The sequence below is a fragment of the Marinomonas piezotolerans genome, from assembly GCF_003362755.1.
Classification (GTDB): Bacteria; Pseudomonadota; Gammaproteobacteria; order Pseudomonadales; family Marinomonadaceae; genus Marinomonas; species Marinomonas piezotolerans.
Map to the genome: position 1 here is coordinate 1 of NZ_QKRA01000016.1, position 51,447 is coordinate 51,447.

The window sequence follows — 51,447 nt, forward strand, 5'->3', positions numbered from 1 at the left end:
AGCGAATTGACGTGTTCACTCATCTAAGACTTCAATCTTTTTTGACCTCTAAGAGGTCTGCTGAAGTCTCCAGCGAGCGCCCACACAAATTATCTGATTATCTATTTTAAAGAGCGTCTGACTCGTTTTGCTTCGTTGCTCTGAAGCGTTGTCCGTGTCAGTGGGTGCGTATAATACCTTCGCGAATTTTTAACGCAACCCCTTTTTTCATTTTTTTGAAATTAATTAACGACACAAAAAAGCCCTCCTAGTAAGGCGGGCTTTTTATATATCTTTGATCGCGATATGTAAGGCTAACGCAACTGCTTAAACACTATTCCTAGTATTCCCCACAGTCCGTAGGCACAAAACGCTGCAGCTAAAACTAAAGCAGGCTCTAACGCTACCAGCACAAGAATCAAAACTGCAATCAACAAGAACACGAAGGGTACTCGACCTTTAAGATTAAGATCTTTAAAGCTGCGATACTTTACATTACTGACCATCAACAAACCTGTCACAGGAACTAACAACGCCATAACACTGGCTAATTGCTCACCCGTCAGGCCCGCATGATTTGACGCCCAAATAACACCTGCAACAATTGCAGCAGCAGCAGGACTAGGAAGACCAGTAAAATAACGTTTGTCTTCAATACCAATCATTGTATTAAAACGTGCAAGCCGAAGAGCGGCACCCACAACATAGATAAAGGCCGCAATCCAGCCCACTTTACCTAACGGATCTAATGCCCATGTAAATGAGACCAAAGCTGGCGCAACACCAAAAGACACCATGTCCGCCAAGGAGTCATACTCCGCACCAAATGCGCTTTGAGTACGAGTTAGACGAGCAACCCGACCGTCTAACCCATCAAAAACCATTGATATAAATATCGCAATCGCTGCGTGAGTATAGTTACCATTCATTGCTGCGATAATAGAGTAAAACCCAGAAAATAGTGCCGCTGTAGTAAATAAATTGGGAAGTAAGTAGACCCCCCTTCTAGGATTCTTTACTTTGGGCTTAACTTCTACAGAGTCATCCTCAACTTCATCTTTGACGAGTTCTTTTTCTGTTTCCTCTACTGGCATATCATCTACCTTAATCATTCTGCCACCTTTGCTAATTTAACGAATGCGCGCTTCGCGGCAGCAATTGTGAATTCAATATCTTCATCACTATGCGCTTGAGATGTAAACCCTGCTTCAAAAGCAGACGGTGCTAAGTAGACCCCCTCCTCGAGCATGTAATGGAAAAATAGCTTAAACATCTCTGTATCACATTTTTGGACATCAGCAAATGTGCTCACCTGCTTCTGATTAGAGAAAAACAGGCCAAACATGCCGCCAACACTCACGGTTGCAACAGAAACTCCAAGCTCATCCGCAGCCGCTTGGATGCCCGATACCAACAATGATGTTTTTCGCTCAAGTTCACGGTGAAACCCCTCTTCACTGATCTTATTCAATACTGCCAGTCCAGCTACCATAGCAACTGGATTACCAGATAATGTCCCAGCTTGGTAGACTGGGCCAAGAGGTGAAATGTACTCCATAATTGCCTTTTTACCACCAAAGGCCCCCACTGGCATTCCTGCACCAATTACTTTTCCTAACGTAGTCAAATCCGGAGTTACCTTAAACTTTTCTTGAGCCCCGCCAAGTGCGACACGAAAGCCAGTCATCACCTCATCAAAAATGAGTACAGCACCGGACTCATCACACACTTGACGTAACGTTTCCAAGAAACCTGGCACCGGAAGTATACAATTCATGTTACCAGCAACTGGCTCTACAATAATGCAAGCTATCTGGTCACCGAGCTCGGCAAAACAGGACTTTACCTCCTCGATATCGTTGTATTGTAGTGTAATGGTGTGTTGCGCTAAATCTGCTGGCACCCCGGGTGAATTGGGAACCCCTAACGTCAAAGCGCCCGACCCAGCCTTAACCAGCAACGAATCGGAATGACCGTGATAACAACCTTCAAACTTAACAATTTTATCTCGCCCTGTGTAACCTCGAGATAAGCGAATAGCACTCATGGTGGCTTCGGTGCCTGAATTCACCATACGAACCATATCCATAGATGGAACTAATTCACATACTTTTTCAGCCATCGTAGTCTCGACTTCGGTCGGCGCTCCAAAGCTCAAGCCAAAATCAAGCTGCTTACGAACTGCATTGATAACATCAGGGTGTGAATGCCCGACAATCATAGGTCCCCAAGACCCTACATAATCAATATAACGTTTGCCATCTTCATCATATACATATGCCCCTTCCCCCTTTTGGAAGAATAACGGTGTTCCACCCACGCCATTAAATGCTCGAACTGGTGAGTTAACGCCACCAGGAATGTGTTTTTGAGCGCGAGTGTATAAATCTTCAGAACGACTCATATTTGGATCCACTTCAACAGAAATTTAAAACGGACGCACGACAACTAATATCGATACGCCAATCAGAACTAGTACAGGAAATTCGTTAAACCAACGATAGAAAACATGACTACGATTGTTTTCGTCTTGAGCGAACTTTTTCAATAGGCGACCACATGCGTGGTGATAGCCTAGCAATAACACGACAAGTAACAATTTGGCATGAAACCAACCCGCTTGCATATAATAACTCGGCGCATATGTCACTAGCCAAACACCCAGAACAATTGTCGCTATTGCAGCAGGTGTCATGATTCCACGATACAACTTGCGCTCCATCACTTTGAAACGCTCAATACTTTCTGAGTCTTTTGCCGCAGCGTGATAAACAAATAAACGCGGTAGGTAAAAAAGTGCCGCAAACCAAGATACCATCGCTACGATATGAAACGCTTTCACCCACAACATATTTAATCCTTGAACAACATTTGATGCAATCGATGCGAAGTCGCCAACCAGTACTCTTGAGATGACGAATAATAGACCAAAACCTGCTGCTGATTGTGCTCATGCAGCCAGCGCATTAAATCAGGTACTGAAAGTGATGCACCAACAACACCCACTTTTTTCCCTGATAGCGCCTTTAAAACATCCATACTTGGATGCTCAGCATCAAACGCTAACCAAGGCTGAGGGCCCAAATCTAACTGATTAAGCTGCTCAAGCACCTCCGGCACTGATACCAAAAAGAATTCTTCCCCTTTTTGGATTGCGATATAGTCTATCATATTTGTCGCAAAATCGCGGGCCTGCTCAAGATGGAGCAATTCGGGAAAACACTTAACTTTATGCCCTAAAGTCTGCACATTGTGATGGCGAAGCACTCGCTGAACAGGAGACCACTCAGAAACCAACCCTAACGCACTCAAGCGCTCAACAAAAATCGAGTCTTGGTGGAACAGAATGCGAATGATGGTACAAGACAGAACAATGACAAAAATGGCTGGTGCTATCGTTTGTGAAGTATGTGTCATCTCCACCATCGCGACCACCGCAGTCAAGGGCGCTTGAAACGTGGTAGCCATCATCGCTGCCATGCCAAGCAACACAAATAGCGACATTTCGGTTGCTGGCTCCATCCCAGTATTCACCCATAAAGATACTTGAGCTCCGATTAAGCCACCGATCACAAAAGTTGGACCTATCATGCCGCCGGGAATACCTAGGCCAATTGATAAGGACGTCAGTACAACCTTAGCCGCTACAATAACCATAAGCGGAATCAATATCTGCTCACCACTCAGCGCCATGTTCAGCGAATCATAGCCACCGCCTAATACTTCGGGGACAACCAGGCCGACCAATCCTGTTACCACACCAACAAACAGAAAACGAACCACAGCCGATGTAGAGCTAAAACGCCATAACCAACGCTGAATTTGATAAAAAGAACTAGAGGAGATGACAATAGTAAATACAAGTAACACATAAGCTGCCAACATGCCGATATCATAGAGAGGCAGATGCAACATTCCAAAATCGAATACATCAAACCGGCCAAGTAGCCCTTCACTAATGAACATCGCAACGATTACAGACAGTAGTACTGGCAATACCAACCGCAACCGATACTCATGAAATATAACCTCATAGGCAAACAACACACCCGCAAGTGGCGTTTGAAATGCCGCGGCTATCGCCCCAGCTACTCCGCAGGCAACTAGGGTATCGACTCCAACATGAGACAGCCGGAAACGCTGCGCGAGACGGCTACCAAATGTTGCTCCAATATGCACAGCAGGCCCTTCTTTACCGATAGACAGCCCTCCCAACAATCCTACTAACGCTCCAAAAAACTGCACTACCGCATTTAGGATAGGCAAATTACCTTGATGATAATTTAAACGTTCTACGACATAAGGAATGCCAACTTTCAGATACTTATTAGGCGTAAGGTGCCACATTAGAGCCAAGATCAGGCATGCTAAGACAGGAAGAAAAAAACGATATAACGGTTCTAATTGCTCATAGTTCTCAGAATGGGAAGGCAAAATAGACGTCGCAAACCATTGCAATATAGTAACAAGAGCAGTCATGGTTAATCCGCTCAAGACACCACAAACCAAAGCAAGGCCTGACAAGATTAAAAGATCATCCACTGCCAAACCGCCACTTCGCCAACGTTCAATAAAATTAAACCCTTTCAGATCTCGCTCCTTAATCGTAGCGCAAGCTTGCCGGATATTGTTAACGTGTATTCGCGTCTGCTAAACACATATGAGTCACTACTTTATCTATATTTGGCCAACGATCGATTTCAACACGTAAAGACGTAAGGCGAGACATGGTCTTCGCCTCGACATACATGATGACATCAACATCACCACTAATATAATGAGCAAAACGAATTTCAGGAATCTTATTGATTAGCGGCTCAATCAGTTCTCGTGATATCGGACGAAATGTAAGGGAAAAATACGCTGAGACCACCTCGCTCGCATCAACTCCTAGCCTCGCATGATACCCCTCAATCACCTTACGCTCTTCCAACCGCTTTATGCGGTCTGTCACTGCCGAGCGAGATAAATTAACTTTGCGGCTAATATCTGATACCGATTGCCTAGCATCTTCTACCAGAAGCGCCAGAATCTTTTCGTCGACACGATCGATAGCCATATTTATCGTCTTCCCTAAATCCGTCATATTGACGGTAATTACGTTACATTGCCTTTCAATACCGTCAGTTTGTAAGGCGTAAATTTACTGTAATCATTTTATCCTTTGACATATTAAACAGTAAAACGATATCGAGGGTAAATCGATGCAATACCAACGCACATTAGGGCCATTTCAAGGCATGGCAATGACTATCACAACCTTTATTGGTACAGGCTTAATGATTTTGCCAGCCATTTCAGTATCACAAGCGGGCAGTTTTGCCTTCTATGCTTGGCTGATTACGGCTCTTGTGATCATTCCCATAGCTTTTGTATTCGCTTTACTCGGCAGTAAATTCCCTTCCGCAAGTGGAGCATCGCATTATATTGGTAGAGTGCTCGGCGCCAAAGCGGAGCGCGCAGTTGGCTGGCTCTTTTTAAGCATAATGCTTGTTGGCCCAGCAGTAGCTATTAAAGTTGCAGCGGCGTATTTGGCTATCGTATTTGAGTTACCTGCTGATCAAGTGTTTAATCTTAGCCTGATCACTCTTATTGGAATGCTACTGTTTTCAGTTGCGGGTTTAAAAAATTCGGCAAACTTCCAAACTGCCGTAGTGATATGCCTGATTGGGACGGTGATCGCATTACTTTATTTTAGCTTTACCCAAGATCAACCCTTTGAAAGCTCAATTATCTCATTACCGATGCAGTATTCAGATATTGAAACCACATTGCTCGCTGCAGGAACGATATTTTGGTGTTTTATCGGCATTGAGGTCATGGCACACATGGGTGCCGAATTCAAAAACCCATCTCGCGATTTCCCCATTGCTTTATTGGGCGGCATAAGCATTGTGGTAACACTGTATCTAGCCACTGTACTCATGATCATTCAATACAACGTCTATGGTGACGATGTTACTAATAGCCAATCTTTAGCCCTACTCGTTGGAGTATTGCTGGGGGATGAAGCACGTCGTTACTTTGCCTTAGGAGCTTACCTGATCGCATTTTCCAACGTAGGGGTATATATTCTAGGCTTTTCTAGAATGGTACAAGCGATGGCGGCACAGCGAGCACTTCCTCACTATTTCGCTACGCTTTCCAAATATGGCACCCCATTAAGAGCAGTCGGATTTGTAGGCGTTATCAGCCTAATGTCTCTACTATTTGCAGAATATGCGGACACGCCAATGTCTTGGTTTATTGAAATGACAAATGGCGCGTTTCTATTGATCTACTTACTAACATGCATTACAGCAATCAAATCTCTTAACTCTTCGCTACGCTGGCTCTCCGTCCTAGCTACTGTCAGCTGCATAGTTATGGCGACTTTTATGGGAAAAAGTCTGTTATTCGCGTGTATTTCATTTGCGATTGCACTCCTGTGGGAATACATGAAATCTCAGAAACATCACATTGCACACGATGAAATTCATGTACAATAAGCCAATATTCAATCAGTTTACCCGACTGCGCTGCGGGTAAACGAGACACTAGGAGAACACTAATATGCCACTACTCGACAGCTTCCGTGTAGACCATACACGCATGCAAGCACCAGCCGTTCGCGTTGCTAAATCCATGGCAACACCAAAAGGTGACAACATTACTGTTTTCGACTTACGTTTTTGCATCCCAAATGAAGAGATTTTATCTGAAAAAGGTATTCATACCCTTGAGCATTTATTTGCAGGTTTCATGCGAGAACATCTAAATAGTAATGATGTCGAAATCATTGATATTTCTCCAATGGGATGTCGCACAGGCTTTTATATGAGCCTTATTGGAACACCGAGTGAAGAGCAAGTCGCCGCGAGCTGGAAAGCCTCAATGGAGGACGTATTGAATGTCGCAACTAAAAAAGACATCCCTGAACTGAATGAGTTTCAATGCGGTACTTATGAAATGCACTCGCTAGATGAAGCGAAACAAATTGCCAAGACGATCCTAGAGCGGGACGTCAAAGTAAACAGTAATGAAGAGCTGTATCTCACCGAAGAGTTTCTTGCCGAACATTCGTGATTAGGCATTCAGTCAAGAAGGGAACCATTTGGTTCCCTTTTTCATCTTATATTAGGTTCTTGACGCCGCCGCTAGAAATGCACTCGCGAGAACAAACACTCCTCCCATGCTTCTATTCAGTACCTGCATCCCTCGGGCACTTCTAATCAGTCGGCGCAACTGCCAGCCTCCTAATGCGTAAAAAAATGCGGCAATAAACTCGGTTACCATGAAGGTCACACCCATTACCAAGAATTGAGCAGGGACAGACTGATCCAAATCGAGCATTTGCGGAAAGACCGCAGTAAAAATCAAAATCGCTTTAGGGTTGCTAATAGCAATCATGAACTCTTGGCGCAAACGCTCTAAGTGTGTGCTCGGTACCTCAACGCCCCCTTGTTCCATCGACACCAAATTACTGGAGGCACTCAGCCAAGTTTTGACTCCAATGTAGAATAAATAAACAACGCCCAACCACTTTACAACATTGAACCAAAACGGCGAAGAGACAATCACTGCCCCTAAACCCAAAACTGAAATCAGCATCAAAATACCGAAAGCAATGTTACGTCCAACAACCGCAAGCAACGCAGCTAATGCTCCTGCACGAATGCCATTGTACATTGCGGTGAAGTTATTCGGCCCAGGAGAAAATGATAGAAGCAATAAGACAGGCGCTATTGCAAGCCAAAGTTGTAGTGCCATTCGCTGTGTTTATACCTCTTGATAGGAAAGCTTTTGTTACGAACGCCGTAACCGCTGATCACTCTTCATAGGCAAAGAGTTTAGTCATTAAATAATAGGGTTACTTCTAACCACATTTTAACCATCAATCTTAAAATGTGCGGCAACTTTAACGATTAATTAGGGCTATGTCATGTCAATTCCGCGCTGTTTTATTTGACTGATCGCGTCCTTTTTAATTTGTTACACATCGTCACGGGCTAGGCATAGTGGGTGCTTTATTAGGCCTTAGAGCGTAAGGCACTCGGTTTTTCGCTATGATCTGACGAAAAATGGCCACTTAATAGTGGCCACATTGTATCAGGATGAATTAAATATTATTCATCAATGCCCAGTTTATCTTTTAACGCAACGACTGAGCGCTTATAAGACTCGGAGATTTTTTCCATCGCTGCGTCGTACTTTTCTTCAGCCTTTGCTAAAGCCTCGTCTGTTTTCGCCTTATCTTTCGCATCACGATAAGTTGCTTTTGCTTTTTCGACTTGCGCATCGAACTTGTTATGTATGCCTTTCATTCCTTCTTGAAAGTCAGTTTTGATGTCAGCCCACTTATCTTCGGCATTATCTTTGGTGATGTTTTCATCAATATAACACTCTGTTTTCGCTGTGATCAGTGCTGCTTGAGTAGTGAAAATATCACTCCAATCATCTGTCAATTTTGCTGCTTCAGCGGCCACTTTTTTCTCGGCAACTGAAATACAAGAGTAATCATCCGCATGAGCAGATGAGCCAAATAGTATGGCTGTCGCTATTCCTATGCCAATAACCCCATTTTTCATAGATGAAGCAGCGTTTCCAATTGTTGATTGCGCTTTCATAATTACGTCCTGTGCTGATGAATGTTAGATCAATTGTGGCATCCACCGACAGAAAATAAACCCAATACAAGTCGATTACATATTTGCTTCTATTAAGCACAGATTGCAGGAAAAGGTGCGTATTTAACATGCAATCGTCAATAAGCAGAAAATCAACCTACAGAAGAAAATCATTGCCCTCCAATATGAAGACATAAAAAAACGCGCCGAAGCGCGTTTTGACAAAGAACAATTAAATGCTCTCGTTAAAGAGACAGTGTTTTCTCACCACGGGCAATGCCTGACACCCCTGTACGCACAACCTCTAATGTATGCATACCTCCAAGCGCCTGTAAGAATCCATCCAACTTATCAGATTCACCGATAATCTGGATGGTGTATATTGATGGCGTCATATCAATGATATTGCCACGGAATATATCCACCGTACGTTTAACTTCTGCTCGCTGAGCACCAGAAGCACGAACTTTAACCAACATCATTTCACGTTCGATATGCTGACCTTCTGTCAGATCAACAAGCTTAACCACATCAATGAGCTTATTAAGCTGCTTTGTAATTTGCTCTACAACTTGATCCGACCCAAAGGTAGTCAGTGTTAACCGCGACAAAGTTGAATCATCTGTCGGTGCAACATTAAGTGACTCGATATTGAAGTTACGCTGAGAGAACAAACCAACCACACGCGACAAGGCACCCGGCTCATTCTCCATTAAAACTGAGATAATGTGTCGCATATTAAGTTCGCTCCGTCTTGCTCAAGAACATATCACGCATGGATCCACGTGGTACCTGCATTGGGTATACATGTTCTTCTGGATCTACATAACAATTAATGAAAACTAGCTGATCAGTCATCGCGAACGCTTCTTCCATTTTCGAATCCAACTCATCTTTTGTCCGGATTTCTACATACTTATGTCTGTAGGCACCCATCAGCGCCTCAAAATCAGGCAAAGAATCCATATAAGAGTTTGAATGACGGCCTTCATAGTTCATATCTTGCCACTGACGGACCATACCCAAATAACCGTTGTTCAAACACAAGATTTTGACTGGCAAACCATACTGTAGACACGTCGAAAGCTCTTGAATATTCATCTGAATACTGCCTTCACCTGTTACACAGACAACTGTCTCATTTGGGAAGTTGATCTTAACACCCATTGCGGCTGGCAAACCAAAGCCCATCGTTCCTAGACCACCTGAGTTGACCCAACGATATGGCTTGTCAAACTTGTAGTATTGGGCGGTGAACATTTGATGCTGACCAACATCTGATGCAACAAAAGCATCGCCGTTAGTCGCGCGCCAACACGCTTCAACCGCTGCTTGTGGCTTAATTTTGTCGCCCGCTGTGTCGTAGCGCCCACCATGCACCTGACGCCAATCATTGATCTGCTTCCACCAAGTAGCAATCGCCTCTTGATTAGTGCGAGCTGGCGCATCATCAATGATAGACAACATCTCTTCAAGCACTTGGATCACAGGCCCGACAATTGGAACATCCGCACGAATCGTTTTGGAGATCGAAGCCGGATCAATGTCAATATGTATAATTTTTGCACCAGGGCAGAACTTATCAGGATCATTTGTTACTCGGTCGTCAAAACGAGCACCTACCGCTAAAATAAGGTCACTGTGGTGCATCGCTTGGTTCGCTTCATAAGAACCATGCATTCCAAGCATGCCAAGGGACTGTTTATCCGTCGCAGGATAACCACCTAGCCCCATAAGTGTATTGGTGACAGGGTATTCTAAGTGTTGGGCCAACTTAACAAGTTGATCTGATCCCCCACCCATAATGACACCGCCACCTGCGTAAATCACTGGACGCTTTGCCGCCAACAATAAGTCCACAGCTTTTTTAATTTGACCACTATGACCTTTAAGCGGAGGCATGTATGAGCGCAACGATACTGACTCAGGGTATTTGTATTCGAACTTTTCGTTCGGCATCGTCATATCTTTTGGAATGTCTACGACAACCGGACCTGGACGACCTGTACTAGCGATGTGAAAAGCTTTCTTCAGAATCATAGGTATTTCAGAAGGATGCTTAACAGAGAAGCTATGTTTAACGATCGGACGAGAGACTCCAATCATATCGGTCTCTTGGAATGCATCCTCACCGATAAGGTAGCTCATTACCTGACCACAGATAACAACCATAGGAATGGAATCCATAAACGCTGTCGCAATACCCGTAACAGTATTGGTTGCGCCCGGACCAGATGTTACAAGCACAACACCTGGCTTACCTGTCGCACGCGCATAGCCGTCAGCCATATGTGTTGCAGCTTGTTCATGACGGACGAGTACATGCTTCACATCAGATTGACGATGTAACGCATCATAAATGTGCAGTGCTGCACCACCTGGATAGCCATATATATTTTCTACTCCCTCATCTTTGAGAAAGCGGGCGATCATCTCACCACCGGATAATAACTCCACCTTGTAAACCTCTGTAGTGTTCATCTGTCTGCTAGTTTGGTGCACGTATTGTAACCGCATACCAAGCACAGATTAAAGTTGATAAAACGATGTTTGCAAAACAAATGAGATACCTAAAACGAAGGAACACTCAAACGCAATAAATCGCAGTTTTGACACTGCCCGCGTCTTTTCGCGAGAGGAAGCATTGTGAGTCAATATTCTACTTACAATACTGTGTGTAACGACTATACTCTAGTCGTATAGGAAGGGGCTGTTGGCCGCCATCAGAAGAGACAATCAGCGGGGTATTGCTGATGTAAGTGCTTATTTTGTCAGGCATCTGCGTTAGAGTCAACGAATCCGTGTTATACACGCTCTTTCCGCTTGCTCTTAATAGAGCTTTCATGATGTCATACGCTTATTATCTAATAAGGAGTTAGAATCATGGCTTCAGAATTAAACCAACAACGTATTATCGATGAATTCTTACGCTGCTTCCGCAAAATGCTGATGGAACCCGAATTGTCTGGTGAGCTTATCCGCATCGCCAAAGAGCACATAAATGAGCCTAATGCTTATCAAAAAATTGCAGAAGAAGTTTCCAACCAAACGACTCTAAAGATTCCCGAAGAGCACTCTGAAGCAGATCGTCTTTTCATCAAACTTTTGATAGACACTGTGAAAAGCGACGTTAACCTGTATTAATTAATAACCTCAAGGTGAGAGCTCGGCTCTTACCTTTTCCTACAAGTGTATCCCTTGCTGCCATCAGACCTTAACTCGCCAACTTCGCTGAGTGATCTAGCCACCCAGATAAAGCAATGGGCCTCGGAGTTTGGTTTTTCGGATTGCCGAATCGTCGATCCGAAGTTAGAACAGTTTCGTGATCCTTATAACAAGTGGCTTGCTTCAGGCTATCACGGGACCATGGACTACTTAGCCAATCACGGTGATCTTAGATTTACTCCTGAAAACCTGCACGTTGGAACACAACGTGTTATCAGCTTAAGCATGCCCTACCTACCCGAGTCCGTCGAAACGGTAAAGCGGCTGCAAACAAAAAATAAGGCTTATATCGCTCGCTATGCTTTAGGTCGTGATTATCACAAGCTAATACGCAAGCGTCTCACTCAATTTGCCAAGCGCATAGAGGAGGAAGTTGGCGATCACGGCTTTCGGGCCTTCGTTGATAGCGCTCCCGTATTAGAACGCCAGATAGCCGAACAAGCAGGAATGGGATGGATAGGGAAGAATACGCTTCTATTATCACCTAAAGCTGGAAGCTGGTTTTTACTTGGCGAGGTATTCACTAACCTGCCTTTACCTGTCGATGATGCTATGCCATCACGTCATTGCGGAAGCTGTAGCGCATGCCTTGATCTTTGCCCAACCAACGCATTTGTGGAACCTTGGGTATTAGATGCAACAAAATGCATCTCTTATTTAACCATAGAATACGACGGCATAATTCCTGAAGAGCTCAGATCAAAAATGGGCAATCGTATTTTTGGTTGCGATGACTGCCAACTCGTCTGCCCTTGGACGAAGTTCGCAAAATACACACAAGAAAATGATTTCCAGCCTCGCCATCATCTGGATAACGAAGAACTTATCACCCTGTTTCAATGGGATGAAAGAACGTTCCTAAAGAATACAGAAGGATCTCCCATCAGACGAACGGGCTACGAAAACTGGCAGCGTAACCTTGCCGTAGCATTAGGTAATGCACCAACAAGCATGGCGATCATTGAAGCATTAGAGAAAGGTAAAGAAGGCGCTTCGGAAAAGCTACTTATTCACATCGATTGGGCTCTGGCTCAGCATCCAATACTTCGATAAACTCCCCATCATCTAACGCTTCAATTTCGAATTGTCTAGACGCCGGTGAGTAAGCAAGAATCACTCTGTTTCTGCCTTCGCCTTTCGCATTATATAACGCATCGTCAGCTCTTTTTAGTAACTCATCACAGGTATCATCGTCATCTAATTCGGCGACACCAATACTCGTGGTCACATGAATCGCCTCTTTCTCAAATCGAGAGCTCGCCAATGTCGCTCGAACACGTTCAGCCATCCCTTCCGCGAGTACGATATCGTAATAAGGCAGAATTACAGCAAACTCTTCGCCCCCCCATCGCGCAACAAGCCCTTCACTTCCAATCACTTGCTTAATACACTGGGCTGCATGCTGCAAAACATGATCACCTATTTGATGTCCATGTACATCATTAACTCGCTTAAAGTCATCCAAATCAATTAACAGTACTGAAAGACGCTCGTGTCGGCGCTTCGAAAGCAGCACATATTCAGCAAATAATTCATCAAATCGCGTACGGTTATACACCTGCGTAAGTGCATCAGTATTAGCAAGTTTCGAAAGTTTTTGATTTAGTTCTATCAATGTACGATTTTTTTCTTCGAGGGCTGCCATTTTAGATTTAATACGTGCATCCGCTTCACTACCCATCGCAATCAGCTCCTCCCGAGAGGAGCGTAGAGAGATAACTAAACGATTCACACTCGACATAACTTCGCGGTACTCTGTGATTTGAGATAAGGACGCCTCTAGTTGGATTGGCACGGGATTATTGCAATCAATACCACTTAGGTCTCGCACTACTCGATTCACTCTCGCACTTAACTTTCGACGCATCAATATTTTCAACAATCCGAATAACAACAGCAGTTGGAGCGCCAAAGCAATTATAAACCAACCAGACTCTTTCAATACTTGATTACTAATGATGGCAGTCGGTAAAAGAGTGACACGCAATTGAAAGCCAGGTAAATCCAACTCTATTGGCACCCCCACATTGTCCCCCCAAGTCAATGTCGAGGCGCTATTCTCTGGCTTAAGCTCGGCTCCTGAAAAAAAGGAACGCTTATCCGCTAAGTATTGCAGAATAAGATTACTACGGTCCGCTACAGAGAGATGGTCAAATGCAATGATTTGGGAAACATACGTTCGAAGGATAGATACCTCTTCCTGCTGCCGTTTTTCAGCAACATAATGAGAGGCGATTGCAGCAGTCAATAGCACGCACATTGCCACAAGCAGATAACAAGCAGCTATTTTTGACAATAACAGGTTAATGATACTTCGCTGGGTTGACACGCTAGATCCTTTCCACATCCATATTGAAAGTTAACGCTCTTGCTCAACTGTTTATTTCATATTGAAGCAAAGGCAACAGAGTACAACCGATCAAAAATAGCACAGTCGTAACCTAAAACCTTAAATCTGTTACAATTCATTACATACACAACACGTTCTACTTATTCAAACGAATTAACCCCTCTTGTGCTGTAGATGCCACTAAATTCCCCGCTCGATCAAATATTTTCCCCCTAACAAACCCCCGCGCAGAGGATGTTGATGGGCTATCTGCGACATACAGCAACCACTCGTCTAACCGAAAAGGCCGATGAAACCAAATCGCATGATCTAAGCTAGCGATATTTAATTTGGGATGACCTATCGACACGCCATGAGGCTGAAGTGCCGTCTCTAGGAATCCATAATCTGTGGTGTAGGCCAACATAGCTTGGTGGACCAATTCGTCATCAGGAAGTGGCTCCACACTCCTAATCCACATATGACGTGATGGCAAACCAGGACGAGGACGAAACGGATTCTGGTTTTCGACAATGCGGTACTCTATAGGTCGGTCCGCGACAAGAAGACTTCTTATTTTACTAGGGATTTCTTCTGCATGCTTGCGGAACAGGCTCAACTCAGATTTGAAGTTTTCTGGGCCGGGAACGTTCGGCATCGCTTCTTGATGTGATAGCCCTTCTTCGAAAATATGAAACGATGCGGTCATCACTAAAATACTCTTGCCGTTCTGACTGGCGATGACTCGACGTACACTAAAGCTTCCACCGTCTCGAATAAACTCAACCTCATATTCTATCGGCTGACTCGCATCTCCTGGACGTAAAAAATAACTGTGCAATGAATTAGGCGCGCGCCCTTCAGGAACCGTTTGTACAGCGGCGCTCAGAGCCTGACCAACAACTTGGCCCCCGAAGACTTTGGGAAACCCTAAATCTTGACTCTTACCGACAAATTTAGTGTCAGAAACCCGATTCAAAGTGAGTATATCGATCAAATTATGTATAACACTATGCACTGCGACTCCTCATCTTTATAGTGGTTTAACTGCACTCAAATACTGCGTTATTTGAGCATAACGCAATTCGCAGTCCGTACAGAGAATCTTTGCCTCTGTAATAAAATTTTGCTTCTATTAGAAAATTGTAGTGAGGCCAATTCTAGTGTCAGATTCCACTTTAATCGATCCGTTCGGTCGAAAAATAGACTATTTACGTATTTCGGTGACGGACCGCTGCGACTTTCGCTGTACATATTGTATGGACGAAGACGCTACCTTTTTGCCTCGACGAGACATTTTATCATTAGAAGAAATCGTTCAGGTAGCGACCTCTTTTGTGGCCCTAGGTACTCGAAAAATCCGAATCACAGGCGGCGAGCCGCTTGTTCGTAAAGACATCCTCTTTGCACTAAAACACATTGCCAGCTTACCTGGACTTGACGAACTAACCATCACAACCAATGGTTCGCAGCTCGAAAAGATGGGGCAGCAGCTATTTGACACAGGCGTGTCTCGAATCAACATAAGCTTGGATACGCTCAAACGAGAACGATTTAAGGAATTGACCCGTCGAGACAAACTCGACCAAGTGCTGCGCGGAATTGATACCGTCAGCGCTCTGCCATTCAAGCGTCTTAAACTCAACGCCGTCATATTAGGCGGTTATAACGATGATGAGGTCGAAGACCTAGTTGAGTACGCTTTACAACGCAATTTAGACATTAGCTTTATCGAAGAGATGCCTCTTGGTCACATCTCTCATCATGACCGCGCCAAAGCCTATGTCTCTAGTGATGAGCTATTAGATCGCCTGCAACAACGCTGGCACCTAAGCCTGTCAGAACGCTCGACTGGCGGCCCCTCTAGATATTACGACTTAGCAGGTGAATCTAGCCAAGTAGGCTTTATTTCCCCCCATAGTCACAACTTCTGCAGCACCTGTAACCGAGTACGACTGACCGCTGAAGGTCGATTACTGCTATGTTTAGGCAATGAGCATTCAAAAGATTTAAAATCAGTCTTACGAAGTCATCCTGACAACGTGGAAGCTCTGCAAAAAAGTATTATTGACTCCTTAGTGCTAAAACCAGAAAAGCACCACTTTAATTTAGAAGAAGAACCCCAGATTTTGCGTTTCATGAGCGCTACTGGTGGTTAACAAAGGACTTAACTATGGCTAAAACACCTTCGCCTTTTCGCCCATTAAATATTAATGTTTTAACCGTTTCTGACACACGAGGCATTGCGGAAGATACATCGGGTGACGCTCTGATTAATCTGCTTCAGGACGCTGGGCACGTTCTCATCGAGCGCAGCATTGTAAAAGATGACATTTACGCCATGCGCGCCGTAGCGTCTAATTGGATCGCCGATGAATCCATACACGTAATTTTAATCACTGGCGGTACAGGCTTTTACTCGCGTGACAGCACCCCAGAGGCGATCACTCCGTTATTAGACAAAGAAGTTAATGGTTTTGGCGAGCTCTTTCGCCAACTATCTTTTGAAGAGATAGGCACGTCGACAATTCAATCACGTGCTTTAGCCGGCCTTGCTAACAAAACTCTCATATTCTGTTTACCTGGGTCTACGGGAGCATGTCGAACCGCTTGGAATGGCATCATCAAGGAACAGCTGGATGCCCGCCATAAACCATGCAACTTTGTTACTATGCTTTTGGGGCCATACCAGCCACCCGTGCACGAGGTTTGATCATGGCTACACTTATGCCTTTTCGGGATGCCATCGAGCACATCAAGCAAACTCTCACGACTGTAACAACAACTGAATCAGTGCCATTAAGCAAAGCAATGGGCCGCATATTGGCTCAGGATGTCATATCCGAAATCGATGTCCCCCCAGCTGCCAATAGTGCGATGGATGGATTTGCGGTACGCACAAGCGACCTAAAAGATAACGCCTCTCTTACGGTGTCTCAGAGAATTGCGGCCGGTTCAGCGCCAATGCCGCTTCAATCGGGAACTTGTGCACGAATTTTCACAGGTGCAGAAATCCCACAAGGCGCCGATGCGGTTGTCATGCAAGAAAACACCAGGCAGCAAGAAAATCAAATAACGTTTCTTTCCCAGCCCACATCACATGACAACATTCGCCCTGCTGGACAAGATATTGCTGCTGGGGCGACAGTGTTCACTAAAGGAAAGCGTATAACGGCCATTGATATTGGTGTTTTAGCCAGCTTTGGAATAACACAAGTCGAAGTATATCTGCCTCTAAAAGTAGGCATTCTTACAACGGGAGATGAGCTGCAATCGCCTGGCACTCCACTCTCAGGTGGGCAAATATACAACTCAAACGGCCCACTTCTCGAATCCCTAGTCGTCAGTAGCGGACATCAAGTAAGTTTGCGGCTACACGCAATAGACTCTGTGGAAGCAACACAAACTGCTCTAAAAGCTTTAAGCGACTGCTCTGATGTGATTATTTCCTCTGGGGGTGTTTCAGTGGGTGAAGAAGACCATGTTAAAGCCACAATAGAGCAAAACGGCCAACTACATCTATGGAAAATTGCAATAAAACCAGGCAAGCCTCTAGTATTTGCAAACGTCTACAATACGCCTTTTTTAGGATTACCCGGAAACCCCAGCTCCACCTTAGTAACATTCCATTTATTCGCACGCTTGGCGCTGGCTAAAGCAGCGGGTGAAGACTTAGATTTACCGAAAGCCATACCTGTAAAGAGCGGCTTCTCACGTAAGGGTAACCAATCTCGTGATGAGTTCCTAAGAGTCCATATAAATAACGGTATCGCGACTCCTCATGCTCAACAAAGCTCAGGAGCACTCTTGGCAGCAAGCCAAACCGACGGTTATTTACATATCCCTGCAGCTCATAATGTTTCACCAAACGATGAATTCGACTTTTACCCATTTTGTAGCTTCTAAACTACACTCAGTAAATACCTTATTCCGTTAGGAGTCCTACCGTGAGAGACAAAAGCTGGGAAAAATCATTGTATGAACATCAGCATGAAATGATTAAGCGTCTTGACGTTCATCGACAAAAAGACCGAACTGATCATCTTACAAAAGATGAAATCATGGCAGTCGAGCATACCTTTCAACTTCTAGTTGCCTCTATGCTCGACTTTGCTTCCTATCTCCTTAAACATCATTATGACGTCATCATAGAACGACGAGAGCAAGTTCTAGATAGTTTACTCGAGCATAAAGACGTCACGCATGAACAAGGCGAACAAATTCGAGTACTCGTCGAACTGCGTCAAAGGATACTCTTTGATTATCTAAACGAAAACTTCGAGGAGCTTTCTAAAGCATTATCATTGCGACGCTATAGTTTAGTCGAAGTCCTCACCCAAGAGTGGACAAAACGCTTAGATAGTCTATGAATGATCCGGCTACGCCGAACGATTTTAGGGCGCTCCCTTCGTCGCGGCATCTATATCTTCTGACGTCATTCCAAGTAGATAAAGTATGCCGTCTAATCCCATATTATTCATTGGACAAGGCGCTTGCTGCCGAACGATTGGTTTAGCATGCAAAGCAACGCCAAGTGCCGCGTCATTCAGCATTAGTAAGTCGTTAGCACCATCACCGCAAGCGATGGTCTGACTTGCTTCAACGCCGTACTGCTTCGACAAAGTCGCCAGCAGATGCTGCTTACGCTTGGCATCGACAATTGGCCCTACGTGCTTCCCCGTAAGTACGCCATCAACAATCTCCAAAACATTAGCATGCACTTCGGTCATGCCATAATCTTGGCAAACTCGGTCAGCAAAGTAAGTAAAGCCACCCGATAAGATCGCCGTTTTCCACCCCAACGCGTGAAGACCTTTCATAGCACGCTCAATACCATCCATATGTACAATTCGCTCATACACTGAATCCATCACGGTACTACTCAAGCCATTTAAGAGCGATAGTCGCTGCACAAAGCTCTCAGTAAAATCTATCTCACCCCGCATTGCGCTCGCAGTAATGGCCGAAATTTGCTCGCCGATGCCCATTTCGACAGCTAACTCATCCATAACTTCCGCTTTTATTAGCGTCGAATCCATATCAAATACCGCCAAACCACCTTTTTCAGGTACCAATGTGGTAATCTGAAAGATGTGATCAACCCCTGTCGCATCAGCTCGCTCTAACAGCTCTCTGCGTAGCACTTCATGTTTACCGAGCTCAATAGGAGTGCTAATGTCATAGCGAATTGCACTGATCCGATCATTACTATTCGTTAATGACTTTCGAGTTGTCGCAATTTGATGCTCAGTTAACCAAGTGTAAAATTCAGATTCATGTGCGGACGTTACGTCGCCAATTAAAGTGATGGAAGCAGACATAGAAACTCCTATTGATGGGGGGCTAACTATATCAAATCCCCGTACAGACGCTAACCTTCACTTATCATTAAAGAAAATGCTGTACGCTCCGACAAACTAACGAGCTTTCTATAAATTTTTATTACAATCAACAAGATAATCAAAACTAGACAAGTCAGGACGTCGATGGACACTGTAAAAAAAATCTCTGCTGGCTATTATCGGGCACTAAAAAAATGTTCCTCCGCAAGCATTGTGGTTACAACATATGTGGCATTGATGATCCTTACATTAGCTACGGTATGGTTTTCAGTCACCTCTTCGGTCAATAACTATTTGAATCAACAAACGGATGTTTTAGGCAGTAGCCTAGCAACGCAAGCGGCGTTTAACGCAACACAATCTATATTAACCAATGACTTGCTCAGCTTAAATGTGCTGCTTAATCGCCTGGTCGTAAGCGATAACATTTTGAGCGCTCGCGTTTACAATAAAAAAGACGAGCGCTTAGCAGAGGCTAGTCGGAACGGTGCGCAGACGACCGAAGGTGAAATTCGGCCGAATGATCAGCATCGAGTATACAGCTCCCCTATTCGCTTTAGAGATGAAATAGTCGGCCATGTGCTCATCACTCTCGACAAGGCAGGGGCCCAAAGCACTCAGACTCACATCAGTAACCTTTTAATTGGACTTGGGATATTTCTAACGGCTATCACTGGGTTAATCTTACTTCTAGTAATTCGGCGATTATTTTACCCAATTTCAATGATCAGCGATGCGCTCGAAGCATTTAACAACGGAACAGACAATGCACCGTTACCAAAAAGAACATACCGAGAAGCAAGTGAACTTGCGGCACAAGTAAAATCCTTACAGGCACTAGAACTACCAGCTCCAATAAAAGCACCCACTGCATCTCAGGAAAATGTAGCGTCAACAATAGAAGACGAACAATTTGAAATAGATTTTGAACAAATTATTCTTGAATCCGAGCGCGAATCCTGCGCCTTATATATACAGCTAGACCATCTAAATGAATGGCGGGAATCAATGCAGCCTCTGCAGGTTGCCAACTTGCTAACTCCTATTTATCGCTCCATATTCTTGTCAGCGGAGCATTTCTACGGGCAAGTTCACCAACACGAAGGTGACAATGTAGTCATTTTGTTTCAAGCCAAAAATAGCGGCGATAACCTTTATATGGATGCCGCTTGTTGTGCTGAATTAGTAAAACATTTACTAGAAAGAATTTCTCATTCTTCCCTATATGAGGGGGTTCCAGACATTCGATATCATTTGGGACTGCATAAAGGCTGTGAGCAAACCTCCAAGATGTTTGAAGAGAACCAATTTGATGCCAACCAAGTGGAGCATCTCATCAACGATGCAAAAGCACTCTCTCAGTCTCAAACATGTAATCAGTTGGTGATAGGGGAAGACATCATCACATTACCTGAAATACAAAATCGAATTATCTTAAGCCTACCTGAGATCATTGAGTTGGGGAATGATGAAGAACACCTCGCCTATACAGTAAAAGATTTATCGGAGAAATACCGCCAGCGTGTTTTAAGCCTATTGAATGATATAGAGCTAGAAGAAACACAACCTCACTCTTAAGTAAATCCAAAAACACTAGACACAAAAAAACCGCTGTTGAAATGATGCCATTTATACTGGCACCCTAAATAGCGGCTTTTTGGGCAGTCAATAACGTGTGTTAGTGATCTAAATTAATCACATCTTCTAGAGAAAGGCCCTTGTTCTGCAATAGAATGCGAAGCTTTCTAAGCGCCTCAACTTGAATCTGGCGTACTCGTTCACGTGTCAAACCGATTTCCGCACCTACATCTTCTAGGGTACTCGGTTCGTATCCACGTAGCCCAAATCGCCGTGCGATAACTTCTCGCTGTTTATCATTTAATTCATCGAGTAAATGCTCGATGCTTTGATGCACATCGCCATCTTGTCTATCCGCTTCTGGCCCAGCATGCTGAGTATCCGCCAATACTTCAACAAGACTTTTGTCATTATCTAAGCCACCAACTGGAGAGTCGATTGAACTGATGCGCTCATTTAAGCTAAGCATTTTCTGGACATCCGCCACTGGACGGTCCAGCATATCCGCTATTTCTTCCGCGCTTGGTTCGTGATCAAGCTTCTGAGTTAATTCCCTCGCAGCACGCAAATAAACATTTAGCTCTTTTACAACGTGAATAGGGAGACGGATTGTTCTGGTTTGGTTCATGATGGCACGTTCAATTGTTTGACGTATCCACCATGTCGCATAAGTTGAAAAGCGGAAACCACGCTCTGGGTCAAACTTCTCCACAGCTCTGATAAGACCTAAATTACCCTCTTCAATCAGATCTAAAAGCGAAAGACCTCGGTTTAGATAGCGCCGTGAAATTTTCACAACTAAACGAAGGTTGCTCTCAATCATACGTTTTCGGGCAGCCTCATCACCTTTAAGCGCTAATCGAGCGAAGTAAACCTCCTCTTCAGCGGTCAACAGCGGTGAAAATCCAATTTCACTTAAATAGAGTTGGGTCACATCGAGTGACTTGGTATCACTTTCTGCATAACGAGCGCTAACTGCTGATTCAAATTCTTCATCAGAAACGTCTTCATCAACGCTCTCGAAATCAAAATCACCAGCGCTTTGTAGCAATTCTTCGCTTACTTTATCCGTGTCTACTGATTTCATATCACCCTCCTGAATCCCAAATTATGATTATTATTGTTTGGGTAGTACTTTAAGTGGATCGATCGGTCGGCCATCTCGTCGCACTTCAAAATGCAACAGCGGTCGTTCAGCACCTTTGCCTCCAATAACCGCTAATGAATCTCCAACCCGAACGGTCTGTTTTTCCTTAACCAAAATTCGTTCGTTGTACGCATAGGCACTTAGGTAAACATCATTGTGTTTTACAATCACTAAATTGCCATAACCAATCAAACCGTTTCCTGCATAGACGACCACACCATCCGCAGCGGCTTTTACATGCTCTGCATCTTGGCCTTTAATATCTATACCTTTACTACTTACGCCTGCATTTGAAAAGCTTTTTGTCACAGCGCCTGATACTGGCCACCGCCAATCTGATACTTTTTTAACAGGAGCCTTTACAGTCGACACAACCTTTGGAGATGAGTTCACTTTTGGTGTCGTCTTTTTTGTCACAGCTTTGCTTACAGGCGCAGATACTTTCTTTTTAGTCTCTGGCTCATCTTTGATCGTCGCGGGCGCAGCTTTGGCTAACTGTTTTGCGCTCCCCTTTAATCGAATCTTTTGATTTGGGTAAATCACATAGGGAGGCTCAATCCCATTAATTTCAGCAACTGTTCGGTAATCAAGCCCGTAAGAAAAAGCAATAGAAAACAATGTATCACCAGATGCAACGCGATGTATATTAGTCGAAGGTATAGTCTGTACCACCGCACTGTTGGCATGATAATCAAAAGGGTCTTGGTCAGCGTAGTGAAAGCTATCGTAGGCACAGCCAGTCAACACTAGACACACAAAAGCCGCACCACTGACGTTTGATGTCAGTAATCGAGTAGAACCTTTTACTCGCTTCAACAGCTCAATTGTCATCATGCTCACTAATCAAAATTACATTCAAAGGGCATCATTTGTTTTTAAGTTTACTTTTTGTAATGAGATGTAATGCATCAGAATCACCAGCACCGCACCCATCAAAAATAGTATCAATGGAATAACTAAACTATCGGCCACATCAAAATTAGCGATATTCCATGGCATCATCAATTGTTCTTGCGCTGGCAAGCGCTTATCCCCTACATCAATGTAAGTGACAACCTCCTTCCAGGGCCACACTTTAACCAGCGCTCCTAACATCACACCAGTAAGCAGGGCCAGAGTAAGTGATTTGGCGTTTCGGAGCAGCCAATTAAGCAGCTTTGAAAAACTCAAGAGTCCTGTTAACGCCCCCACTGCGAACACGCAAATAACAACAACATCAAATGACTTTACCGCCTCCATCACATACCCATACATTCCCATAATCAGTAATAGAAAACTCCCCGAAACACCAGGTAAGATCATGGCGCATATTGCAATCATTCCAGCTAAGAACACCATCAAAAGACTAATATTCACTTGGGTTGGTACTAATATTGATAACGCTGCGCCAACTATGATCCCTACAGTAAGAGCAGCACCATGACGCAAGGAAAATCTATCAATATCACATATCAGGATGTATGCAGAAGCGAGGATCAAACCAAAAAAGAAACTCCAAAGCCAAACTGGATAAGACACCAACAGCTCAGTGACAATATGTGCAATACCAAAGATACTTGAGACAATACCTAGCAATAACGTCACTAAAAAAGTGCCATCGAAATGCTGCCAAAGTCCTTTAAAATCACCTTTGAGTAGCATTCTAATACTGCTCAAATTGACTCCACTTAAAGCCGAAATTAATCGATCATATATCCCTACGATAAAGGCTATAGTGCCCCCAGAAACCCCTGGCACCACATCTGCGGCGCCCATCAAAGCGCCACTTAAATATATCTTTAGCCATTTAGGCATCTATCTTTCCTTCTAATAGCGGTACAAACTGGGCTGGAGCTGCCTCTAGCCTCTTCCACTTGCTACCCACGCGACGCCAACACCCAATTGTTGGCACATCATCTGCAATAGGCATGATTAAAATCCCACCTTCTTTTAACATATCGGTCAGCGCGGCAGGGACTTTACTCGCCATTGCAGTAACAATAATGGCGTCCATTTGTATTTTCTGAGGCCAACCTAAATGGCCATCTCCATGTAAAAACTCAACATTTTTGATCGACATACTTTTTAATCTAGCTTGAGCTTGGACATAAAGACTCTTTTGTCGTTCAATCGTATGCACCTTGTTAAAAAAATGCGCCAGCAGACAGGTCTGGTATCCGGATCCAGTGCCGACTTCCAAGACACGACCAAGCCGAGCATACTGCAATAACCACTGGGTCATAATAGCAACGGTTGAAGGCTGACTGATCGTTTGATTGCGCCCAATAGGCAATGGCGTTGGGCTGTACGCTAGGTGAGAAAAGGCAGGCTCAACAAACTCATGGCGCGGTAGCGTCGCCATCAACTCTAATAATGACTCTTCATATACACCTTGCGCTTGCAGATGCTGAATCATTTGCTTAGAACGCGCCTGCGTTCGCTTTAGTAACTCATCTAATGCTGCACTCATAGTACGGTATCATTAACCCACTGACTTAACTGATTGATAACTGAGTGACAAGTCATATCCGTATGAATCGGAGTCACGGATACATACCCCTGCGATACGGCATAAAAATCGGTATCCTCCGCGACATCATGAGGCTCTGATAGCGCTCCAATCCAGTAGCTTTCAATCCCTCTGGGGTGATTAGCTGGTATCGCGGGATGTGCCTGATGACGATACCCTAAACGCGTTACCTTAATACCTTTTATCTGATCTAAAGGCAGGTCAGGAACATTGACGTTTAATAAAATTTTAGGGGGCAAGCTGAGCGTATGAGAGTCCACTAATAATCGCTCTACTATCGATGCAGCGGTGTCAAAATGCCTAGTACCGACAAGAGAAACGGCAAGCGCTGGCCGTCCCAAATGGCGAGCTTCCATCGCTGCTGCCACCGTGCCAGAATAAATAACATCATCCCCTAAATTCGCACCGTGATTAATACCTGACACGACGATATCAAATTTGCCATCGATCACCTCTGAAACAGCGAGGTTTACACAATCTGTCGGCGTACCATCAACCTTATATTCATTAGAGCGAACTTGGGTGGGTCTCAGTGGTCGGGTCAATGTTAAAGAATTGCTGGCACCACTGCGGTCTCGATCAGGCGCAACCAATATGCATTGATATGTACGCCTTAGCGTTTTCGCTAATGTTTGAATACCTTCTGCATCCAAACCATCATCATTCGCTAGTAGTATTTTCATAGTGTCTATCTTGGGATCGGTCATGGATAATAAATAGTTCTCGCAACACGCTGGTTGCAAAAGCACCTTTGGGCAGCTCGAATTGTATAACTAATTGGTCTGGCTCGGTGTTAGATGTTAGCAATTCCCAGGCCATGTTTTCAGGCGTTAAACGTGTTGGACGACTGTCCCTCGCAAAATCATAAGTGATCAAACCGGATAATAACTCTGCTTCAGGCTTATAAATTATTTCCATTTGAGCCGCTCGCTCCGAATTTGTCCCCATTAGCCAGCCGTCACTAATCAATGGTAGTACTGGCGAAATATGACCAAGCCTATGACGATGAATAATTGGAAGCGTAAGCGCCTTAACGCGGAAAGACTGAGTGCCATCTTGTGGCTGAGCGATATCGCCAACACGCAGTATGTCCCAACTACCATCCGCAACAAAATGCGATAACGCTTCGTTAAAAAACCATGAACGGATGGCAGATAACCAAAACGACTGTGTTTTTTGAAGCTTATGCTTACCTTTTCGGCCCGGCATAACCATCTTCCGTCCATTAACCAAGTTATTTCCAGCGATGCCAAAACGCTGCTCACCGTAATAATTGGGTACCCCAAACCTCTGAATCAAAGCAAGACGCTGCTCTATGTCATTTCTATCACCAGCAATATTCCGTAATCGAAGACTAAAACGATTACCTAAATGCCCGCCCATTCGTAATTTTTTGCTATGACGCACTTGCGCTAAAATTCGCACCACTTCTGGAGCTCGAAAGACACTCTCGATACCCGATAAATCCGGTGCATGACCAATAATATGCAGGCAAAACCATTGCCGAGTACAGGCATGACGATCTTTCACGCCAGCATAGCTCACTTTATTCGGTGAAAGGTTCGCCGCCATTGCAAGTCGTTTGGCCAGAAAATCGGTATTTACACCCTGTTTTTCAATCCAAACATAAACGAATTCGCCTTTGCCATCTGGCTCAAACCCTAACTTTTCTTCCACCAAAAAGTCGCTTACCACAGTTTTTAAATCTGCCGCGACTGTGGGAGCAGTCCAAGCATAATTCCAATCGGTGTTCATGACGCTTCTCGATACAACAACGCCACGGCCTCAACTGCGATCCCTTCTTTACGCCCCGTAAAGCCTAGCTTTTCAGTAGTGGTCGCTTTCACGTTAGTAGCACTGAGTTCTATTTCTAAATCCGCGGCAATATTACTTCGCATGTCGTCTATATGAGGACGCATTTTTGGAGCTTGAGCCATAATAGTGACGTCTATATTCGCGACTAACCAACCAAGTTTTTGCACTTCAGCAAATGCGGAACGCAAGAGCTCACGACTATCTGCACCAGCAAATTCGGCATCGGTGTCAGGAAAATGCTTACCAATATCACCTAGCGCCGCAGCGCCAAGCAGGGCATCCGTTAATGCGTGAAGCACAACATCTCCATCAGAGTGCGCAATCAACCCTTTTTCATAAGGGATCCGAACTCCTCCCATAAAGATGTGATCACCCTCTCCAAATTTATGTACGTCAAACCCGTGACCTACTCTAAACGGTACCATCACTCACTCTCCTGCTGACCTTTGAATGCTTTGGATGCGAGCAGAGCCTCTGCCACTAATAAGTCGCTAGGCACTGTAATTTTAAAATTGGTTGACTCGCCTTCAACCAACGTCGGTTGCCAACCAAGCTGCTCCATAGCCGAGCTTTCATCAGTAATTTCTAGTCCTTCTTCCATGGCTGTTGACAAGCCTTCTAGTAAAGCTCCTAAAGGAAACTTTTGCGGTGTCTGCGCCTGCCAGATAACGCTCCGATCGACCGTCCCCTGTGAACAACTGGAATCATTTGCAAGCTTTAACGTATCCTTGCTCGGAACGGCAAGCAATGCGCCAAATTCACCTTTGTGTTCAACGATTCGCGTGATAGCCGAGTGAGAAATAAGAGGTCGAGCCGCATCATGGACTAACACATCAGTGTGCCCATCAATGCCCACTGCTTGTAGCACTTGCAACCCATTAAGAACGGTATCGGCACGCTGTTTACCACCGTCATAACGAATCACTTGCGGATGCGTTGCCCATTCTGAAAGTGGCCAGTATTCATCGTCACAGCTAACGCCGACAGCAACCCCCAGAATAGATGGATGAGTTAGAAAGCGGGCAATTGTCACATCGAGAATGGTTTGTTGGTTCAGTGTGAGGTATTGCTTTGGGATAGCACTCTGCATCCGTTTTCCAACCCCTGCGGCAGGAATAATTACCCAATATTGCGTCATTACTTTTCTACTATCCGATAAAAGACTTCACCGTCTTTAATGTATTGAAGCTCGGCCCGAACATGCTCCTCGACGGCATCCTCCCCTTTTCGCAAATCCTTGATTTGAGCACGTAATGCTTCATTACGTACTTTCAAACGTTTATTGATCTGCTCTTGATACTCGATCTGTTTGGCCAATTCTTCTTCGCGCTTCATGCCTTGATCTCCCCAGAATGCCTGAAAAGAAAAATACATCGTACTACAAAGAAAAATACCAAGAAAAATGCGCAACATCATGTTGGAATATTCAGACTCAGGACTATTGAACGCCCATTATTTCGCGAAATGACATAAAAAAAAATAAAAAAGGGAGAACTTATGTTCTCCCCTCTTAAAGACACGTAAAAAGTTACGCTTGACCTTTAATCTCTGAAAGACCTTTATAAGGTGCTTTACCTTCCAATTGCTCTTCAATACGTAGCAATTGGTTGTACTTAGACACGCGATCAGAGCGGCACAAAGAGCCCGTCTTAATTTGGCCAGCCGCTGTACCCACTGCAAGATCCGCAATGGTAGCGTCTTCTGTTTCACCAGAACGGTGAGAGATGACAGCAGTGTAACCCGCATCTTTCGCCATTTTAATCGCTTCAAGCGTCTCTGTTAGAGAACCGATTTGATTAAACTTAATCAAGATAGAGTTAGCAATCCCTTCATCAATACCGCGTTTCAGGATTTTAGTGTTGGTAACAAACAGGTCGTCCCCAACAAGCTGAATTTTATCGCCAAGAATTTTCGTTTGGTAAGCAAAACCTTCCCAATCTGACTCATCTTGACCATCTTCAATAGAAACGATCGGATATTCTTTACAAAGCTCAGCAAGGTAATCAGAAAACTCTTCTGAGGTGAATACTTTGCCTTCGCCTTTCATATTGTACTTGCCGTCTTCGTAGAACTCAGACGATGCACAGTCCATCGCTAGGGTAATGTCTTTACCTAACTCGTAACCTGCTGCGGCCACGGCTTCTTTGATCACTGCTAGCGCTTCAGCATTAGAGGCTAGGTCTGGTGCAAAACCACCTTCATCACCTACCGCTGTGTTCAAACCACGAGCACTCAAAACTTTTTTAAGCGCATGGAAGATTTCTGCGCCGTAACGCAATGCTTCGCGGAAGTTCGGCGCACCAACTGGCTGAATCATGAACTCTTGGATGTCAACATTGTTATCCGCATGCTCACCGCCGTTGATGATGTTCATCATAGGGACTGGCATAGAGTATACGCCTGGCGTGCCGTTGATATCCGCAATGTGTGCATACAAAGGTACTTTCTTAGACACTGCTGCTGCTTTCGCTGCGGCCAATGAAACAGCCAAGATAGCATTTGCACCAAATTGAGATTTGTTCTCAGTGCCGTCAAGATCGATCATGATCTTATCTAGATCAGCTTGCGCCGTCGCATCTTTACCAAGTAGCGCTTCACGGATTGGTCCGTTTACCGCTGCAACTGCTTTCAAAACCCCTTTACCTAGGTAACGGCTCTTATCACCATCACGTAGTTCTAAAGCTTCACGAGAACCGGTCGAGGCACCAGACGGTGCACACGCTGTACCAAACGAGCCGTCGTCAAGAATTACGTCAGCTTCCACAGTTGGGTTACCGCGTGAATCCAGAACTTCTCTGGCCTTGATATCAACGATTTGACTCATAACAAACCCCTTTTAGTAGATGAAAAGTTAGCAAACATAGGCTTGCTAAAACTATTTTTCTTTTCCTGCATACTTCAGCGCAGCGTGAACAAATGCACTGAACAGGCCGTGCCCGTATCGCGGTGTAGAAGTGAACTCAGGATGGAATTGACACGCAACAAACCAAGGATGGTCCGCGATTTCCACCATCTCTACTAAAGAGTTATCCGCAGAGCGACCTGATATAGTCAATCCTGCTTCTTCTAGAGCAGATACAAAAAAGTTGTTCACTTCATAACGATGGCGATGGCGCTCACTCACAACTGGCTTTCCGTAAGCTTCGTAAGCTTTCGTACCTTCCGTTAGGTTGCAGTCTTGAGCCCCTAGTCGCATCGTTCCACCAAGATCGGATTCCTCTGACCGGATTTCTTTGGAACCTTCAGCATTAGTCCATTCTGTAATCAGACCAACAACAGGATTCTCTGTTTTAAGATTAAACTCGGTGCTGTGCGCACCGGTTAGATTTGCTACGTTACGAGCAAATTCTATGACCGCCACTTGCATACCTAAACAGATACCCAAGTACGGAATTTTGTTCTCACGTGCGTATTGAGCTGTGCGAATCTTCCCTTCAACACCCCGCTCACCAAAACCGCCAGGGACTAGGATCGCATCCATACCCTCTAAGATTGATGGCCCTTCTTCTTCTACTTTCTCTGAATCAATGTAATGCAATTTAACTTTAGTACGTGCATGAATACCTGCATGATCCATCGCTTCTATCAACGACTTGTAGGCATCCAACAACTCCATATACTTGCCAACCATGGCGATATTAACTTGCTTTTCTGGATTCAACTTTGCTTGGGCAACTTTGTTCCAGATATCGATGTCAGCCATATTACAATCTAAGTTGAAACGCTGAACAATCAGCCCATCCAAACCTTGATCTGCCAACATCTGAGGAATACTGTAAATAGTATTTGCATCAGGTAAAGAAATGACGGCGCGCTCATCTACGTTTGTAAACAAGGCGATTTTCTTACGTTCAGGTGCTTCAATGGATACTTCTGAGCGACACACTAGGATATCAGGCTGAATGCCGATGGAGCGCAATTCTTTAACAGAGTGCTGCGTTGGTTTTGTTTTCGTCTCACCAGCCGTGCGAATGTATGGAACAAGAGTAAGATGCATGAACAAAGCGCGGTGGGAACCAAGCTCGACTTTAAGCTGACGGACCGCTTCTAAGAAAGGTTGTGATTCAATATCCCCTACGGTTCCACCAATCTCGACCAGTGCTACGTCAGCACCTTCAGCACCCGCTAAAACACGGCGCTTTATTTCATCAGTTATGTGTGGGATGACCTGAACGGTACCACCTAAATAATCACCGCGACGCTCTTTTTGCAGTACGTGCTGATAGACACGCCCCGAAGTAAAGTTATTTCGCTTGGTCATTTTGGTAGAGATGAAACGCTCGTAGTGACCTAAATCAAGGTCCGTTTCTGCGCCATCATCGGTGACGTATACCTCACCGTGCTGAAAAGGGCTCATTGTGCCTGGATCAACGTTGATGTAGGGATCCAGTTTTAACATGGTGACTTTTAGACCACGGGATTCTAGGATGGCAGCAAGAGATGCCGATGCCAAACCTTTACCAAGTGATGAAACCACGCCGCCTGTGACGAAAATATATCGTGTCGCCATGAGTGTTTAGCCCGCCTTAAATTGTATGATCGAATGAGAATTAGATGCTTAGAAATGCACCATTAGGACGGGAGCAAATGATAGCACCACACCCCCTTTCACTCAACGTAAAAGCGCGTAAGTTTTACTCCCCAGAGCGAGCAGCAAGCCAAAACAAACTCAAGTCTTTGATTTATAGATCTAATACGAGAGCATCGCTACGTGCTCGGGAGCAGCATGGCATAATAATCTTTCCTTCATATCGCTCACTATCTGACAAGAACGTATCGCGATGGTCAGCAACCCCTTCTAGCAATGGTGTCATACAAGTGCCACACCACCCTTCTTCACATGACGTTGGGATATATATGCCGTTCATTTCCAACGTCTCTGTGATCGTCATTCCAGGCTCAACATCAAACACTTCTCCCGTACTGGCAATCTTGACTTGAAAGGCATTTCGGGATGCCTCATTCAATATTTCTGACTGTGGGCCCGCAAAAAACTCACGATGAAGTTTATGTTCAGGCCATCCTAATTTGCGTGCCTCGCTCAAAGCCGCTTCGATATAATTAGCCGGACCACACACATAAATGTCCCAAGTTCGATTTGCACCACTTAACACTCGGTTGAAGTTGATACGCTCTGACTCACTAAAATAAAAGGTCACCTTGTCACAATAAGTGCTTGAGTGAAGCGCTTCAAAAAAAGCAGTCTGTTGTGCTCGCTTCGCGGAATAATGTAATTGAAAATCAGTACCTGATTTTTTGAGCATTTGCGCCATAGGTATAATCGGAGTGATACCGATGCCAGCGGCAAATAACAAGGCGGATGCTTTAGGGTTTGCTAATAGAAAGTGGTTTTGAGGTGTTTTGGCTTGCAATGCTGTCCCAACAGTCAGTTTGTGCAGTTCCTTTGAGCCGCCACGAGAGTTCGGCTCTTCTAACACTGCAATCTCATACTCCTTACCTGATGTCGGCAGTCGACAAAGAGAGTACTGCCGTTCAAGGCCACTTGGAAGCTTAACAACAATATGAGCGCCAGGTTGATAGGTCGGTAACGCCAAGCCTGATTTATGAGCAAGGATAAAACGCTTTATATTTGACGTTTCTGAGATGATATCTTTGATCACTAAATCCATCATAACTACTCCTAATAATTCACCTATCAACCACCAGCCTAACCGATAATTCTCAACACTTCGACGGCTTAGACAACATTCAATTAAATGGTATGCCCAACGGAACCTCTAGAATATTACCTTCCCCCACTGGTTGCCCGACCATTTCATCGTAGGCACTGCGGTGATAAAGAACCATTTTTTCGACATTTTTATGCTTAAATAAGTTCTGTAGTTCAAGTTTATTGTGACTGGTAATGGGCCGCCCTAAGCGATCCTCAACAAAGTGCTCTTGACCATTTATAATAACCGACAGTTGATACAAATTCGCTGCAAGCGAATGCACTCTCACCACATCAATAACGTCTAATTCATCTAGCTCAGACCATTTCATTCCGATAACCTCCAAAGTTCATGTATTAAAGCTTACGATGCAGAAACACACTCGGATGAATACGTATGACGATACCCAAAGATTTATATCAAACGTTCGATGAAACTCTACGCTTCCAAGGTGCCCTCGAACGAGTCATTGAACTAACACAACAACCTACTAGAAAGATCATAGGCATCGCAGGGCTCCCTGGCTCTGGAAAATCAACGCTTGCTGATTATTTGGCGATGAGAATAAACAATGGTGAACCTTCACCTCTCGTTGCAAGTGTCAGCATGGATGGCTTTCACTTAAGCAAAACGGCACTTCTCCAGCTTGACAACCCTGCAGAGGCTCTCAAGCGACGCGGGGCCCCTTGGACCTTCGACAGCGTCGGCTTTTGCCGCTCGTTACAAAATTTTAAGCAACACCCGAACAACACACTTTTCTGGCCAAGCTTTGATCACGCCATTGGAGACCCTATAGTCGATGCCATCTCGATACCCAGTGACATTAAGGTTCTGATTGTAGAAGGACTGTATGTGCTCCATAACGATCATGGCTTTGAAGCCGGCACACAATATTTGGATCAACGCTGGTTCATTGATTTGCCATTTGAGGTTGCCATGCATCAATTAGCCAAGCGCCATCAGCGAGTATGGGGCATCACCGCTGACCAAGCCCAGCAACGTATACTCGCCAACGATTCCCTTAACGCTCACATTGCCTATCAGTCGCGTCAATACGCTGATTTACACTTGTCTTCAGATTGAACGAAATTGACACAAATATCGCCGTATTTTTACATGGATTGGCGCAGTCATTAAGGCTATGTTTTAACCTTAAGCAGCCTTATCTCAAAAGGCACCTAAAGAGTCTAATGACACATTAAAATAAGAAGGAAAACTGACTCATGACTCCAATCACGCTCCACCGAAAGACACTGTTGTCAGTTGCTATAGCACTATCTGCTGTTCAACTTCACGCAGCAGGCTTCCAACTTAACGCCCAATCTGCTACTGGACTAGGACGAGCATTTGCAGGTGACTCCGTCATTGGTGATAATGCTTCCGTCATTGCCCGCAACCCCGCGGCGATGTCACTTTTTGATCAACAAGCCATATCGGTCGGTTTTGAAACCATTACAACCGACATCGAAGTGAAAGATGCAACATACAGCTCGAATGTAAATCCTGCTACACCCGCAACCACCACTAACGCAAACACAGATTCGGTTGGTGGTACGTCCATCGCTCCAAACTTTTATTATATCAATCCGGTTAGCGACAAGTTTGCTTGGGGTATCAACGCCTATTCAAACTACGGGACCAAAACAGAATTTGACGAAGACTATGCTGGCAAGGAATATGGCGGTAAAACCGACGTAAAAAGTTTAAACCTAGGGATAGTCGGCTCCTATAAAGTATCTCCTGCCCTCACACTCGGTGCGGGGATCGACGCTGTCTACGGACAAGGGGTATTTACACGTCCCGATACCGATTACAGTGGCGGCAAAGATGTCCTTAATATTGATGCAAACGGCTGGGCACTCGGATGGAACGTCGGCGCTATGTTTGAATTAAATAGCTACAATCGTTTTGGCTTAGATTACCACTACAGCCCAGACATTGACGCTGAAGGCGATGTATATAAATACAACCCCGCAAGCCCTAATGCCGCTCCGGTTAGCGATACTGTTATTATGCCTCTACCTGACATTGCCGAATTTTCAGGCTACCATCGCCTATCACCAAAACATGCGGTCCACTACAGCATCCAATATATCCAATGGTCTGAGTTCGATAAACTCGAAACTGAAAAAGTCGGTACTATTAAAGAATATAATTGGAAGGACGCGTGGCATTATGCAATTGGCACAACCTACTATATGAACGAACAATGGGAGCTTCGTGCTGGCTATATGTACGACACCAGTGCACAGGATAATACTCGCTCCGTCTCTGTTCCTGATTCGGATCGCCAATGGATTTCTGCAGGCTTTACGTTTAAGCCCGATACTGTAAGCAGCATTGACTTTGGTGCGACCTATCTGATGGGGAAAGATGTAGAAGTAAAAGAAGCAACGACACACCCACAAGCGCCCAGCTTCAATATTTCTGAAATCAATGGCACCACTCACGCCAATGCGATACTACTGGGCTTGCAGTACAGCCGATCATTCTAGGGTCTGGTATTGGGTACATAAAAGGGCCTCCATTTTGGAGGCCCTTTTATAAATTTGAATTTAGAGTAATAAGAACAACATCTGTATGACACCGCCCAATGCTACCGCACTGACGCCAGAACCACTCTCCGCATCCTTCCCTTCACTATCGCTTTGACGATCATTGGTCTGCTCGACCTTCGGTTCATTTGAAGGGGTATTCGCCTCATTAGGTGACGTTGCGCACCCACCTACTAATAAGAAAACCGATAACGCCATCACCCTCAGTATTGCCATCCTTAACTTTCCGCCGTTCGTTATTATTTATAATTCCAACTATGGCAGTCTAGCCCATGCAAGCTGTTTCTCCAAATTATCGAGTGCTCGGCCATGGAAGCTTATCGTTTGGGTACCACATCACTGTGCCATGCCAATTGGGATCTATCCAAAGGTCGGCTATCGCCACCAAGGTGGTACCATCAAATAAATAGGGTAATTGCTCACGCCACCATGCTGGGATCCGTTGGTCTTGCAACCACTTTTTTAGGGGGCGATGACGTCCATTCGATAACTTAATTGTTTCACCTTCAGGTCTAGCCTTAACGGTAAGTGAGTGATCACTGTATAAGCGGTCATATTTTCGATGAAGCCACTCACCTGCTTCAAGCACCATAGTAGAAGGGCTCTCTGTGTGAGGCAGCACATATATTGCATCTGCATAGCGCGCCAACCGAAAGTCCTGCCCCCGATAAGCTGGCTGTTTATCTGAGCTTGAGGAAAACATTTTTACGACCGACATCACCTGAGGCGCTGTCAGCGACACTCCATGTGCTCGCAAAAAACGAGACACCCAAAATTCTAATTCTGGGCATACAACTTTTTCTAACAATAAGCCGCCGTCTGAATTAAGGTATTCTTGTAACGCCTCATGTGCCAGACGATCGAAGACTGCCATTTCCTTTTGTATCAATGTAGCGCTCGATGCAATCGCCATAGCAATATTTGAATTGTGGGCTTGCCATGACTGCAAAACACTATGACGCAGCACATTGCGTCTATGCGCTAATGTATAATTTGACTCATCTTCGACCCATTTCAAATTATTATATTGCGCATATTGCTCAATATCTTGGCGACTAACTTCTAAGAGAGGGCGCCAAATTACGCCTCTGTTAAACTCTCTTACAACTGGAATACCTTGAATTCCTCGAGTCCCGGCACCCCGCTCAAGTCGAAATAAAACTGTTTCAGCCTGATCATTGGCATGATGCCCCTGAAGCAAAACATCACCTTCTCCTACATACTTAGAAAACGCTTGATAGCGAGCGTTGCGAGCATTTTCTTCAACTGAACCGTTTTTCGAAACCTCTACATGCTCAATATGTAGAGGGATTGCCAACATCTCACATTGTTGTTTGCAATGAGTTACCCACACATCAGCGTTTGCACTCAAACCATGGTGCACATGAATCGCCTCTAAAAAAGGTCGTAGCGAATCCGGCAAGTTTGATGCGAAATGATGCAACAAAACATGTGAGTCGACCCCACCACTGTAGGCGACGAGTAACTTTCCACCTTCACCAAGATGTCGCTTAAGAATACTTCGGTCGATCACATTCATCATTTCACTCATTACTTTGGAGACAAAAAAGGCGCCGAAGCGCCTCTATCGTTTGCTTAATTAAGCTGTTTTACAAAGCAAATAAATGGTGCTTCTTTTTACCTAACTTAACTAGGAAGTACTTTCCGAAGTAACCATTTTCAGGGGTGAAAATCTCTGCCGCGGCCATATTATCCTCCATGCCCTTAGCGACACCATTAACGACCACTGAGTTGCGTTGCAGCGCGTCTTTCACTTGCTTACCACTGGCTGCAAGGCCCGCATCAGCCAGCAAAGATGTAAGTGGCGTTTCTGCTAAGTTAACCTCTGCTAAGGAGCTACTTGGTAAACCATCCAACTGAATTTGCTCTAAGTCTTGTTCACTTAGTTGATCTGTTTCACCGCTGAACAACGCTTGTGTAATTCGCTCCGCTGCTGCCAAACCTTCTTCCCCATGAACGAGACGCGTCGCTTCTCGCGCTAGAATCGCTTGCGCTTGTGGTTTACCGCCATTTTCTTGATCGGCCTGCTCAATCGCTTCGATGTCTTCAATAGACAAAAACGTGAAGTACTTCAAGAATTTATATACGTCCGCGTCCGCTGTCCCTAACCAGAACTGGTAGAACGAATATTGGCTGGTTTTTTTAGGGTCCAACCACACAGCCCCAGACTCCGTTTTACCAAATTTGGTGCCATCTGATTTCGTGACCAATGGCACCGTTAAACCAAATGTTTGTGCTTGGTTTTGGCGACGAGACAAATCAATGCCACCAACAATATTACCCCATTGATCACTACCACCAACTTGTAGAGTACAATCGTACAATCGGTTTAGTTCTGCGAAATCCATACCTTGCAATAAGGCGTAAGAGAATTCAGTAAAAGAAATGCCAGAGCCTTCACGATTAAGACGCTGCTGCACAGATTCCTTGTTGATCATCGCATTGACAGAGAAGTGTTTACCGACTTCACGTAAAAAGTCGATCACATTCATGTTACCGGTCCAGTCCAAGTTGTTCACCACTCGTGCTGGGTTATCAACTCCGTCAAACGCGATAAATTGGCTCACCTGACCTTTAATTTTATCGGCCCACCCCGCCACAACGTCAGACGTATTAAGTGATCGTTCCGCCGCTTTGAAGCTCGGATCACCAATCATGCCCGTTGCGCCACCTACCAAAGCGATTGGGTTATGACCCGCATCTTGGCAACGCTTTAGCACTAACAAAGGAACAAGATGTCCAAGGTGAAGACTGTCTGCGGTCGGATCAAAGCCACAATACAACGTACGACGACCAGATGACAAATGAGCACGTAGCTCTTCTTCTGAAGTCATTTGAGCGATTAGCCCGCGAGCCTGCAAGTCCGCTAAAAGGTCGTGGTTTTGTTGTGTCATTGTTAGATCCAAATCCTAATTGAGGGAAGAGTTAATTTGCGTTCAATTATAGCGACTTAGTTGGTAGGATGACATGGCTTTATCCTTAAAAATAGATGACAAAATTCGACATGACGCACTCTCCAAAACTTTGGCTCACTGCTTTTTCTTGCTTCTTAGCATTAGGCGCAGGCTTACTCTTATGGGATACTTTTCGTCATCAGGAACAATCTGAAACTCTCACCACAATTAACCATCCGAAGACAGCTGGCCCCGTTGCGGCGAAACCAGCACTAGACAATGTCAATCTTGCACCAGCTTTACCATCGCCAAAACAAATTCAAACCAAAGAAAAACGAACCATAAAACTCGCTGCAGGTGATTCACTCTCTTCGATACTCACGGCACAAGGCGTAAGCAATCGCCAGATATATCAACTGACTCAAGCCGATACGAAAGAAGCGTTCAAAAAACTGAACCCAAACGATCGAATCACGATTACGCTTGAACAACCCAATGCACAACTCTTGGCACTGACACTCGAACAGGATATTCGGCAATATGAAGTATTCACGGCACAAGAAAATCACTTCAGCCATAAGACAATTCAACGCGCGATTGACGTTATCCCGACCTACAAAGAGGCCCGGATCGAAAGTTCGCTGTTTGTCGACGGAAGCAATGCAGGCATCGCTGACAAACTATTGTTTCAGTTGGCATCTATTTTTAAATGGGACATTGATTTCGCGTTAGATATTCGTCGCGGCGATGCGTTCGCCATACTTTATGAGGAGCAATATATTGATGGTGAAGCCATCGGGACAGGCAATATACTTGCTGCAGAATTCATCAACAATGGACGCTACTTCGAAGCAATTCGCTACCAAACAGAACGACGTATCGACTATTTCACCGCAGACGGCCTGTCCCTTCGCAAAGCATTCATTCGTACTCCTGTCGACTTCAACCGGATATCGTCGCGTTTTAACCCTAATCGGCTACACCCTATTTTTAAAACGACTCAACCCCACCGAGGCGTCGACTACGCCGCATCAGAGGGAACACCCGTACAAAGTTCGGGAGACGGAGAGATCACTTACGCGGGTGACATTAGAGGCTATGGCAACGCGGTGATTATTGATCACGGTCGAGGGTATACAACGCTATACGCGCACTTGCAAGGCTTCGCACCAAACATAAAGACAGGGTACCAAGTCTCTCAAGGAGAGGAAATCGGTTACGTTGGCCAGACAGGTTGGGCTACCGGTCCTCACCTACATTATGAATTTAGGGTCAATGGTATTCACCAAAACCCAGAGACCATTGCCATTCCTAACGACAGTCCCATGTCAAAAGACGAGTTGACGGTCTATTTGCGCTACGCTCAATCGATCAAAGCGACACTGCAGCGCTCACACAGCGCCATGTTTAAGCAAGCCTTATCCCAAATCAGGCGTTGAGCGAAAAAATGGCATAAAAAAAGCCGCTTCCGCGGCTTTTTTCTATCAAAACGAAGACTTACAGTGCGCCTTCAACAAACTCAATCAACTGAGACTTAGAGACTGCTCCCACTTTGGTTGCAGCAACTTCACCACCTTTAATAACAAGTAGTGTTGGAATACCACGTACATTGTACTTAGGGGCCGTTTCTTGGTTTTCGTCAACGTTGATCTTAACGACTTTAACTTTGCCTTCATATTCTTTGGCAACGTCTTCAAGAACTGGTGCAATCATCTTACAAGGACCACACCAAGGCGCCCAAAAGTCTACAATCACTGGCAAATCAGACTTTAACACTTCGTCTTCAAATTGAGCATCAGTAACGTTTGTGATGTTTTCGCTCATAATATTTTCCTTAAAATTCGGTTATTCATTTAATGACTTTAGTGTACCACTAAACTAAAACGTTAAAAATGAGATTCATCAACTAGGTCCATAGAGAATAGCTATAATCCCATATTCTTGATCACTGTGACTAATTCGCGCAAAGAGTGTACCTCAGCGTCTGGCGTTGTACTCCATTCTGAACGCCAGCGCCGCGCTCCATGACGATTAAACCAAATCGCACGAGCGCCGGCCGCCACCGCCCCCTCTACATCATCAATCGGATGATCTCCGATATGAATAATGCGGTCTAATGGAATTCCAGTTTTTTGCGCTAACCGTTGAAATATCTCAGGATCAGGTTTTGCAATCCCCTCTAAATCCGCTCGAATCACAGTTCCAAAATATCGACTAAGAGCGATAGAAGGATGAAAGACATCGGCATTACCATTTGTTAGCGCAGCCAATTCGTATCGTTCGGCGAGCTTATCAAGGGTAATATGGACATCTGGATAAAGATCAATCCTTTGTCGCCAATCATAAAAGACGGAAAAAGCTTGCTCTGCGATGTCATCAGCTTCCTCTGAAGGCAAGCCATAGCGACGCAAAGCGAGCCGATACATCGCTAGTCGCACCTTTGTCACATCGCTGCTTAAGCTTGGATCGGCTTGTAATACATCCTGTTTTAGAGGTGCCATGGTGGGTACATAAAACTGCTCGGCAAAACCTGGATACCGTTCATCAAACCACTTTTCCATGGCGTGCTCAGCACGTACCAATGTCGGATCGACATCCCAAAGAGTGTTATCTAGATCAAATGAAATCAGTGTTTTCATGGCATCAACCTCAACAGCAAGGCACTCAGTAGGTCCGATAGGAAGTCTAGGAACAGAGACCCTTTATCTTTATCAAAATGCCGAAGACGGTTCGAACCGAGCGCTAGCACACCATGATAGACAACTTGTCCCCCTTCTCTGGAAACAAGTGGTAGAATCGCCGAAGACATCACAGCGTCACTTTGCTCCTGAAACAAAAACTCAGACTCTTCCACAGAAAGCACACCACAATAACACCCAGAGTGGCTTAACATCTCCTTCAAAATTGGCTCAGATGACGACCATGAGGCAGTACGGATGGAGCTATCAAACTCTGTGTCTGAAAATAACACCAGTGACAGGAAATCAATCGAGAACTCTTCGCGCATAACATCTTCGACAGCGGCAGCAAAATCGTCGAGCGATTCACAGCTGAGACAGCGCACAACCAACCGACGGCTTTTCTTCATGATGCCTTCGTTCTCTCGTGCCACTTCAACAAGACGCTCAAACTGATTACGGTAATCAGATGTCGACTTACGTAGCATCGAGACTTGTCGTTCCAGCAATGATATAGCACCGCCATGCAAAGGATGAGGAATGGTAAGCCCCTCAAGTAAACTTGGATTTCGTTCAAAAAAATCCGGCGTTTTTTCTAGGTAGCGAACTACGTCCTCTTCCTTCATGAACCCTCACTTATAGGTATATTTGACCTTCAAAGACTTTCTCAGCGGCACCCGTCATAATGATCGGCGTAGATGGGCCTTGCCAAGCAATACGTAGATCTCCACCTGGCAAGTGAACCAGCACATCAGCATCTAACCAACCCTGCTTAATACCTGCAACCACTGCTGCACAGGCCCCAGTACCACATGCCTGAGTCTCACCCACACCACGTTCATATACCCGCAAATTAACTTCTCCACGAGTCACCACCTGCATGAACCCAACGTTTACGTTATTTGGGAAGGCATCGTGGCTTTCCACAGCAGGTCCAATGCTATGCACTAGCTCATCATTCAACTCTTCAACTCGAATGACCGCATGAGGATTACCCACAGAAACTGGCGTAAGCTCAACTGTTTCGCCGTTTGCCTGCACTTGATACAGAGCCTGCATAGCATCAGCCAAGAAAGGCAAATCCGCAGGTTGGAAACTGGGTTCTCCCATATCCACTTGCACATGGCCGTTATCCAGCACATTTAATTGCATCTGTCCGCGCTTTGTTTCGACATTAATTTGTCGCTTATGCGTCAACTCACGGTCCAACACAAACTTCGCAAAACAACGCGCGCCATTTCCACAATGCTCTACTTCTGAGCCATCACAATTGTAGATGCGATAACGAAAATCCATATCAGGATTCGATGGTGGCTCCACCACCAGCAATTGATCAAAACCAATGCCTCGGTTGCGATCCCCTAACCGTTCGATTTGCGCTTTGTTGAAGTAGACCTTACGCGACACTGCATCAACAACAACAAAGTCATTGCCAAGACCATGCATTTTGGTAAATTTAAGCAACACAAGACGCTCCTTAAGCAGGCAGAAGTTGCTCACCAACTAATTGATGATCAATCGTCTCTCGCTCGCGAATAAGATGAACTTTGTCACCATCGACCATGATCTCTGCAGCGCGGCCACGACTGTTGTAATTAGACGCCATAGTAAAGCCATAAGCCCCCGCCGAACGAACAGCCAGTAAGCTACCAGCCTGTAGATCTAATTCACGATCTTTCCCCAAAAAGTCACTGGTTTCACAAATAGGGCCAACTAGATCATAAATACGAGAGCCTTCGGATGTAGCCTCTAGATTCACTTGCACAATGTCCATCCAAGCACCGTAGAGCGACGGGCGAATCAAATCATTCATTGCGCCATCGATGATTGCAAAATTCTTGTGCGGGTTGCACTTAAGAAACTCTACTTTGGTCAACAAAATACCAGCGTTGGCGGCAATGGAACGCCCAGGCTCAAACGCTAGACTTAAATCACGCCCTTTAATTCGCTCTAAAAGTAAATCGGCATAGTCTTTTGGCTCTGGTGGCACTTCATCACGATAGCGGACGCCAAGACCGCCCCCTAAATCGAGATGTTTGATAGTAATGTCTTGCTCAGCAAGTTGATCAATCAGACCTATTAAACGATCAAACGTATCCAAAAATGGCTGAAGTTCAGTTAACTGCGAGCCAATATGGCAATCCACACCCATGACATTTAGGTTTTCCAATGAATCTGCAACGCCGTAGATACGTACCGCATCCTTTATATCAATGCCAAACTTATTATCTTTCAAACCCGTCGAGATGTATGGGTGGGTTTTTGCGTCTACATCAGGGTTAATACGCAAGGAGACTGGAGCAACCAACCCCATTTCTCCTGCAACTTTGTTCAAACGATGTAATTCTGCCTCTGATTCAACATTGAAGCAGTGAATCCCTACTTCTAGAGCGCGGCGCATCTCGTGCTCTTGTTTCGCAACTCCAGAAAACATCACCTTGCTTGGATCACCGCCAGCACGTAGAACGCGCTCTAACTCTCCGATCGATACAATATCAAAACCCGAGCCCATGCGAGCGAGCACGTTTAAAATGGCGATATTCGAACACGCCTTTACCGCATAGCAAATTAAGGTAGGGTGCGTCGCAAAGGCATCAGCATACGCTTTATAGTGACGCTCAAATGTCGCACGAGAATAAACATAAGTCGGAGTGCCGTGCTCCGCAGCAATATCAGTCAATGAAACGTTTTCAGCATGCAACTGATGGCCAGAGTAATTAAAAAAATCCAAGGGAGTACCTCAATAAGCGGTGGTGGTCGTTTCTGCGTTAGATGGCATTGATTCAAGCGGTAAATACAAGGCTCCCTTGTTACCACATGCGGACAACAACAAAACCCCAACCAGCAAAAAAGCGCGCATCAACACAATAACGACCATCCATTAATACAATTTGTTGACAGTATACTGATCCCCTTTGTGATTCCCACCCCCACTCTATACTTTGATAGAAAATCTTTGCCATTTTACCTATAAAGTCACCAACGGTATTTGCTATAGTGCGGATATGAGAATGAGCGGCGTTAACTCTGTTTCAACGACAATGCTATACACTGGATGTACTGCATGAAGTATCTATCAAAGCCTTGGTTAATTGCGCTGTCTGTTGCCGTGCTGCTGCACATTCTTGTGTTTGTAGAGTTAAAAGATCAGGATTGGGGAATCACATCACCCAAAGAACGATATATTACCCCGCAGCTGAATGTTGAATTATTAAAATCTAGCAGCGGTTCAATTCCCTCCTCAGACTCCGATACCGACGTTTTTGAGCCAGAACAGCCTGCTGCCCCTGCTCCTGCACAAAAGCCAACATCGGTGGAGGAAGTCTTAGATTCGGATAGTGCTTCAGCCACTATTGAACCAGCTACTATTAAACCAGCCACCGAAGAGGACACAACTTCACCTCAAAACGCTACAGAGGAAGAATCAGCCACAGCTCCAACATCTACACCTCAGGCCACGGTCGATAACAATCAAAACCAGCCCCCAGTTACATTGGATGACATTCAGCAAGCCGACACTCTACCTGAAGAAAGCGCCTTGGACAGTTATTCCATAGCCCCCCCAGCAGATGATTGGAAACAAAGCAGTTTGCTTGATATTGGTGATAAACCTTACGACTCTGAGAAAGCAGACCCTACGATTGATGCCTTTTCTCCAACATTTAGAGCGCAGCTCAAGCAAGCAATTAAAGACCAGAAAGCGTATAAAAAGGGCTTAGTCAAACCCAAAACATACGACATCACTGAAGATGCTGATGGCACAAAATACGTTAATATAAACGGGGTGTGCTGGAAGCTGCCGGACCCAGACTCAGAAGAAGAGTGGCAAGTTGTGCTATCCGGTTGTGCAGGTCAAAAGGACACATTCCGTTTTGAGTTAAACATTTCGACAGATCTCCTAACACCAGAACAAATGGAGCTGTTACCTTTCGGTGGCACAGAATAAAAAGCCCCGCATAAAGCGGGGCTTTCAACCTTTTTAACGCGGTCACAATTCTATTACACGCGTTTAGCTAATTCATCCTTTGCACGAGCTATGGCTGCTTTCACTTGAGCTGGCGCGGTTCCCCCAATGTGATCTCGGGCTGCAACCGATCCTTCCAAAGTTAGAACGTCAAATACATCAGCTTCAATCATTGAACCAAAGCTTTGCAGCTCCTCAAGCGTCATTTCAGACAGATCACGCCCTTCTTGAACACCAAAGCCCACTGCTTTACCAACGACCTCATGAGCATCACGGAAGGCTACGCCTTTACGCACCAAGTAATCAGCTAAATCCGTTGCGGTACTGAAACCTCGACGTGCTGCTTCATACATGTGTTCACTGCGGGCTTCGATCGCTGGGATCATGTCCGCAAATGAACGTAATGAACCACGCAATGTGTCAACCGTATCAAACAATGGCTCTTTGTCTTCTTGGTTATCTTTGTTGTAGGCCAAGCATTGCGATTTCATCAATGTCAGCAGACTCATAAGATGCCCATAGACACGCCCCGTCTTGCCACGCACAAGTTCAGGCACATCTGGGTTTTTCTTTTGCGGCATGATTGAAGAACCGGTACAAAACCGATCCGGTAAAAATATGAAGTTAAATTGCGCGGACGCCCACATAACCATCTCTTCTGCCCAACGAGACATATGCATCATGATGATTGACGCTGTAGAAGTGAACTCAATCGCAAAGTCTCGATCACTGACCGAATCCAAAGAGTTATAAGTAGGACGTTCAAACCCTAGGAGCTCCGCGGTCATTTCGCGGTCAATCGGATACGTCGTTCCAGCGAGCGCAGCAGCGCCTAACGGCAAAATATTAACGCGTTTTCGGCAATCTAATAAACGCTCATAATCACGTTGCGCCATTTCGTACCATGCCATCAAGTGATGACCAAATGTCACTGGCTGTGCTGTCTGCAAATGCGTGAAGCCAGGCATAATGGTATCGGTATTACGTTCTGCTAGCGATAGGATCCCTTGCTGAAGGCGTGTCACTTCTTCTAACAAAAAATCTATTTCATCACGCATATACAAGCGAATATCAGTCGCTACCTGATCGTTTCGCGAACGCCCAGTGTGCAACTTCTTACCTGTAACACCAATCTTTTGTGTCAAACGTGCTTCAATGTTCATGTGAACATCTTCCAGCTCCACCGACCACTCGAATTCACCGCGTGCGATTTCTTGTTCGATTTCCGCCAAGCCCTGGATAATTTGATCGCGCTCTTCGACCGTTAAAACACCTACTTTTGTGAGCATTTTCGCATGCGCTACAGAACCTTGAATGTCTTGTTTTGCCATCCGCTGATCAAACTCTACCGATGCAGTAAAGCGCGCGACAAACGCATCAACAGGTTCCGAAAAACGACCACCCCATTGCTGGTTTGTGGTTTTATTGGTATCAGTCATCTATTCATTTCCCAGTGTGAGATCAATGTTGCGGCAAGATTACCTGATAGAGCGGCCTTTATAAAGGGCTCCAAGGATGACGCTCATTAGGCAAGGGAGTATGATGTAACAAATTTTTATAGCTTTATCGCTCTTGTATTCCAACACTAGGAGAGAATGTGAAAACGAAAATCGTCATCGCCACGCGTGAAAGTCAACTGGCACTTTGGCAAGCTAACAACGTCAAAGCGTCACTGGAGGCACTGTACCCTGATACGAAAGTCGAACTCCTTGGCATGACGACTAAAGGTGATCAAATCCTAGACAAACCTCTTGCTCAAGTAGGCGGTAAAGGGCTATTTGTAAAAGAGCTAGAAAAAGCACTAATGGATGGCAGTGCAGACATCGCAGTCCACTCTATGAAAGATGTGCCAATGGAATTTCCAGAGGGATTAGGGTTGAGCGTGATATGCGAGCGTGAAGACCCTACTGACGCGTTTGTATCGAACCTCTACCATAGCATTGAAGAATTACCAAATGGCGCAGTAGTAGGCACTTCAAGCCTTCGCCGTGCTTGCCAGATCAGTATGCATCGTCCAGACATTAAGATTAAGAATTTACGCGGCAATGTTAATACTCGCTTACGTAAACTAGATGACGGAGAGTACGACGCGATAGTACTCGCAACAGCAGGTTTGCTTCGTTTAGAAATGGAAGACCGAATTAGAACACGTATTAGCGATGAATTTTGCTTACCTGCGGGTGGACAAGGCGCAATGGGGATTGAGTGTCGTAGCAATGACCAAGAGCTGATCGCAATGCTGGCACCTTTACAGCATCAAGAAACAGCTTATAGAGTAACTGCGGAACGCGCCGTAAATAAACGCCTGAACGGTGGCTGCCAAGCGCCAATAGCTTGCTTCGCGACGCTCGACGGAGATGAGCTCTTTGTGCGCGGGTTAGTAGGTAATACAGACGGAACACTGATCATCCGAAGTGAAATCCGTGGTGCAAAAGAGTATGCAGAGCAACTAGGCACGACGTTAGCAGAAGACCTTCTTGCCAAAGGCGCGCAAGAGATCCTTGATGCAGTATACGGTCGCTAAGGGAGCTGTATGCAAGGAATAAAAGTGCTTGTCACTCGGCCAGAACCAGAAAACAGTGACACCTGTCAGCGACTGTCATCGATAGGTGCTTCGGCGATATCGCTTCCTATGCTGCAAATTAAGCCTTGTAACAGTGAGCACGAGATAAAAAAACTGCATTCACAGTTGTTCAATTTAGACGCTTATCAGTACGTTATTTTCGTCAGCAAAAATGCCGCTCGCTTGGGTGCGGATTTAATTGACGAATGCTGGCCTATGTTGCCAGTCGGTATTCAATGGTTAGGCATAGGAAAGGGCACCACACAACAACTTAATGCGTTACACATTCCAGCAATAAGCAACCCTGGCCACACAACCGAAATGCTCTTGAACTGGCTTAAGCCTGTCAAAATGCGCGAACAAAAAGTACTCATCGTACGAGGTAAAGGTGGACGCCCTGTCCTTGCAACCAGTCTAGAAGAGAGAGGGGCGAAAGTTGACCAACTAGAGCTATACGAGCGCATCGCCCCCATTTACGATGCACAAACATTTTTCTTCCTAGAGCAACCTGACGTAATATGGTCCACCAGTGGAGAAAGCCTAGACAATTTAACCAAGCAGGTTGAGAAACATCTGCCAGATTTTAAAAACATTGCGTTGCTAACACCGAGTGAACGTGTTGCAGAGCAAGCAAGAAGCCATAATTGGAAACGAGTGATTTGTGCACAGGGCGCTGACGACGACAGCTTCATCGCAGCCACAAAGCAGCATTTAGGACGGTAAAATGACCAACAAAAACGATAACGCGCTTGATGACACTACAACTTCTGAGACAAGCAACGCTTCAAACTCAGAGAACAAATCATCAAACGCTACAGAATATGCTCAGTCCGGCATTACCCGAAGCAACACCAAACAGAGTAAAAGCGCACTATCAAGTGCCGCACTGATTGTTGGCATGAGTGCATTGGCGCTCAGTGGCTGGCAGCTTTATCAATCTAAACTTATAAAAAATTCAGATGACGCACTATCCCAAGCGCAAAATAAAATCATCGCTTTAGAGCAGCAGATTGCTCGCCTTGATCGCACAACAAACGCCAATACAACTGTTGTAAAAGGTTTAGCAGGATTCGAGCAAACCCTTCAGAATATTGCACAATCGACAGAACAACAGTTTCAGACAACCGACGAATCGATTATAAAGCTCTCTCAAAAAATTAATCAGCTAGGCAATATCGATAAAAACGATTGGTTGTTAGCAGAAGCGGAGTACTTAATTCGGCTAGCGAACCAACGCCTACTCTTAGAAAAAGACACTCAAAGCGCCATTACCCTGCTCTCGAATGCGGACAATATTTTAGCCGATCTTGAAGACCCTTTGATGTTCGAAACACGCAAAGCGATCGCACAGGATGTCCAAGCCCTCAAATCAGTCTCTAGCTTTGACTTAGAAGGTCGCTATTTACAATTAGCTGCTTTATTCGACCAAGTCCCCGATCTTCCCCAGCGAGAGCCGTCACATGCTTGGCAAGCACAAAAAAATGACCGTATTGAGGTCGAATCAACGTCGGCTTTTAAAACTGTCATGCTGGAGGCGTGGGAAGGCATCAAATCGTTAGTCGTGATTAACTACAATCAAAAACCTATCAAAGCGCTTCTTCCGCCAGCGGAGTACCAAGAGTTAATCACAGGAATTCAACTACAAATAGATGTGGCTCAAGTCGCGTTACTGAAAGGTGAAAGGGAAATTTATGACAGTGCTTTGGCAAGAGTTGCGAGCGCAATCAGCGAACACTTCGACGCCAGTGCTCAATCCACAATCGCTTTTATGACGACTCTTACCTCTTTACAACAAGTCAACCCAAACCCAAGCATCCCGATCCCTCGCGCATCGCTTCAGGCGATGAAAACGCTCATGATACAATGGAATGCCAATACGACATCCACCTACTCACCCGCTGAGGTCGAACCACCTACTCCAGAAGCGCAAACTTTACCAGACACAACGAGCACCGATAACCAAGAGGACACACCATCATGAGAAAGCTATTATTCTCTTTAGTGATCGTCTTGCTGGTGGGTGGGGCCGTCGGTCTGGCTATGAAGCAGGATTCAGGCTACGTACTCATCGCCTTTCAAGGCGTTACCATTGAAATGAGTCTTTGGGTCACGATTGCAATCATAATTCTCGCTTACTTGATGATTAGCGCTCTGTTTAAGCTCATGTGGGTGCTTTTACACCCTAATTCATCATTATCAAAATTGACCGGAAACTTACCACAAAAACGAGCTCTAAAAGGCACGATTAGAGGCATGCTTGAGCTTGCTGGAGGCAACTGGAGTAAAGCAGAAAAACTATTAACGGCTTCAGCAGAAAAAGTGACGTACCCGTTACTGAACTACATCGGTGCCGCCTACGCTGCTAGTGAGCAAGACGAACATGAGCGTTCAAAAGAGTTACTACGCCAAGCCCACAAAACATCTCCCGAAGCAGAGTTCGCGATCAGTTTTGTACAAAGCCAGTTACAACTTAAACAAGGCCATTACGAAGGCGCCTTAGCAACGTTAAAACGCTTACATAAGATGAAACCAAAACATCGGCAGACTCTAAAGATGTTAGTAACGGTATACACCAAACTTAAAGATTGGGATGCTTTACAAGAGCTGACACCGGTCTTAAAAAAACAGGGCATCTATGACGACTCCAACCTTTTAGAGTTGGAAAAAAATGCCTTCTTAGCACTTTTAGAGAAACTTCGTTTCCGCCAAAAAATCGGTCAAGATACCGCTGGTTTGGAGACTGAACTTAACGGCATCTGGAAAAAAATAGACACGTTAGATAAAGACGACGAATTGCTTGTTCATTATGCGTCTGCATTAATCGATTTCGGTAACGAGGAAAAAGCGGAGTCCTTTATACGTCACAGCTTGAATGACCAATGGTCCGACGCACTTATTGCCGTTTACGGTACGCTAGTCGATGTCTCGATGAAGAAAGCACTGTCAAATGTTGAAACTTGGATTCGCCGACAGCCAGACAGCGCCCCGCTTTACCTGACCGCTGGGCGAATATGCCAACGCCAAAAGCTATGGGGCAAAGCACGAGATTACTATGAAAAAGCACTTCAACTTGATGCCAATTCGGATGCGATAAACGAGCTAAGCAAATTGCTACAAGCTATGGGTGACATTGATGTTGCACAAGACTTAATTATCAAACGTATTTCACACAACGCACAACATACTGACAACCTACCACTACCGTAGCGGTAATCACATAAAAACGCCGCAGCACTATCAATGCTTCGGCGTTTTTTACTCTATTGCCAATTATTTAAAGCGTACAACCAACTCGTGCATATCAGATGACACGCGTTGTAACTCCTCCATACTGTTCTTAGCGGCGTCGGCTTCCGACTTAGTACCGGACGCTAGATCTGAAATTCGCACCAATTGACGGTTGATATCCTCAGAAACATGGGACTGCTCTTCGACAGCTGCCGCCATCTGCACAGCCATATCAGAAATGGTCGTAACAGAGCTAACGATTGCCTGCAGTGCCTGTTGCGCTGACGACATTTGACTTAAACCGTTGGTCGCACTTTCACGGCCATTTGCAGCTACTTTTACTGCGCCTTGCGCTCCACTACGTAAACGCTCAATAATCTGATGTATCTCTTGAGTTGAGCCTTGAGTTCGCTGAGCCAGTTTACGTACTTCATCAGCAACCACTGCAAACCCCCGACCATGCTCACCTGCCCGGGCCGCCTCAATTGCTGCATTCAATGCGAGAAGGTTAGTTTGCTCCGCAATCTGGTCAATCATTAAAGCCACTTCGGCAATCCCTTCTGACTGTTTTGACAAATCTTCCACCGAATCACTGATCTGCCCAACTAAGTCTGCTAGAGATTGAATCGACTCGAGCGTCTGGCGTAACGTTTCATCACCGCTTTCAGCGAGTGATTTTGATTCTTTAGCACCATCGGCTGTCAACTGGACATGCTGAGAAACCTCAGACACAGTCGCCGTCATCTGTTGCATTGCCGTCGCAACTTCTTGAGTTTCATGCTGCTGTTGATCAATCTTTTTCGTTGCACTCTGAGTCTGTACAAGCCCTTGCTTAGAGCGCTTAGACACTTCATTCGACTCTTCTTCAATGCGAGTTAAAACAGTATCTAAATGGGTATACTGACTTTTTGCAGCCACTTCTAACAACCCTATTTGTTTAGGTTGATCTGAATAGGTTTTAGCAGCCAGCGGGTGAGTAAAAGAACCACTCAACGCTCTCGAAACAACCCGATGCGTACGCGCTAATTCTTTTGCAAAGTAGCCTGCCAGTACTGTCATTCCGACAAGAGGCGGCAACCAGGCATATTGAAGATCTACAATTGCCACAGCAACCGTGGCTAAGATTGTCGTTGCCGCCGCCGTCCAAGCAAACATATGCGACGGCAACGCTAACCCTTTTTTGCCATCACGCAATTTCTTATATAGTGCTTCTGCTGTGCGGTGACATTATAGTTTGATAAAAGACATTATAGTTTGATGTTTTACAATAATGTTTGATGTTTTTTAGCCTCCTGCTATGCTCAGAAAGTAAGCAGGAGGCTAGATATGTTAGATGCAGATA

53 protein-coding genes are annotated in these 51,447 nt (G+C 45.0%); 17 read left to right on the plus strand and 36 right to left on the minus strand.

Annotated features, from left to right (window positions below):
- Positions 1-293 precede the first annotated feature (293 nt).
- The 5 genes from pssA to DN730_RS18265 form a co-directional block, all read right to left on the minus strand.
- Complete coding sequence (gene pssA, locus DN730_RS18245) at positions 294-1,091, minus strand: CDP-diacylglycerol--serine O-phosphatidyltransferase (protein WP_245958013.1); 798 nt, start codon at positions 1,089-1,091, stop codon at positions 294-296.
- Positions 1,088-2,383, minus strand: a complete 1,296-nt coding sequence (hemL, locus tag DN730_RS18250) for a glutamate-1-semialdehyde 2,1-aminomutase (protein ID WP_115469564.1) — start codon at positions 2,381-2,383, stop codon at positions 1,088-1,090. Before hemL ends, pssA begins: the two co-directional genes overlap by 4 nt.
- A 24-nt stretch (positions 2,384-2,407) precedes the next feature.
- Positions 2,408-2,830 carry a protoporphyrinogen oxidase HemJ gene (gene hemJ, locus DN730_RS18255; protein WP_115469565.1) on the minus strand — a complete coding sequence of 141 codons (423 nt, stop codon included), beginning with the start codon at positions 2,828-2,830 and terminating at the stop codon, positions 2,408-2,410.
- Positions 2,831-2,832: 2 nt separating this feature from the next.
- The gene (locus DN730_RS18260) at positions 2,833-4,521 is read right to left on the minus strand and encodes a chloride channel protein (protein WP_245958014.1); all 1,689 of its coding nucleotides are present in this window, start codon (positions 4,519-4,521) and stop codon (positions 2,833-2,835) included.
- An 88-nt stretch (positions 4,522-4,609) separates the two neighbouring features.
- Positions 4,610-5,038 carry an Lrp/AsnC family transcriptional regulator gene (locus tag DN730_RS18265; RefSeq protein ID WP_115469566.1) on the minus strand — a complete coding sequence of 143 codons (429 nt, stop codon included), beginning with the start codon at positions 5,036-5,038 and terminating at the stop codon, positions 4,610-4,612.
- A gap of 145 nt (positions 5,039-5,183) precedes the next feature.
- Between DN730_RS18265 and yjeH the strand changes: the two genes are divergently transcribed.
- Both yjeH and luxS read left to right on the plus strand, forming a co-directional pair.
- Complete coding sequence (gene yjeH, locus DN730_RS18270) at positions 5,184-6,467, plus strand: L-methionine/branched-chain amino acid transporter (RefSeq protein WP_115469567.1); 1,284 nt, start codon at positions 5,184-5,186, stop codon at positions 6,465-6,467.
- A 64-nt stretch (positions 6,468-6,531) separates the two neighbouring features.
- Complete coding sequence (luxS, locus tag DN730_RS18275; RefSeq protein WP_115469568.1) at positions 6,532-7,044, plus strand: S-ribosylhomocysteine lyase; 513 nt, start codon at positions 6,532-6,534, stop codon at positions 7,042-7,044.
- A gap of 51 nt (positions 7,045-7,095) precedes the next feature.
- Here luxS and DN730_RS18280 read toward each other — a convergent pair whose 3' ends face one another.
- From DN730_RS18280 to DN730_RS18295, 4 genes are all read right to left on the minus strand, one after another.
- Positions 7,096-7,728, minus strand: a complete 633-nt coding sequence (locus DN730_RS18280) for a LysE family translocator (protein WP_115469569.1) — start codon at positions 7,726-7,728, stop codon at positions 7,096-7,098.
- Positions 7,729-8,084: 356 nt separating this feature from the next.
- A complete protein-coding gene (locus DN730_RS18285; protein ID WP_115469570.1) occupies positions 8,085-8,585 on the minus strand; it encodes a hypothetical protein in 501 nt (166 codons plus the stop codon).
- 245 nt (positions 8,586-8,830) lie between these two features.
- A complete protein-coding gene (gene ilvN, locus DN730_RS18290) occupies positions 8,831-9,322 on the minus strand; it encodes an acetolactate synthase small subunit (RefSeq protein WP_115469571.1) in 492 nt (163 codons plus the stop codon).
- A gap of 1 nt (position 9,323) precedes the next feature.
- Entirely contained in the window at positions 9,324-11,042 is a 1,719-nt protein-coding gene (locus tag DN730_RS18295) for an acetolactate synthase 3 large subunit (RefSeq protein WP_115469572.1), read from the minus strand.
- A 426-nt stretch (positions 11,043-11,468) separates the two neighbouring features.
- Between DN730_RS18295 and DN730_RS18300 the strand changes: the two genes are divergently transcribed.
- A complete protein-coding gene (locus DN730_RS18300; protein WP_115469573.1) occupies positions 11,469-11,729 on the plus strand; it encodes a hypothetical protein in 261 nt (86 codons plus the stop codon).
- Positions 11,730-11,783: 54 nt separating this feature from the next.
- Positions 11,784-12,863 carry a tRNA epoxyqueuosine(34) reductase QueG gene (queG, locus tag DN730_RS18305; protein WP_115469613.1) on the plus strand — a complete coding sequence of 360 codons (1,080 nt, stop codon included), beginning with the start codon at positions 11,784-11,786 and terminating at the stop codon, positions 12,861-12,863.
- Here the strand turns inward: queG and DN730_RS18310 are convergent.
- Together DN730_RS18310 and DN730_RS18315 are read right to left on the minus strand one after the other, a co-directional pair.
- Positions 12,817-14,064, minus strand: coding sequence for a GGDEF domain-containing protein (locus tag DN730_RS18310; protein WP_158541238.1), 1,248 nt, complete (start codon positions 14,062-14,064; stop codon positions 12,817-12,819). The two genes, queG and DN730_RS18310, sit on opposite strands and share 47 nt — an antisense overlap.
- Before the next feature lie 232 nt (positions 14,065-14,296).
- Positions 14,297-15,157: an acyl-CoA thioesterase gene (locus DN730_RS18315; protein ID WP_115469575.1), complete on the minus strand. Its 861-nt coding sequence runs from the start codon at positions 15,155-15,157 to the stop codon at positions 14,297-14,299.
- Positions 15,158-15,302: 145 nt separating this feature from the next.
- Here DN730_RS18315 and moaA point away from each other — a divergent pair, with 145 nt between their 5' ends.
- From moaA to DN730_RS18335, 4 genes are read left to right on the plus strand one after another with little or no spacing between them, the layout of a single operon-like run.
- Entirely contained in the window at positions 15,303-16,298 is a 996-nt protein-coding gene (gene moaA, locus DN730_RS18320) for a GTP 3',8-cyclase MoaA (RefSeq protein ID WP_115469614.1), read from the plus strand.
- Positions 16,299-16,312: 14 nt separating this feature from the next.
- Positions 16,313-16,852, plus strand: a complete 540-nt coding sequence (moaB, locus tag DN730_RS18325; protein WP_115469576.1) for a molybdenum cofactor biosynthesis protein B — start codon at positions 16,313-16,315, stop codon at positions 16,850-16,852.
- A 2-nt stretch (positions 16,853-16,854) separates the two neighbouring features.
- A complete protein-coding gene (locus tag DN730_RS18330; protein ID WP_115469577.1) occupies positions 16,855-18,045 on the plus strand; it encodes a molybdopterin molybdotransferase MoeA in 1,191 nt (396 codons plus the stop codon).
- Between the two features lie 41 nt (positions 18,046-18,086).
- Positions 18,087-18,509 carry a hypothetical protein gene (locus DN730_RS18335; protein ID WP_115469578.1) on the plus strand — a complete coding sequence of 141 codons (423 nt, stop codon included), beginning with the start codon at positions 18,087-18,089 and terminating at the stop codon, positions 18,507-18,509.
- Between the two features lie 24 nt (positions 18,510-18,533).
- Here DN730_RS18335 and serB read toward each other — a convergent pair whose 3' ends face one another.
- A complete protein-coding gene (gene serB / locus DN730_RS18340) occupies positions 18,534-19,460 on the minus strand; it encodes a phosphoserine phosphatase SerB (RefSeq protein WP_115469579.1) in 927 nt (308 codons plus the stop codon).
- A gap of 165 nt (positions 19,461-19,625) precedes the next feature.
- On the opposite strand from serB, the gene DN730_RS18345 reads away from it, so the two are divergent.
- The gene (locus DN730_RS18345; protein WP_115469580.1) at positions 19,626-21,059 is read left to right on the plus strand and encodes an AhpA/YtjB family protein; all 1,434 of its coding nucleotides are present in this window, start codon (positions 19,626-19,628) and stop codon (positions 21,057-21,059) included.
- A 100-nt stretch (positions 21,060-21,159) separates the two neighbouring features.
- On the opposite strand, the gene rpoS is transcribed toward DN730_RS18345, so the two are convergent.
- From rpoS to DN730_RS18410, 13 genes are all read right to left on the minus strand, one after another.
- Positions 21,160-22,146, minus strand: a complete 987-nt coding sequence (gene rpoS / locus DN730_RS18350; protein WP_115469581.1) for an RNA polymerase sigma factor RpoS — start codon at positions 22,144-22,146, stop codon at positions 21,160-21,162.
- A gap of 30 nt (positions 22,147-22,176) precedes the next feature.
- Positions 22,177-23,040 carry a peptidoglycan DD-metalloendopeptidase family protein gene (locus DN730_RS18355; protein WP_115469582.1) on the minus strand — a complete coding sequence of 288 codons (864 nt, stop codon included), beginning with the start codon at positions 23,038-23,040 and terminating at the stop codon, positions 22,177-22,179.
- A 21-nt stretch (positions 23,041-23,061) separates the two neighbouring features.
- On the minus strand, positions 23,062-24,000 hold the full coding sequence (locus tag DN730_RS18360) for a DUF368 domain-containing protein (RefSeq protein WP_115469583.1): 939 nt from the start codon (positions 23,998-24,000) through the stop codon (positions 23,062-23,064).
- Positions 23,993-24,655, minus strand: a complete 663-nt coding sequence (locus tag DN730_RS18365) for a protein-L-isoaspartate(D-aspartate) O-methyltransferase (protein WP_115469584.1) — start codon at positions 24,653-24,655, stop codon at positions 23,993-23,995. Before DN730_RS18365 ends, DN730_RS18360 begins: the two co-directional genes overlap by 8 nt.
- Positions 24,652-25,398 carry a 5'/3'-nucleotidase SurE gene (surE, locus tag DN730_RS18370; protein WP_115469585.1) on the minus strand — a complete coding sequence of 249 codons (747 nt, stop codon included), beginning with the start codon at positions 25,396-25,398 and terminating at the stop codon, positions 24,652-24,654. The genes DN730_RS18365 and surE overlap by 4 nt, the downstream gene beginning before the upstream one ends.
- On the minus strand, positions 25,376-26,470 hold the full coding sequence (truD, locus tag DN730_RS18375) for a tRNA pseudouridine(13) synthase TruD (RefSeq protein WP_115469586.1): 1,095 nt from the start codon (positions 26,468-26,470) through the stop codon (positions 25,376-25,378). The genes surE and truD overlap by 23 nt, the downstream gene beginning before the upstream one ends.
- On the minus strand, positions 26,467-26,955 hold the full coding sequence (gene ispF, locus DN730_RS18380) for a 2-C-methyl-D-erythritol 2,4-cyclodiphosphate synthase (RefSeq protein WP_115469587.1): 489 nt from the start codon (positions 26,953-26,955) through the stop codon (positions 26,467-26,469). The genes truD and ispF overlap by 4 nt, the downstream gene beginning before the upstream one ends.
- A complete protein-coding gene (ispD, locus tag DN730_RS18385; RefSeq protein ID WP_115469588.1) occupies positions 26,955-27,668 on the minus strand; it encodes a 2-C-methyl-D-erythritol 4-phosphate cytidylyltransferase in 714 nt (237 codons plus the stop codon). Before ispD ends, ispF begins: the two co-directional genes overlap by 1 nt.
- Positions 27,668-27,946 carry an FtsB family cell division protein gene (locus DN730_RS18390; RefSeq protein WP_425452790.1) on the minus strand — a complete coding sequence of 93 codons (279 nt, stop codon included), beginning with the start codon at positions 27,944-27,946 and terminating at the stop codon, positions 27,668-27,670. The genes ispD and DN730_RS18390 overlap by 1 nt, the downstream gene beginning before the upstream one ends.
- 112 nt (positions 27,947-28,058) lie before the next feature.
- A complete protein-coding gene (gene eno / locus DN730_RS18395; protein ID WP_115469589.1) occupies positions 28,059-29,354 on the minus strand; it encodes a phosphopyruvate hydratase in 1,296 nt (431 codons plus the stop codon).
- Between the two features lie 51 nt (positions 29,355-29,405).
- Positions 29,406-31,040 (minus strand): CTP synthase, encoded by a 1,635-nt coding sequence (locus DN730_RS18400; RefSeq protein WP_115469590.1) that lies wholly within the window; start codon positions 31,038-31,040, stop codon positions 29,406-29,408.
- Positions 31,041-31,212: 172 nt separating this feature from the next.
- On the minus strand, positions 31,213-32,163 hold the full coding sequence (locus tag DN730_RS18405; RefSeq protein WP_115469591.1) for a PDR/VanB family oxidoreductase: 951 nt from the start codon (positions 32,161-32,163) through the stop codon (positions 31,213-31,215).
- A gap of 76 nt (positions 32,164-32,239) precedes the next feature.
- Positions 32,240-32,533: a DUF6482 family protein gene (locus DN730_RS18410; RefSeq protein ID WP_115469592.1), complete on the minus strand. Its 294-nt coding sequence runs from the start codon at positions 32,531-32,533 to the stop codon at positions 32,240-32,242.
- A 65-nt stretch (positions 32,534-32,598) separates the two neighbouring features.
- Between DN730_RS18410 and DN730_RS18415 the strand changes: the two genes are divergently transcribed.
- Positions 32,599-33,285: a nucleoside/nucleotide kinase family protein gene (locus DN730_RS18415; protein ID WP_115469593.1), complete on the plus strand. Its 687-nt coding sequence runs from the start codon at positions 32,599-32,601 to the stop codon at positions 33,283-33,285.
- A gap of 140 nt (positions 33,286-33,425) precedes the next feature.
- Complete coding sequence (locus tag DN730_RS18420) at positions 33,426-34,697, plus strand: outer membrane protein transport protein (protein ID WP_115469594.1); 1,272 nt, start codon at positions 33,426-33,428, stop codon at positions 34,695-34,697.
- A 60-nt stretch (positions 34,698-34,757) separates the two neighbouring features.
- On the opposite strand, the gene DN730_RS18425 is transcribed toward DN730_RS18420, so the two are convergent.
- The 3 genes from DN730_RS18425 to tyrS all read right to left on the minus strand — a co-directional run bounded on the left by DN730_RS18425 (position 34,758) and on the right by tyrS (position 37,672).
- Positions 34,758-34,973, minus strand: a complete 216-nt coding sequence (locus tag DN730_RS18425) for a hypothetical protein (protein ID WP_147290596.1) — start codon at positions 34,971-34,973, stop codon at positions 34,758-34,760.
- A 76-nt stretch (positions 34,974-35,049) separates the two neighbouring features.
- Positions 35,050-36,300, minus strand: a complete 1,251-nt coding sequence (gene tilS / locus DN730_RS18430; RefSeq protein ID WP_158541239.1) for a tRNA lysidine(34) synthetase TilS — start codon at positions 36,298-36,300, stop codon at positions 35,050-35,052.
- 67 nt (positions 36,301-36,367) lie between these two features.
- Positions 36,368-37,672 carry a tyrosine--tRNA ligase gene (tyrS, locus tag DN730_RS18435; RefSeq protein ID WP_115469597.1) on the minus strand — a complete coding sequence of 435 codons (1,305 nt, stop codon included), beginning with the start codon at positions 37,670-37,672 and terminating at the stop codon, positions 36,368-36,370.
- A gap of 110 nt (positions 37,673-37,782) precedes the next feature.
- On the opposite strand from tyrS, the gene DN730_RS18440 reads away from it, so the two are divergent.
- Positions 37,783-39,111 (plus strand): M23 family metallopeptidase, encoded by a 1,329-nt coding sequence (locus DN730_RS18440; protein ID WP_158541240.1) that lies wholly within the window; start codon positions 37,783-37,785, stop codon positions 39,109-39,111.
- 58 nt (positions 39,112-39,169) lie between these two features.
- Here the strand turns inward: DN730_RS18440 and trxA are convergent, their stop codons facing one another.
- From trxA to lptM, 6 genes are all read right to left on the minus strand, one after another.
- Positions 39,170-39,496 (minus strand): thioredoxin TrxA, encoded by a 327-nt coding sequence (gene trxA / locus DN730_RS18445; protein WP_115469599.1) that lies wholly within the window; start codon positions 39,494-39,496, stop codon positions 39,170-39,172.
- 101 nt (positions 39,497-39,597) lie between these two features.
- Complete coding sequence (locus tag DN730_RS18450) at positions 39,598-40,311, minus strand: HAD family hydrolase (protein ID WP_115469600.1); 714 nt, start codon at positions 40,309-40,311, stop codon at positions 39,598-39,600.
- Positions 40,308-40,976 (minus strand): DUF484 family protein, encoded by a 669-nt coding sequence (locus tag DN730_RS18455; protein WP_115469601.1) that lies wholly within the window; start codon positions 40,974-40,976, stop codon positions 40,308-40,310. The genes DN730_RS18450 and DN730_RS18455 overlap by 4 nt, the downstream gene beginning before the upstream one ends.
- Positions 40,977-40,986: 10 nt before the next feature.
- Positions 40,987-41,817, minus strand: coding sequence for a diaminopimelate epimerase (gene dapF, locus DN730_RS18460; RefSeq protein WP_115469602.1), 831 nt, complete (start codon positions 41,815-41,817; stop codon positions 40,987-40,989).
- 10 nt (positions 41,818-41,827) lie between these two features.
- Positions 41,828-43,081 carry a diaminopimelate decarboxylase gene (gene lysA, locus DN730_RS18465; protein WP_115469603.1) on the minus strand — a complete coding sequence of 418 codons (1,254 nt, stop codon included), beginning with the start codon at positions 43,079-43,081 and terminating at the stop codon, positions 41,828-41,830.
- Positions 43,082-43,090: 9 nt separating this feature from the next.
- Entirely contained in the window at positions 43,091-43,228 is a 138-nt protein-coding gene (gene lptM, locus DN730_RS19495; protein WP_211313904.1) for an LPS translocon maturation chaperone LptM, read from the minus strand.
- 186 nt (positions 43,229-43,414) lie between these two features.
- On the opposite strand from lptM, the gene DN730_RS18475 reads away from it, so the two are divergent.
- Positions 43,415-44,296, plus strand: coding sequence for a hypothetical protein (locus DN730_RS18475; RefSeq protein WP_115469604.1), 882 nt, complete (start codon positions 43,415-43,417; stop codon positions 44,294-44,296).
- A gap of 53 nt (positions 44,297-44,349) precedes the next feature.
- Here the strand turns inward: DN730_RS18475 and argH are convergent, their stop codons facing one another.
- A complete protein-coding gene (gene argH / locus DN730_RS18480; RefSeq protein ID WP_115469605.1) occupies positions 44,350-45,753 on the minus strand; it encodes an argininosuccinate lyase in 1,404 nt (467 codons plus the stop codon).
- A 158-nt stretch (positions 45,754-45,911) separates the two neighbouring features.
- On the opposite strand from argH, the gene hemC reads away from it, so the two are divergent.
- From hemC to DN730_RS18500, 4 genes are read left to right on the plus strand one after another with little or no spacing between them, the layout of a single operon-like run.
- Positions 45,912-46,838, plus strand: coding sequence for a hydroxymethylbilane synthase (gene hemC, locus DN730_RS18485; RefSeq protein WP_115469606.1), 927 nt, complete (start codon positions 45,912-45,914; stop codon positions 46,836-46,838).
- 9 nt (positions 46,839-46,847) lie between these two features.
- The gene (locus DN730_RS18490) at positions 46,848-47,600 is read left to right on the plus strand and encodes a uroporphyrinogen-III synthase (RefSeq protein ID WP_115469607.1); all 753 of its coding nucleotides are present in this window, start codon (positions 46,848-46,850) and stop codon (positions 47,598-47,600) included.
- Position 47,601: 1 nt separating this feature from the next.
- On the plus strand, positions 47,602-48,858 hold the full coding sequence (locus DN730_RS18495; protein ID WP_115469608.1) for a uroporphyrinogen-III C-methyltransferase: 1,257 nt from the start codon (positions 47,602-47,604) through the stop codon (positions 48,856-48,858).
- A complete protein-coding gene (locus DN730_RS18500) occupies positions 48,855-50,084 on the plus strand; it encodes a heme biosynthesis HemY N-terminal domain-containing protein (RefSeq protein ID WP_115469609.1) in 1,230 nt (409 codons plus the stop codon). The genes DN730_RS18495 and DN730_RS18500 overlap by 4 nt, the downstream gene beginning before the upstream one ends.
- Positions 50,085-50,147: 63 nt before the next feature.
- Here DN730_RS18500 and DN730_RS19105 read toward each other — a convergent pair whose 3' ends face one another.
- On the minus strand, positions 50,148-51,272 hold the full coding sequence (locus tag DN730_RS19105) for a methyl-accepting chemotaxis protein (RefSeq protein WP_158541241.1): 1,125 nt from the start codon (positions 51,270-51,272) through the stop codon (positions 50,148-50,150).
- Positions 51,273-51,447 lie beyond the last annotated feature (175 nt).

What these genes read in the sequence shown, in the direction of transcription:
- DN730_RS18495 (WP_115469608.1), top strand. Translation starts at nt 47,602, where the DNA reads ATGACCAACAAAAACGATAACGCGCTTGATGACACTACAACTTCTGAG.
- DN730_RS18390 (WP_425452790.1), bottom strand. Translation starts at nt 27,946, where the DNA reads ATGATGTTGCGCATTTTTCTTGGTATTTTTCTTTGTAGTACGATGTAT.
- argH (WP_115469605.1), bottom strand. Translation starts at nt 45,753, where the DNA reads ATGACTGATACCAATAAAACCACAAACCAGCAATGGGGTGGTCGTTTT.
- DN730_RS18420 (WP_115469594.1), top strand. Translation starts at nt 33,426, where the DNA reads ATGACTCCAATCACGCTCCACCGAAAGACACTGTTGTCAGTTGCTATA.
- pssA (WP_245958013.1), bottom strand. Translation starts at nt 1,091, where the DNA reads ATGATTAAGGTAGATGATATGCCAGTAGAGGAAACAGAAAAAGAACTC.
- tyrS (WP_115469597.1), bottom strand. Translation starts at nt 37,672, where the DNA reads ATGACACAACAAAACCACGACCTTTTAGCGGACTTGCAGGCTCGCGGG.
- DN730_RS18365 (WP_115469584.1), bottom strand. Translation starts at nt 24,655, where the DNA reads ATGAGTGCAGCATTAGATGAGTTACTAAAGCGAACGCAGGCGCGTTCT.
- yjeH (WP_115469567.1), top strand. Translation starts at nt 5,184, where the DNA reads ATGCAATACCAACGCACATTAGGGCCATTTCAAGGCATGGCAATGACT.
- lptM (WP_211313904.1), bottom strand. Translation starts at nt 43,228, where the DNA reads ATGGTCGTTATTGTGTTGATGCGCGCTTTTTTGCTGGTTGGGGTTTTG.
- DN730_RS18415 (WP_115469593.1), top strand. Translation starts at nt 32,599, where the DNA reads ATGACGATACCCAAAGATTTATATCAAACGTTCGATGAAACTCTACGC.
- DN730_RS18425 (WP_147290596.1), bottom strand. Translation starts at nt 34,973, where the DNA reads ATGGCAATACTGAGGGTGATGGCGTTATCGGTTTTCTTATTAGTAGGT.
- serB (WP_115469579.1), bottom strand. Translation starts at nt 19,460, where the DNA reads ATGTCTGCTTCCATCACTTTAATTGGCGACGTAACGTCCGCACATGAA.
- DN730_RS18500 (WP_115469609.1), top strand. Translation starts at nt 48,855, where the DNA reads ATGAGAAAGCTATTATTCTCTTTAGTGATCGTCTTGCTGGTGGGTGGG.
- surE (WP_115469585.1), bottom strand. Translation starts at nt 25,398, where the DNA reads ATGAAAATACTACTAGCGAATGATGATGGTTTGGATGCAGAAGGTATT.
- DN730_RS18450 (WP_115469600.1), bottom strand. Translation starts at nt 40,311, where the DNA reads ATGAAAACACTGATTTCATTTGATCTAGATAACACTCTTTGGGATGTC.
- moaB (WP_115469576.1), top strand. Translation starts at nt 16,313, where the DNA reads ATGGCTAAAACACCTTCGCCTTTTCGCCCATTAAATATTAATGTTTTA.
- DN730_RS18360 (WP_115469583.1), bottom strand. Translation starts at nt 24,000, where the DNA reads ATGCCTAAATGGCTAAAGATATATTTAAGTGGCGCTTTGATGGGCGCC.
- DN730_RS18300 (WP_115469573.1), top strand. Translation starts at nt 11,469, where the DNA reads ATGGCTTCAGAATTAAACCAACAACGTATTATCGATGAATTCTTACGC.
- ispD (WP_115469588.1), bottom strand. Translation starts at nt 27,668, where the DNA reads ATGACGCAATATTGGGTAATTATTCCTGCCGCAGGGGTTGGAAAACGG.
- luxS (WP_115469568.1), top strand. Translation starts at nt 6,532, where the DNA reads ATGCCACTACTCGACAGCTTCCGTGTAGACCATACACGCATGCAAGCA.
- DN730_RS18410 (WP_115469592.1), bottom strand. Translation starts at nt 32,533, where the DNA reads ATGAAATGGTCTGAGCTAGATGAATTAGACGTTATTGATGTGGTGAGA.
- truD (WP_115469586.1), bottom strand. Translation starts at nt 26,470, where the DNA reads ATGAACACCGATTGGAATTATGCTTGGACTGCTCCCACAGTCGCGGCA.
- hemJ (WP_115469565.1), bottom strand. Translation starts at nt 2,830, where the DNA reads ATGTTGTGGGTGAAAGCGTTTCATATCGTAGCGATGGTATCTTGGTTT.
- ilvN (WP_115469571.1), bottom strand. Translation starts at nt 9,322, where the DNA reads ATGCGACACATTATCTCAGTTTTAATGGAGAATGAGCCGGGTGCCTTG.
- DN730_RS18440 (WP_158541240.1), top strand. Translation starts at nt 37,783, where the DNA reads ATGACGCACTCTCCAAAACTTTGGCTCACTGCTTTTTCTTGCTTCTTA.
- trxA (WP_115469599.1), bottom strand. Translation starts at nt 39,496, where the DNA reads ATGAGCGAAAACATCACAAACGTTACTGATGCTCAATTTGAAGACGAA.
- DN730_RS18490 (WP_115469607.1), top strand. Translation starts at nt 46,848, where the DNA reads ATGCAAGGAATAAAAGTGCTTGTCACTCGGCCAGAACCAGAAAACAGT.
- ispF (WP_115469587.1), bottom strand. Translation starts at nt 26,955, where the DNA reads ATGGTACCGTTTAGAGTAGGTCACGGGTTTGACGTACATAAATTTGGA.
- DN730_RS18400 (WP_115469590.1), bottom strand. Translation starts at nt 31,040, where the DNA reads ATGGCGACACGATATATTTTCGTCACAGGCGGCGTGGTTTCATCACTT.
- eno (WP_115469589.1), bottom strand. Translation starts at nt 29,354, where the DNA reads ATGAGTCAAATCGTTGATATCAAGGCCAGAGAAGTTCTGGATTCACGC.
- tilS (WP_158541239.1), bottom strand. Translation starts at nt 36,300, where the DNA reads ATGATGAATGTGATCGACCGAAGTATTCTTAAGCGACATCTTGGTGAA.
- DN730_RS18455 (WP_115469601.1), bottom strand. Translation starts at nt 40,976, where the DNA reads ATGAAGGAAGAGGACGTAGTTCGCTACCTAGAAAAAACGCCGGATTTT.
- rpoS (WP_115469581.1), bottom strand. Translation starts at nt 22,146, where the DNA reads ATGAAATCAGTAGACACGGATAAAGTAAGCGAAGAATTGCTACAAAGC.
- DN730_RS18280 (WP_115469569.1), bottom strand. Translation starts at nt 7,728, where the DNA reads ATGGCACTACAACTTTGGCTTGCAATAGCGCCTGTCTTATTGCTTCTA.
- DN730_RS18475 (WP_115469604.1), top strand. Translation starts at nt 43,415, where the DNA reads ATGAAGTATCTATCAAAGCCTTGGTTAATTGCGCTGTCTGTTGCCGTG.
- hemL (WP_115469564.1), bottom strand. Translation starts at nt 2,383, where the DNA reads ATGAGTCGTTCTGAAGATTTATACACTCGCGCTCAAAAACACATTCCT.
- DN730_RS18345 (WP_115469580.1), top strand. Translation starts at nt 19,626, where the DNA reads ATGGACACTGTAAAAAAAATCTCTGCTGGCTATTATCGGGCACTAAAA.
- DN730_RS18405 (WP_115469591.1), bottom strand. Translation starts at nt 32,163, where the DNA reads ATGATGGATTTAGTGATCAAAGATATCATCTCAGAAACGTCAAATATA.
- DN730_RS18285 (WP_115469570.1), bottom strand. Translation starts at nt 8,585, where the DNA reads ATGAAAGCGCAATCAACAATTGGAAACGCTGCTTCATCTATGAAAAAT.
- DN730_RS18265 (WP_115469566.1), bottom strand. Translation starts at nt 5,038, where the DNA reads ATGGCTATCGATCGTGTCGACGAAAAGATTCTGGCGCTTCTGGTAGAA.
- DN730_RS18330 (WP_115469577.1), top strand. Translation starts at nt 16,855, where the DNA reads ATGGCTACACTTATGCCTTTTCGGGATGCCATCGAGCACATCAAGCAA.
- DN730_RS18355 (WP_115469582.1), bottom strand. Translation starts at nt 23,040, where the DNA reads ATGATGACAATTGAGCTGTTGAAGCGAGTAAAAGGTTCTACTCGATTA.